At 48.3% G+C, this 57,341-nt stretch carries 47 protein-coding genes; 36 read left to right on the plus strand and 11 right to left on the minus strand.

Annotated elements, in window-relative coordinates; all coding sequences use genetic code 11:
* Positions 1-199: 199 nt before the first annotated feature.
* Both WKK33_RS04975 and WKK33_RS04980 read left to right on the plus strand, forming a co-directional pair.
* On the plus strand, positions 200-736 hold the full coding sequence (locus tag WKK33_RS04975) for a 30S ribosomal protein S16 (RefSeq protein WP_337932767.1): 537 nt from the start codon (positions 200-202) through the stop codon (positions 734-736).
* A gap of 188 nt (positions 737-924) precedes the next feature.
* Entirely contained in the window at positions 925-1,602 is a 678-nt protein-coding gene (locus tag WKK33_RS04980) for a DnaJ domain-containing protein (protein WP_337932768.1), read from the plus strand.
* Positions 1,603-1,760: 158 nt separating this feature from the next.
* Here WKK33_RS04980 and kdsB read toward each other — a convergent pair whose 3' ends face one another.
* Complete coding sequence (gene kdsB / locus WKK33_RS04985) at positions 1,761-2,513, minus strand: 3-deoxy-manno-octulosonate cytidylyltransferase (RefSeq protein ID WP_337932769.1); 753 nt, start codon at positions 2,511-2,513, stop codon at positions 1,761-1,763.
* A 173-nt stretch (positions 2,514-2,686) separates the two neighbouring features.
* On the opposite strand from kdsB, the gene WKK33_RS04990 reads away from it, so the two are divergent.
* Positions 2,687-4,789 (plus strand): TonB-dependent receptor, encoded by a 2,103-nt coding sequence (locus WKK33_RS04990; RefSeq protein WP_337932770.1) that lies wholly within the window; start codon positions 2,687-2,689, stop codon positions 4,787-4,789.
* Between the two features lie 511 nt (positions 4,790-5,300).
* On the opposite strand, the gene WKK33_RS04995 is transcribed toward WKK33_RS04990, so the two are convergent.
* On the minus strand, positions 5,301-5,930 hold the full coding sequence (locus WKK33_RS04995) for a YiiX/YebB-like N1pC/P60 family cysteine hydrolase (RefSeq protein ID WP_337932772.1): 630 nt from the start codon (positions 5,928-5,930) through the stop codon (positions 5,301-5,303).
* 378 nt (positions 5,931-6,308) lie between these two features.
* Between WKK33_RS04995 and rpmB the strand changes: the two genes are divergently transcribed.
* The 3 genes from rpmB to WKK33_RS05010 are packed head-to-tail and all read left to right on the plus strand — an operon-like array spanning position 6,309 to position 6,959.
* Positions 6,309-6,572 carry a 50S ribosomal protein L28 gene (gene rpmB, locus WKK33_RS05000; protein ID WP_215759128.1) on the plus strand — a complete coding sequence of 88 codons (264 nt, stop codon included), beginning with the start codon at positions 6,309-6,311 and terminating at the stop codon, positions 6,570-6,572.
* A gap of 5 nt (positions 6,573-6,577) precedes the next feature.
* Positions 6,578-6,766, plus strand: coding sequence for a 50S ribosomal protein L33 (gene rpmG / locus WKK33_RS05005; RefSeq protein ID WP_215759129.1), 189 nt, complete (start codon positions 6,578-6,580; stop codon positions 6,764-6,766).
* A 34-nt stretch (positions 6,767-6,800) separates the two neighbouring features.
* Complete coding sequence (locus WKK33_RS05010) at positions 6,801-6,959, plus strand: DUF4295 domain-containing protein (RefSeq protein WP_215759130.1); 159 nt, start codon at positions 6,801-6,803, stop codon at positions 6,957-6,959.
* Between the two features lie 280 nt (positions 6,960-7,239).
* On the opposite strand, the gene WKK33_RS05015 is transcribed toward WKK33_RS05010, so the two are convergent.
* On the minus strand, positions 7,240-8,265 hold the full coding sequence (locus WKK33_RS05015; RefSeq protein ID WP_287768889.1) for a type I asparaginase: 1,026 nt from the start codon (positions 8,263-8,265) through the stop codon (positions 7,240-7,242).
* Positions 8,266-8,370: 105 nt separating this feature from the next.
* Here WKK33_RS05015 and uxaC point away from each other — a divergent pair, with 105 nt between their 5' ends.
* The 5 genes from uxaC (at position 8,371) to carB (ending at position 17,245) form a co-directional block, all read left to right on the plus strand.
* Entirely contained in the window at positions 8,371-9,774 is a 1,404-nt protein-coding gene (uxaC, locus tag WKK33_RS05020) for a glucuronate isomerase (protein WP_337932774.1), read from the plus strand.
* A gap of 241 nt (positions 9,775-10,015) precedes the next feature.
* On the plus strand, positions 10,016-10,819 hold the full coding sequence (locus tag WKK33_RS05025) for a polysaccharide biosynthesis/export family protein (protein WP_215759133.1): 804 nt from the start codon (positions 10,016-10,018) through the stop codon (positions 10,817-10,819).
* A gap of 127 nt (positions 10,820-10,946) precedes the next feature.
* A complete protein-coding gene (locus WKK33_RS05030; protein ID WP_337932776.1) occupies positions 10,947-12,830 on the plus strand; it encodes an amidophosphoribosyltransferase in 1,884 nt (627 codons plus the stop codon).
* 88 nt (positions 12,831-12,918) lie between these two features.
* Positions 12,919-13,995, plus strand: a complete 1,077-nt coding sequence (gene carA / locus WKK33_RS05035) for a glutamine-hydrolyzing carbamoyl-phosphate synthase small subunit (protein ID WP_337932778.1) — start codon at positions 12,919-12,921, stop codon at positions 13,993-13,995.
* 25 nt (positions 13,996-14,020) lie between these two features.
* Complete coding sequence (gene carB / locus WKK33_RS05040; protein ID WP_337569505.1) at positions 14,021-17,245, plus strand: carbamoyl-phosphate synthase (glutamine-hydrolyzing) large subunit; 3,225 nt, start codon at positions 14,021-14,023, stop codon at positions 17,243-17,245.
* Positions 17,246-17,744: 499 nt separating this feature from the next.
* Here the strand turns inward: carB and WKK33_RS05045 are convergent, their stop codons facing one another.
* The 3 genes from WKK33_RS05045 to yihA all read right to left on the minus strand — a co-directional run bounded on the left by WKK33_RS05045 (position 17,745) and on the right by yihA (position 22,327).
* Positions 17,745-19,772 (minus strand): DUF5686 family protein, encoded by a 2,028-nt coding sequence (locus WKK33_RS05045; RefSeq protein WP_337932804.1) that lies wholly within the window; start codon positions 19,770-19,772, stop codon positions 17,745-17,747.
* Positions 19,773-19,937: 165 nt separating this feature from the next.
* Entirely contained in the window at positions 19,938-21,734 is a 1,797-nt protein-coding gene (locus WKK33_RS05050; RefSeq protein ID WP_337568810.1) for an ABC-F family ATP-binding cassette domain-containing protein, read from the minus strand.
* Positions 21,731-22,327, minus strand: coding sequence for a ribosome biogenesis GTP-binding protein YihA/YsxC (gene yihA / locus WKK33_RS05055; RefSeq protein ID WP_215759138.1), 597 nt, complete (start codon positions 22,325-22,327; stop codon positions 21,731-21,733). Before yihA ends, WKK33_RS05050 begins: the two co-directional genes overlap by 4 nt.
* A gap of 118 nt (positions 22,328-22,445) precedes the next feature.
* Here yihA and WKK33_RS05060 point away from each other — a divergent pair, with 118 nt between their 5' ends.
* The 3 genes from WKK33_RS05060 (at position 22,446) to WKK33_RS05070 (ending at position 28,479) form a co-directional block, all read left to right on the plus strand.
* Complete coding sequence (locus tag WKK33_RS05060) at positions 22,446-24,677, plus strand: BamA/TamA family outer membrane protein (RefSeq protein ID WP_337932780.1); 2,232 nt, start codon at positions 22,446-22,448, stop codon at positions 24,675-24,677.
* Positions 24,678-25,346: 669 nt separating this feature from the next.
* Positions 25,347-26,834 (plus strand): family 10 glycosylhydrolase, encoded by a 1,488-nt coding sequence (locus WKK33_RS05065; RefSeq protein ID WP_337932782.1) that lies wholly within the window; start codon positions 25,347-25,349, stop codon positions 26,832-26,834.
* Positions 26,835-26,874: 40 nt separating this feature from the next.
* Entirely contained in the window at positions 26,875-28,479 is a 1,605-nt protein-coding gene (locus tag WKK33_RS05070) for an FAD-dependent protein (protein WP_337932783.1), read from the plus strand.
* A gap of 180 nt (positions 28,480-28,659) precedes the next feature.
* On the opposite strand, the gene WKK33_RS05075 is transcribed toward WKK33_RS05070, so the two are convergent.
* Complete coding sequence (locus WKK33_RS05075) at positions 28,660-30,141, minus strand: tagaturonate reductase (RefSeq protein ID WP_337932784.1); 1,482 nt, start codon at positions 30,139-30,141, stop codon at positions 28,660-28,662.
* Between the two features lie 249 nt (positions 30,142-30,390).
* Between WKK33_RS05075 and pyk the strand changes: the two genes are divergently transcribed.
* Positions 30,391-31,842, plus strand: coding sequence for a pyruvate kinase (gene pyk, locus WKK33_RS05080; RefSeq protein WP_309439010.1), 1,452 nt, complete (start codon positions 30,391-30,393; stop codon positions 31,840-31,842).
* Between the two features lie 191 nt (positions 31,843-32,033).
* On the opposite strand, the gene WKK33_RS05085 is transcribed toward pyk, so the two are convergent.
* On the minus strand, positions 32,034-32,474 hold the full coding sequence (locus WKK33_RS05085) for a hypothetical protein (RefSeq protein WP_337468259.1): 441 nt from the start codon (positions 32,472-32,474) through the stop codon (positions 32,034-32,036).
* 156 nt (positions 32,475-32,630) lie between these two features.
* Between WKK33_RS05085 and WKK33_RS05090 the strand changes: the two genes are divergently transcribed.
* The 9 genes from WKK33_RS05090 to WKK33_RS05130 all read left to right on the plus strand — a co-directional run bounded on the left by WKK33_RS05090 (position 32,631) and on the right by WKK33_RS05130 (position 41,587).
* Entirely contained in the window at positions 32,631-33,053 is a 423-nt protein-coding gene (locus WKK33_RS05090) for a SoxR reducing system RseC family protein (protein ID WP_337932786.1), read from the plus strand.
* A gap of 41 nt (positions 33,054-33,094) precedes the next feature.
* Positions 33,095-33,967: a Fe-S cluster domain-containing protein gene (locus WKK33_RS05095; protein ID WP_337932805.1), complete on the plus strand. Its 873-nt coding sequence runs from the start codon at positions 33,095-33,097 to the stop codon at positions 33,965-33,967.
* Positions 33,964-35,325: an electron transport complex subunit RsxC gene (gene rsxC, locus WKK33_RS05100; protein ID WP_337932788.1), complete on the plus strand. Its 1,362-nt coding sequence runs from the start codon at positions 33,964-33,966 to the stop codon at positions 35,323-35,325. The genes WKK33_RS05095 and rsxC overlap by 4 nt, the downstream gene beginning before the upstream one ends.
* Positions 35,326-35,356: 31 nt before the next feature.
* A complete protein-coding gene (locus tag WKK33_RS05105) occupies positions 35,357-36,361 on the plus strand; it encodes an RnfABCDGE type electron transport complex subunit D (protein ID WP_337568911.1) in 1,005 nt (334 codons plus the stop codon).
* A 10-nt stretch (positions 36,362-36,371) separates the two neighbouring features.
* Positions 36,372-36,989 (plus strand): RnfABCDGE type electron transport complex subunit G, encoded by a 618-nt coding sequence (locus WKK33_RS05110; protein ID WP_337932807.1) that lies wholly within the window; start codon positions 36,372-36,374, stop codon positions 36,987-36,989.
* Between the two features lie 16 nt (positions 36,990-37,005).
* A complete protein-coding gene (locus WKK33_RS05115; RefSeq protein WP_309438560.1) occupies positions 37,006-37,593 on the plus strand; it encodes an electron transport complex subunit E in 588 nt (195 codons plus the stop codon).
* 54 nt (positions 37,594-37,647) lie between these two features.
* Positions 37,648-38,250: an electron transport complex subunit RsxA gene (gene rsxA, locus WKK33_RS05120; RefSeq protein ID WP_215759149.1), complete on the plus strand. Its 603-nt coding sequence runs from the start codon at positions 37,648-37,650 to the stop codon at positions 38,248-38,250.
* 106 nt (positions 38,251-38,356) lie between these two features.
* Positions 38,357-39,397, plus strand: a complete 1,041-nt coding sequence (gene galE, locus WKK33_RS05125) for a UDP-glucose 4-epimerase GalE (RefSeq protein WP_337932791.1) — start codon at positions 38,357-38,359, stop codon at positions 39,395-39,397.
* A 495-nt stretch (positions 39,398-39,892) separates the two neighbouring features.
* A complete protein-coding gene (locus tag WKK33_RS05130) occupies positions 39,893-41,587 on the plus strand; it encodes a putative transporter (RefSeq protein WP_337932793.1) in 1,695 nt (564 codons plus the stop codon).
* A 209-nt stretch (positions 41,588-41,796) separates the two neighbouring features.
* Here WKK33_RS05130 and WKK33_RS05135 read toward each other — a convergent pair whose 3' ends face one another.
* The 3 genes from WKK33_RS05135 to rfbC are packed head-to-tail and all read right to left on the minus strand — an operon-like array spanning position 41,797 to position 44,506.
* Positions 41,797-42,585 (minus strand): DUF4738 domain-containing protein, encoded by a 789-nt coding sequence (locus WKK33_RS05135; protein WP_215759152.1) that lies wholly within the window; start codon positions 42,583-42,585, stop codon positions 41,797-41,799.
* A 29-nt stretch (positions 42,586-42,614) separates the two neighbouring features.
* Positions 42,615-43,931 carry a UDP-glucose/GDP-mannose dehydrogenase family protein gene (locus WKK33_RS05140; RefSeq protein WP_337468256.1) on the minus strand — a complete coding sequence of 439 codons (1,317 nt, stop codon included), beginning with the start codon at positions 43,929-43,931 and terminating at the stop codon, positions 42,615-42,617.
* Positions 43,932-43,957: 26 nt separating this feature from the next.
* Positions 43,958-44,506 carry a dTDP-4-dehydrorhamnose 3,5-epimerase gene (gene rfbC / locus WKK33_RS05145; RefSeq protein WP_337468255.1) on the minus strand — a complete coding sequence of 183 codons (549 nt, stop codon included), beginning with the start codon at positions 44,504-44,506 and terminating at the stop codon, positions 43,958-43,960.
* A gap of 140 nt (positions 44,507-44,646) precedes the next feature.
* On the opposite strand from rfbC, the gene WKK33_RS05150 reads away from it, so the two are divergent.
* From WKK33_RS05150 to WKK33_RS05205, 12 genes are all read left to right on the plus strand, one after another.
* Positions 44,647-45,681, plus strand: a complete 1,035-nt coding sequence (locus WKK33_RS05150; RefSeq protein ID WP_337932795.1) for an SPOR domain-containing protein — start codon at positions 44,647-44,649, stop codon at positions 45,679-45,681.
* Between the two features lie 6 nt (positions 45,682-45,687).
* Positions 45,688-46,218, plus strand: a complete 531-nt coding sequence (locus tag WKK33_RS05155; RefSeq protein ID WP_215759156.1) for an FHA domain-containing protein — start codon at positions 45,688-45,690, stop codon at positions 46,216-46,218.
* A gap of 617 nt (positions 46,219-46,835) precedes the next feature.
* A complete protein-coding gene (gene hisH, locus WKK33_RS05160; protein ID WP_215759157.1) occupies positions 46,836-47,432 on the plus strand; it encodes an imidazole glycerol phosphate synthase subunit HisH in 597 nt (198 codons plus the stop codon).
* The gene (gene hisA / locus WKK33_RS05165; protein ID WP_287768855.1) at positions 47,429-48,151 is read left to right on the plus strand and encodes a 1-(5-phosphoribosyl)-5-[(5-phosphoribosylamino)methylideneamino]imidazole-4-carboxamide isomerase; all 723 of its coding nucleotides are present in this window, start codon (positions 47,429-47,431) and stop codon (positions 48,149-48,151) included. Before hisH ends, hisA begins: the two co-directional genes overlap by 4 nt.
* Complete coding sequence (gene hisF / locus WKK33_RS05170; RefSeq protein WP_337932797.1) at positions 48,141-48,908, plus strand: imidazole glycerol phosphate synthase subunit HisF; 768 nt, start codon at positions 48,141-48,143, stop codon at positions 48,906-48,908. Before hisA ends, hisF begins: the two co-directional genes overlap by 11 nt.
* 16 nt (positions 48,909-48,924) lie before the next feature.
* A complete protein-coding gene (gene hisIE, locus WKK33_RS05175; protein ID WP_337932809.1) occupies positions 48,925-49,566 on the plus strand; it encodes a bifunctional phosphoribosyl-AMP cyclohydrolase/phosphoribosyl-ATP diphosphatase HisIE in 642 nt (213 codons plus the stop codon).
* Positions 49,567-49,589: 23 nt separating this feature from the next.
* Positions 49,590-50,300, plus strand: a complete 711-nt coding sequence (locus tag WKK33_RS05180) for an ATP-binding cassette domain-containing protein (protein ID WP_287768852.1) — start codon at positions 49,590-49,592, stop codon at positions 50,298-50,300.
* A 56-nt stretch (positions 50,301-50,356) separates the two neighbouring features.
* On the plus strand, positions 50,357-51,673 hold the full coding sequence (locus WKK33_RS05185; RefSeq protein ID WP_215759160.1) for an aspartate kinase: 1,317 nt from the start codon (positions 50,357-50,359) through the stop codon (positions 51,671-51,673).
* 41 nt (positions 51,674-51,714) lie between these two features.
* Positions 51,715-52,872: a diaminopimelate decarboxylase gene (gene lysA / locus WKK33_RS05190; protein ID WP_337468252.1), complete on the plus strand. Its 1,158-nt coding sequence runs from the start codon at positions 51,715-51,717 to the stop codon at positions 52,870-52,872.
* 30 nt (positions 52,873-52,902) lie between these two features.
* Positions 52,903-54,060 (plus strand): glycosyltransferase, encoded by a 1,158-nt coding sequence (locus WKK33_RS05195; RefSeq protein WP_337932800.1) that lies wholly within the window; start codon positions 52,903-52,905, stop codon positions 54,058-54,060.
* A gap of 20 nt (positions 54,061-54,080) precedes the next feature.
* On the plus strand, positions 54,081-55,241 hold the full coding sequence (locus WKK33_RS05200) for a hypothetical protein (protein WP_337932801.1): 1,161 nt from the start codon (positions 54,081-54,083) through the stop codon (positions 55,239-55,241).
* 1 nt (position 55,242) lies between these two features.
* Positions 55,243-57,234: a fructose-1,6-bisphosphatase gene (locus tag WKK33_RS05205; protein ID WP_337932802.1), complete on the plus strand. Its 1,992-nt coding sequence runs from the start codon at positions 55,243-55,245 to the stop codon at positions 57,232-57,234.
* Positions 57,235-57,341 lie beyond the last annotated feature (107 nt).

Genomic DNA, 57,341 nt, shown 5'->3' on the forward strand with positions numbered 1-57,341 from the left:
CAGTATATTTCAATTATGGATTAAGGGTGCAGCGCTACCGCTGAATAGTTACATAGTAGCCGTTCTTTCTTAATAAAACTTAATTTACTTATTCTTCTCGAAGAGAAAGTCGTAGGTTCGTTGAAATGTTTGTACCTTTGCATCCGCTATTACGAGTTAGTAGCATAATTCAAACCTAATTTAAAAGTATTTAAACAAAATGGCAACAAAAATCAGATTGCAGCGTGGCGGTCACAAGGCTTATGCTTTCTATCGCATTGTTATCGCTGACGCAAGAGCACCACGTGATGGTAAATTTACTGAGAAGATTGGTACTTACAACCCTAACACCAATCCTGCTACTGTAGATTTGAATTTCGAGCGCGCCCTTTATTGGGTCGAGAATGGCGCACAGCCCACTGATACTGTCCGCAACATCCTGAAGGCCGAAGGTGTCTACATGATGAAGCACTTGAAGGGTGGTGTCAAGAAGGGTGCCTTCGACGAGGCCGCTTGCCAGCAGAAGTTCGAGGCTTGGAAGAGCGCTAAGGACCAGAAGTTCGAGGCTGTTCGCAACAGCGTAGCTAAGGCTAAGCAGGATGCTGCTTCTAAGGAGCTCGAGGCTGAGAAGAAGATCAATGAGACTATTGCTAAGAAGGTGGCTGAGAAGAAGGCTGCCGAGGCTGCAGCAAAGGCTGAGGCTGAGGCCGCTAAGGCTGCCGAGGCTGCCGCTGAGGAGGCTCCTGCAGAGGCATAATAGACATAGTCTAACGTAACAAAGAATGTCGAATCCTATTGGGTTCGGCATTTTTTTGTATATTGTGATTTGGATTATGGTCGGCTCTGGCTATTCTTTTTTGCTGTTTGCCATTGAAAATTCAAGTTTGTGGCACATGTTTTGCTATGACTTGTAGTGAATATAAGATAGAACTGGAGGTACTAATTATGGCATTTATTGATTACTATAAAATTTTGGGAGTAGATAAGAACATTCCACAAAAAGATGTTCGTGAGGCTTATCGCAAGCGCGCTAAGCAGTTCCATCCTGATCTTCATCCAGATGATCCTAAGGCTAAGGCTAAGTTCCAGGCTTTGACAGAGGCCTACGAGGTTATTGGCGATCCTGAGAAACGCAAGAAATACGACCAATATGGCGAGAATTGGAAATCGGCTGATGCCTTTAACCAACAAGGTGGTGGTGGCAGTTATCATTGGTCAAGCGCAGGCGGTGGATCTCCGTTTGAGGGCTTCGATTTTTCAGGGTTTGGCGGTGGAGGAGGTTTCTCTAGTTTCTTCCAGGATCTCTTTGGTGGAATGGGCGGCACGTCCCGTTCACGTTCAACAGCGCGCCTGAGTACAGGTGAGATGAACGCTACGGTTAATCTTGACCTTTATACTGCATTGTTGGGCGGTCAGATCATTATCCAATTGAGTAATGGAGGCAAGCTGAAACTGAAGATTAAGCCCGAAACGCAGAATGGCACTAAAGTCCGTGTGCGTGGCAAGGGCTATGACCGAGGTGACGGTACGTTTGGCGATTTGATAATTACTTATAACGTGAAGTTGCCAACTCATCTCTCGCAACGTCAGAAGGACCTTCTTAATGAGATGAGGAATGCGTAAGGCTCCATGCCTTTAGCTTTCTATAATGACATTGTAGGTTGAAGCCTTTTCGCTTTGCCGTATTAGTAGGATAAGGCCGATGGTACAAGTGAAGAAGTTGCGATAAAATATAAAGATAAAAGAAAAAGAGGACCCAACTATAGGGTTCTCTTTTTCGTTTATGAGTTTTGGTTAATTTCTTTGAGGAAGAGTTCAGCTCGCTTCAAGTCTGCGGGCGTGTCGATTCCAACTGTTTCCACATGGGTCACACCCACTCGTATGCGATAGCCGTTTTGCAGCCAGCGCAGCTGCTCCAGGCTTTCCGCCTTCTCCAATGACGATTGTGGAAGTTGGGTGATTTGCCGAAGCACTTCACGTCGGTAAGCATAGATGCCTAAATGCTTTAGGAACGGGAACTCGCTAAGCCATGTTTCATGCTCCTTGCCACGCACAAATGGAATTACAGACCTTGAGAAATATAGTGCGAATCCATTGACATCGGTTACAATTTTGGGCGAGTTGGGGTTGTCCACACTCTCCATGTCGGCAAATGGTTTTCCGATGGTGGCAATCTGCGTGGAGGCGTCGTCGAATTGTTGGCATACCGTTTTGATTTGTGACGCTTGTATAAACGGCTCGTCACCCTGTATGTTCACAATGACATCGGCATCGGTGCTGATCTTCTCAGCCGCTTCCTCTATGCGGTCGGTGCCGCTCTTGTGGTTAGGGCTGGTCATGATGGCTTTTCCGCCGAATGATTCCACGGCCTCCTTGATACGCTCGTCGTCGGTGGCTACCCATGCCTCAGGTATTTCCTGTGTCACCTGTTCGTAAACTCGCTGAATGACGGGTTTCCCGCCTAATAAAGCCAATGGCTTTCCCGGAAAACGCGTAGAAGCGTAGCGCGCTGGGATGATAGCAATGAATTTCATGGTTTTTTGTTTTAAACGTCTTGGTATTGCAAAGGTACAATATTTGTTGGCAAAGCCATCATGTTTTTAGGCTAAAGATATCCATATGTATTGCATTTCTCAAAGAAAAGCAAGGGGGTGTGGTTTAGAATTCGTACCTTTGCACTCGTTTTTTTATTTATTATTTCATATTTATGTACAACAAACCCATGGCATTGTGCGAGCCGATGAAGTTTAAACGCTTCTCTAACAAAGGCTATGCACTCTTCGCCTGCTTGGGTAAGGTGGTTCTTGTGGGCACCTTGAGCGTTGCCACAGTCTCTCATGCCAAGGCTGAGGGAGTGAGCACCAAGGAACTTCGCCCAGACACCCTTTCCACCCAGCGCGAGGTGATGCTAAACGAAGTGAGCGTAACAGGCTCACGCGCACCGTTGACGAGAAGTCAGGCGGCGAGAATGGTTACTGTACTGGACAACAAAGAAATTCAATGTGCGCCAGTGCAAAGTGTTAACGATTTGCTGAAATACATCGCCAGTGTGGATGTTAGACAGCGTGGCCCCATTGGCGCGCAGACCGACATCAGCATCCGAGGCGGCAATTATGAGCAAATCACAGTTCTGCTCAATGGTGTTAATATTTGTGACCCGCAGACAGGGCACAACGCCTTCGATTTCCCGGTTGATGTGGCCGACATAGAGCGAATAGAAGTGCTCGAAGGACCTGCTGGAAGAGTGTTTGGCACCTCATCGTTGCTCGGTGCCATCAACATTGTTACGAAGACGGAGAAGACGAACAATGTTTCCGCCCATATCGATGGCGGAAATTATGGCTACCTCAATGGTGGAGCATCGCTCAACATTACGTCTGGAAAATGGACAAACCGCGTGTCGGGCAGTTACACGCGTTCCGATGGTTATAGCCGCAACAAAGCTGGAAAGCTCAATGCTGATTTTTATGGTGGCAAGGCTTTCTATCAGGGTGGCTATGAGGATAGTGATATAAAAGTGGGTTGGCATGCCGGGCTTAGCAGTCGCGACTTTGGCTCCAATACTTTCTATGGGACCGGTTCTGACGACCAGTTTGAGCACACCTTCAAAACCTACACAGCCGTACAGGCGGAGACGAAGCGTGGCACGTTCCACTTCAAACCGTCTATGTATTGGAACAGAAACATGGACCGTTTTGAGTATTTCCGTGGACTTGACGGTGTTAAGCCCGAAGGACTTTCGTATGGTGTGGCCTACAATTACCACCGTACCGATGTTTATGGCGTGAATCTCAATTCCTATTTCGATTGGAAGCTCGGACGCACTGCCTTCTCGGCGGAGTTGCGTAACGAAGACCTTGTGAGCACCACACTTGGCGAGCCACTCGACAACCCCAAGCATGTTCATAAGACCGACCGCGACTACACCAATGGTCTCAACCGTACCAACATCAGTTTCGCCTTGGAACACAATATCCTGCTCGAGCGGTTTACGTTGTCGGCGGGTCTTGTGGCGGTGAAAAACTCATGGAGCAACATGAATATGCGTGTCTACCCGGGTGTCGACATCAGCTATCGCATAGGCGAACACGTAAAGTTGTACGCGTCTTACAACACGTCGCTTCGTATGCCTTCGGCAACTGAACTTTATTATTCCGTAGGCGGACATAAGGCCGACAAGCATCTCAAGCCCGAGGAATTGCAGGCTTTCGAGGGCGGAGTGAAATATCTAAGTTCAGCCATTTCGGCCAGCGCAAGCGTTTTCCACAACCGTTGTAAGAACATGATCGACTGGATATGGGATAGCAGTGAGGGGGAGGATGCCGTGTGGAAATCGGTAAACTTCACCAAGATAAACACAATTGGCGTAGAGGCGCAACTCAGGCTAAACGTCCTGCGTCTTATCCCGTCTCAGCGTGTCGTTAAGCAGTTTGCCCTGCAATACACCTACCTTTATCAGGACAAGGATGAGCCTGCCACCATACAAAGCCGTTCCACGTTGGAGTATCTGCGGCATAAGGTTATCGCCAATCTCGACCTGAACCTTTGGCATAATCTCGACCTGACGGTGAAATACCGTTTCCAAAAGCGCGAGGGTAAGTTCACCACTACCGATGCTTCCGGCAACGCCGCAGTGAAGGAGTATCAACCCTACGCTGTAACTGACCTGCGTTTGGCTTGGAACGATCGTTCATATAAGGCTTATGTTGAGGCAAACAACGTGTTCGCCAAGAAATATTACGACTTCGGCAACATTCCCCAACCTGGGGCGTGGGTAATGGCCGGCGTGGCAGTGAACATCAACTTGTAAATATGTGGGTGTCTGGTAAATAAGGCGATGTTTTGTCTATTTACGAGGCACCCTTTGCTTTTCTTAAATGTGAAAGCTTAGCCATTTCCGTTTTTGATGGATACCGGGGGAGTGACTATGGTCAGGATTTTTTGCCATAAAGTTTGTTGGACATTTCCGGCAAAATAGAAAGCGAAAAAGTTGTTTTTGCAGTATTGCGTTGTCTGTGAGTGGCGCCCCATTCACCGTTTGGTATGTTTCGACTTGCGATCGGGCATGTTTCGCGTCTCGTCTGGGCATGTTTCGCGTTGCGAAAGATGGTCTTTCGCATCTCGATTAGGCATGTTTCATGGTATGGAATGTGAATGTTTGAGCGCAGAAAGTGTTGTTTAAGTTGTAAGATGCTGATTGATAGTGCTTTATGTGGATGCGCTGAGAGTCGCGTATTTGCGCCCAATATTTTTCTCGCTCAAAAGAAACGTGTAGTTTTCACTATAGTTTGTTGGCATTTTTTTTGCGTGGAAGGGTGAGTCTACAGATTTTTCCGCAACTCACCCAAGATGAAAATCTTGTCGCTTCTTGATAAATCCCCAGGATTGCTGCCTGGCTCGCCTTCGGGCACCCTCAGCCCTTGGCGTCCATAATAATCCTTCCAATAAGGGGTGATTGCGCCAGTCTTATCGTGAAACGACATAGGAATAGGCTTGAATACCAAGTTGCCTTCCTTTGTCTTATAACACTTTTGCACCAGTTCGCTGCAATACATGGCGCTGTCGGATGGCATGAAATTGAAATCGTAAGGCGTTCCAATGAATCGCAAGGCCCGTTCCACCGAACAAGCCACCCCCATGGTGTCTTTGAGCTGCGCTACCATGACGTTTTGCCGCCTTGTCATAAAACTGTCGATAGGGGAGAGGCATACCCCCTTGTGGATGGCTTCAAGGGCAAAGCCCTGGCCGTCTTTTCGGTGGAAAATGGCTACATGGTCAATACGCTTGCCTTCAAGTCCGGTGGTTACATCGGTGATGTTGTTGTCGCTCTCAGCCACACAAAAAAGCAGGTCGCCTTCAGATAGTGTGCTGGGAGCGATACGTTTGTTATTCTGTGCGCACACGCTAAGAGCATAGCACACGGCTGCCAGGGTCATACAAATCTTTTTCATGGTGTTGTTTCTGTGGGTGGTTTCGATAACCAAGTTCATATAAGAAACGTTGCAATGGCGCGTATGTTGTGTGGTGGTGGATGAAAAATTTGAGGGGGGAAGGCTGCGCCAGCAAATTTAATGAAGTGTGAGGGTACATGAGCTGGGGTTAAGGCTTTGGTTTCCCTCGATAAGTTAAAACCTTGGCTAACCCACGTAAAATAAGCCAGTTGTCCTTGTTTTGAGGCTAAAACCCCCAGTTCGGGTGTCGAAAAAATAAAAAAATGCTTAAAAAGCAATATTCGTTGGAGTATTTCTTTGTCATCTAAATCTTTTTATATAATTTTGCACTCTGTTTGGAATAAGTATCAAAATCGAAATCAAAAACAAAGAATAGCAATGTCTAAGATTTGTCAGATCACAGGTAAGAAGGCACAGATTGGTTGCAATGTGTCTCACTCAAAGCATCGCACAAAGCGCAGCTTTGACGTTAACCTTTTCAGCAAGAAATTCTACTATGTAGAAGAGGGTTGCTGGATTTCACTCAAGATCAGTGCCGCTGGTCTTCGTCTCATTAATAAAGTAGGTCTTGATGCTGCCCTGAAACAGGCTGTTGCCAAGGGTTATTGCGATTGGAAGGACATTAAAGTTATAGGAGATTAATCATCATGGCAAAGAAAGCTAAGGGTAATAGAGTGCAGGTTATTCTGGAGTGCACAGAGATGAAGAACTCTGGTCTGCCCGGAACAAGCCGTTACATCACCACCAAGAATCGCAAGAATACTCCCGAGCGTCTGGAACTCAAGAAGTACAATCCCATCTTGAAGAAGATGACTGTTCACAAGGAGATTAAGTAATCCATTGTTTAGTTAAAATTAAAAATAACACACCATGGCAAAGAAAGCGGTTGCTACCCTCCAAGAAGGTAAGACGGATGGTCGCGCATATTCAAAGGTCATCAAGATGGTGAAGAGCCCCAAGACTGGTGCTTACGTCTTCGATGAGCGTATGGTCCCTAACGAGGCTGTTAAGGATTTCTTCAAGAAATAATTTATCTTGACCTCATGCATATAAGTCGCAAGGCAAAAACCTTGCGACTTTTTTGCGTTTATGATATTGCTTAGCCACAAGTTTCTATAGGGTGAAAGAATGGTGAGGTTCCCAATCGGTCGTTAGGTCGCAATTCGGAAACGTTAGAGCCTGGCCTCATGTCCGATTGGGGGTTATGTGTTGAGTTGATGGCAAGTGCATATTGCAGCAGTCTCTCTTTACATTGAGGCTGTTGTAACAATGGTTTTGCGTGTGCGATTACGCTGTTTTTGGGGCGTTTTTAGATGGTTATTTCTCCTGCAATCGATTCGTTCATCATCTTTCGGATGAGATTGGTGTCGGTGTAGCAGGCTTGCAGGTACATCAGTTTTGTAATGGCCGCCTCTACGGTGGAATCGTAGCCCGATACCACGCCGATGTCTTGCAACTGATAGCCAGCCCCGTATCGTTTCATCTCAACCGTTCCTGCTACGCATTGGCTGATGTTCACAATGACGGCTCCGCGCTCAGCCGCTTTCTTCAAGAGGTTGAGGAACCAAGGTTGTTGTGGTGCGTTGCCGCTTCCGAACGTCCGCATGACAATGCCGCGAAGGTTCTCCAGGGTAAGCACGCCTCTAATGATGTTCTCCTGTATGCCGGGGAACAAACTCAGCACAACCACGTTGTTGTCCATGGCCATGTGGGGAGAGAGGGGCTTGCTGAAGTCGGGTGTAAGGATGTTGTGGGTGTGGAACGTGAAGTTGACGCCCGCATCGCACAAGTGTGGATAGTTGAACGACTCGAAAGCATAGAATCCGTCGGCGTTAATCTTCGTGGTGCGGTTTCCGCGAAGCAGTCGGCCACTGAAATAAACACTGACCTCCGGAATGATGGCGTGGCCTTCCTCGTTTTTCATGGCGGCCAGTTCTATGCTGGTAACAAGGTTCTCCTTGCCATCGGTGCGTAGCTGTCCGATGGGAAGTTGCGATCCCGTGAGGATAACGGGCTTGGTGAGGTTGCCCAACATGAACGATAAGGCCGATGCCGTGTAGGCCATGGTGTCGGTTCCATGCAAGATGACAAAACCATCGTAATTGTTGTAGTTGCGCGAGATGATGCGTACCAAGTTGGCCCATCGCTCAGGTGAAATGTCGCTCGAGTCGATGGGTGGCGTAAACTGGTAAACGTCAATTTGGGTCTTGATCTGGCGGAATTCAGGCATCGATTCAACCAAGTGGTTGAAATCAAGTGGTTCCAAAGCCCCTGTCAGAGGGTTGTGCCCCATGCCTATGGTGCCTCCTGTGTAAATCAATAGTACTTTATTCATCGGCTTAATATATTTATTGCAAAATTAGTCTAAAAGACCTTATATTCCAAAGATTTATGCTATTTTTGCATTAACAAATCAAAAACAATCAAACTTATTTCGAGAATGAAAGCATTTATGGACGAAAACTTCCTGCTGGAGACCGCGACCTCGCAGGATTTGTTTCACAATCACGCGGCCAAGATGCCCATCATCGACTACCATTGTCATTTGGTGCCGCAGATGGTAGCCGAAGACCATCAGTTTCGAAGCATCACTGAATTGTGGTTGGGAGGCGATCATTACAAATGGCGTGCCATGCGCACTAACGGTGTTGCTGAGAAATATTGCACGGGTAACGACACCTCCGATTGGGAGAAGTTTGAGAAGTGGGCTGAGACAGTGCCTTACACCTTCCGTAATCCCTTGTATCATTGGACCCATTTGGAACTGAAGACAGCCTTCGGCATTGATAAACTCTTGAGTCCCAGCACGGCCCGTGAAATTTTTGATGAGTGCAATGAGAAATTGAAACAGCCGGAGTATAGTGCCAGAGGCTTGATGCGACGTTATCATGTGGAATGTGTGTGTACAACTGACGATCCCGTAGATGATTTGCATTGGCACAAGGTTACGCGCGATAGCGGCTTTGAAATCAAGATGATTCCTGCATGGAGACCCGATAAGGCCATGAACATCGAAAAGCCCGACTTTTCTGATTATGTGGCTAAGTTGGGCGAGGTGAGCGATATGGAAATCAATTCGTTTGCCCTGATGGTTGACGCATTGAAAAAGCGTCATGAGTTCTTTGAGGCCAATGGATGCAAGTTGTCAGACCATGGTATTGAGGAGTTCTACGATGAGCCTTACACTGATTCGCAAATAGAGATAATCTTTGAGAAGTCGATGCGTGGCCAACAACTCTCAGCTCAGGAAGTGCGCCAATATAAGCACGCCTTCCTTAAGGTTTGCGGTGAGATGGATAGTGATGCCGATTGGACGCAGCAATACCATTATGGTGCTATTCGCGACAATAACACACAGATGTTCAATCAGTTGGGGCCTGATGCGGGTTTCGACTCTATAGGCGAGTTTAACACTGCTCGCGCTATGAGCCATTTCCTCAACGAACTCAATGAGGAGGGTAAGCTCACGCGTACCATATTATATACGCTTAATCCATGCGCCAATGAAATGATAGCCACCATGTTGGGTAATTTCCAGGATGGCGTGACGCCAGGAAAGATTCAGTTTGGGTCTGGTTGGTGGTTTAACGACCAACTCGACGGTATGACGCGCCAGATGAACGCCTTGTCGGTACTCGGGTTGCTGTCGCGTTTTGTGGGAATGCTCACGGATAGCCGCTCGTTCCTAAGCTATCCGCGCCACGAGTATTTCCGTCGCTTGCTCTGCAATCTGTTGGGCAATGATGTTGAGAGGGGATTGCTCCCCAACGACCACGAAGCTTTGGTCCGTATGGTTGAGGACATCTCGTATAATAATGCACTCCGTTATTTCAAGTTCTATTAAGGCAATTCGCTTATCAAACCGCGCATGGAGAAGCAACTCTATGTGCGGTTTTCTAATTTTGTGTACAGCTTCTGGAATATAGCTCTCTGTCTGTTCTGGTCATATCGATAGCCTGAGCGTTTCTTGATTCTTTTACCCCATATGAAAATCAATCTATTTTTTCAGCCATTTGCTTGTGATTTTCGAAAATATATAGTACTTTTGCAAAAAGATTAAATGAGCTAATTGTCACTTTGTTAATATGAAGAAAATACTTCTCTCATTCATCTTGATGGCGGTGATCATCATGATGGGCGGTTGCGCAGGGTCTAAGAAAGTCGCTTATTTTCAAAATATCGACACCCTCAGTTTGGCAGCCTCGCGCGGTCTTTATGATGCACATATCATGCCTAAGGACATGCTGACCATCACAGTCATTACCACCAATCCAGCCGCTTCAGCTCCATTCAACCTGACGGTGAGCAACACGGTTGGTACCAGCGGACAGTTGTCTACGGCTGGTGTGGGGTCGTTGCAGGGCTATTTGGTCGACAACGATGGCAACATCAACTTTCCGGTCATTGGAACGCTGCACGTGGGTGGCCTTACCAAGACGGCTTGCGAGGAATTGGTGAAGAGCAAAGTCAAGCCTTATCTTGCAGAGAAGGAGAATCCTATTGTCACAGTTCGAATGGCTAGCTATCGTGTAACGGTGACTGGTGAGGTGGCATCGCCGGGTGTGAAGCCTGTTACTACTGAGAAGATGAGCATCATTGAGGCTATTGCTCAGGCTGGCGACCTTACCATTTATGGCCGGCGCGATAATGTGCTTCTCATTCGTGAGGATGCCAATGGAGAGAAGCAGGCTCACCGTTTGAACTTGAATGATGCAAACATCATCAATTCTCCTTATTATTATCTCCAGCAGAACGACATCGTTTATGTTCAGCCTAACTCGGTAAAAGCCAAGAACTCTGCTATTGGTAGCAGCACAACGATTTGGTTCTCGTTCGTTAGCATTGCAACTTCGCTTGCGTCGTTGTTAATCAATGTGTTGAGAAATTAGTAGTGAGAAACATATTTTGAGTATGATACAAAAGATTGAAATATGAAGAAAGCCTTCTTTGGGGAGTTTCTTGTATTTCAATCTTTTTTTATAACTATAAAGGATAGTCTTGTTATTGTAAGGTATTATGGATAATAACATTCACGAGGATTGTGGCGTGGCCATGATCAGATTGCTTAAGCCGCTGAGCTACTATCAGCAGAAATATGGTACATGGATGTATGGTTTGAACAAACTGTACCTCATGATGGAGAAACAACACAACCGTGGACAGGAGGGTGCCGGATTAGCATCGGTGAAGCTACATACGCAGCCTGGTCATGAGTATATGTTTCGTGAGCGGGCGGAAGGTTCCAGCGCGATCACCGAAATCATGGGATCGGCACGTAAGCAGATAGAAGAGGCTCGTCGGTTTTGCGGCGACAGCACCGATTTCGATTATCAGGAAATGCCTTTTGCCGGCGAACTCTATATGGGCCACCTTCGTTATTCCACCACAGGAAAGAGTGGATTGAAATACGTTCATCCTTTCTTACGCCGTAATAACTGGAAGGCCAAGAACCTTTGCCTTTGCGGAAACTATAACATGACCAATGTGGAGGATATCTTCCAAAAGTTGATAAAGCAAGGGCAGTGTCCACGCATATATAGCGACAGTTACATCATGATGGAGGCCATGGGCCACAGGCTCGACCGAGAGGTGGAGCGCAACTTTGTTGAGGCGCAGCAAAAAGGGCTGGAGAACGATGCCATCACAGAGTATATAGATCAGCATGTGCTGATGGAAAATGTGCTGAAAACCACAATGGCCGATTTTGATGGAGGTTATGTGGTGTGCGGACTGACAGGTAGCGGTGAGATGTTCTCTATGCGCGATCCTTGGGGAATCCGCCCTGCGTTCTATTATAAGAATGACGAAATTGTCATCTTGGCTTCTGAGCGCCCCGTGCTTCAAACCACTTTCGACCTCGAATATGAGGATATACAGGAACTTCAACCAGGCTGCGCTTTGTTGGTTCGCAGCAATGGAGAGGCTGTTGTGAAACGCATCCTGGAACAGAGGGGTGATTATGCATGCTCGTTTGAGCGCATTTACTTCTCAAGAGGTTCCGATCAGGACATTTACAACGAGCGCAAGAAGTTGGGCGAACAGTTGACACCTCAAGTGCTGAAGACCATCGATAATGACATTGCGCATACAGTGTTCTCGTTCATTCCAAACACAGCGGAAGTGGCGTTCTATGGTTTGTTGCGTGGTTTCAAGCACTATGTAAACGAGCAGAAAATCAAAAGGATTGAGGCTTTGGGACGCATCCCGACACATGAGGAATTGGAGGATATCCTTCATGATTATGTGCGCTCGGAAAAGGTGGCCTGGAAGGATATTAAGTTGCGTACGTTCATTACTGAGGGAAATGCGCGTAACGACCTGGCAGCGCATGTGTATGACGTGGCGTATGGCAGTATCCAACCGGGTGTCGACAACCTGGTAATTATTGATGATAGCATCGTTCGAGGCACGACCTTGAAGGAAAGCATCCTTCATATTCTCGATCGTCTTCATCCCAAGAAGATTGTCATGGTGAGTTCGGCTCCACAAATACGCTATCCTGATTACTATGGCATCGACATGCCGCGCTTGGAGGAGTTTTGCGTGTTCCAAGCCACGGTGGCCCTGCTGAAGGATAAAGGTATGGAACATGTCATTACGGATACATACGAGGCGTGCAAGGCTGAGTTGGAGAAGCCTGTCGGTGAGATGCGCAACTGTGTGCGCGACGTGTATGAACCATTCACAGTCGAGGAAATCAACTGTAAGATTGTTGAGATGTTGCGTCCAGAGGGCATGACCACACCTATCGAAATTGTGTTCCAAAGCATCGATGGACTGCATTCGGCCATACCAAACCATAAGGGCGATTGGTACTTCACGGGACACTTCCCCACGCCGGGAGGAACGCGTCTGTGCAACCAGGCGTTTGTCAATTACGTGGAAAGAGTATGGAAGTAACGCCTTTTTCCAGTTTCTTGACGTGGATTTAGGAATATAATGCGTAATTTTGTAGATTGAGAAAAAATAAGATAAACAACAATAGAAGATGAAGAAAGTAACCTTGGTACTATCAGACGGGACGCGCTTCCATGGCAAATCGTTTGGCTATGAGAAACCTGTCGCTGGTGAAGTGGTGTTCAACACGGCCATGATGGGATACCCTGAGTCGCTCACGGATCCGTCGTACGCTGGCCAGATCCTGACGTTCACCTTTCCTTTGGTAGGCAACTATGGCGTGCCTCCATTCACGTTGGAGGCCAACAAGTTGCCCAGTTTCATGGAAAGCGACAAGATTTATGTGGCTGCCATAATATGCGCTGATTACAGTGAAGAATACAGCCATTGGAATGCTGTAGAGAGCTTGTCCGACTGGTTGAAGCGTGAACATGTGCCTGGCATTACAGGCGTTGATACGCGCGAACTGACCAAAGTGCTCCGTGAGCATGGAGTAATGATGGGAAAGATCCTTTTTGACGATGACGAAGAGGTGCCGGAGGCCGACTACGAGGGCGTCAACTTTGTCGACAAGGTGTCGTGCAAGGAAATCATCCGCTACAATGAGGGAGCTGGTAAAAAGGTGGTGTTGGTCGATTGCGGCGTGAAAGCCAATATTATTCGTTGCCTCATTGAGCGTGGAGTAGAGGTGGTGCGTGTGCCTTGGAACTACGATTATACAGGCATGGACTTCGACGGTCTGTTCCTCGGCAACGGTCCTGGCGACCCAGACATGTGCCAAGAGGCTGTGGATGTTATCAAGAAACAAATGAGCATGAGCCGTAAGCCTATCTGCGGTATCTGCATGGGTAACCAATTGCTGAGCAAGGCAGCTGGCGCTACCATCTATAAGCTGAAATATGGTCACCGTAGCCACAACCAGCCTGTGAGACTGGTGGGAACGGACAAGTGCTATATCACGTCGCAGAACCATGGTTATGCCGTGGATGGAAAGACGTTAGGCAGCGAATGGTCGGAGTTGTTTGTCAATATGAATGATGGCAGCAATGAGGGTATTCGCCATAAGACGAACCCTTGGTTCACATCGCAGTTCCATCCGGAGGCTTGCAGCGGCCCTGTGGACACCATGTTCATGTTCGATAAGTTTATTGAGGAATTGAATGCTTGAGCAACTAACGTAATATTGAAATCTCATGAAGGATTCTAACATAAAAAAAGTCCTCCTCCTTGGTTCAGGTGCACTGAAGATCGGTGAGGCAGGCGAATTTGACTACTCAGGCTCACAAGCCTTGAAAGCTTTGCGCGAAGAGGGCGTGGAGACGGTTCTTATCAACCCCAATATCGCCACCGTGCAGACATCGGAAGGTGTGGCAGACCATATCTATTATTTGCCCGTTCAACCCCATTTTGTGGAGCGCGTTATCCAAAAGGAGAAGCCCGATGGTATTCTCTTGAGCTTTGGTGGACAGACCGCCCTCAACTGTGGTGTGGAGCTCTATGAGCAAGGAATTTTGGAAAAGTATGGCGTTAAGGTACTCGGAACGCCCGTACAGGCTATTATGGACACAGAGGACCGCGAGTTGTTCGTGGAGAAGCTCGATGAGATTGATGTGAAAACCATCAAGAGCGAGGCCTGCGAGAACATGGAACAGGCTCAGAAGGCCGCTAACGATCTGGGCTATCCAGTTATCGTGCGTGCTGCGTATGCGTTGGGCGGACTGGGTTCTGGATTCGCAAACAACGACGCTGAGTTGCAGAAAATCTGCGAAAAGGCATTCTCGTTCTCCCCTCAGGTCTTGGTGGAGAAGAGCTTGAAGGGCTGGAAAGAAATAGAGTATGAGGTGGTTCGCGACCGTTACGACAACTGTATTACAGTGTGTAACATGGAGAACTTCGACCCGCTGGGCATTCATACCGGTGAGAGTATCGTCATTGCTCCGTCGCAAACGCTGACCAATTCTGAGTACCACAAGTTGCGTGCTCTGTCTATCAAGATTGTTAGACACATTGGCATTGTGGGTGAGTGTAACGTGCAGTATGCTTTCGACCCCGCCAGCGAGGACTATCGTGTGATTGAGGTCAATGCTCGTTTGAGCCGAAGCTCTGCTCTCGCCTCTAAGGCTACCGGATATCCTTTGGCTTTTGTGGCCGCTAAATTAGGCATGGGCTATGGTCTCTTTGAGTTGAAGAACTCGGTTACTAAGACCACTAGCGCATTCTTTGAGCCTGCGCTCGACTACGTTGTTTGTAAGATTCCAAGATGGGATTTGAGCAAATTCCGTGGCGTAGACAAGGAACTGGGCTCTTCTATGAAGAGTGTCGGTGAGGTGATGGCCATTGGCCGCAATTTTGAGGAGGCCATCCAGAAGGGTCTTCGCATGATAGGTCAAGGCATGCATGGATATGTGGAGAACAAGGAATTGGAAATTCCCAATATCGACGAGGCGCTATGTGAGCCTACAGACAAGCGTATCTTTGTTATCTCTAAGGCCATGCACAAGGGCTATACGATTGACCAGATACATGAGTTGACGAAGATTGACAGATGGTTCTTGTACAAATTGAAGCATATCATCGATATCGATGAGCGTCTGAAGACCAAGAATGTGAACACATTGGATCGTGACTTGTTGCGCGAAGCTAAGGTTTATGGCTTCACAGACTTCCAGATTGCTCGCGCCATTGGTCTTGAAACGGAGATGGGCAACATGCATAAGGCTATGCTCTTGGTGCGTCGCCAGCGCAAGTCGTTTGGCATTGTGCCTGTCGTTAAGCAGATCGATACCTTGGCTGCTGAGTATCCTGCACAGACCAATTACCTTTATGTTACCTATGCGGGTGTTCAAAGCGATATCTCGTTCAGCAATGATCGTCAATCTGTCATCGTGTTGGGATCGGGTGCTTATCGCATCGGTTCATCGGTTGAGTTTGACTGGTGCGGTGTGCAGGCGCTGAACACCATCCGTAAGCAGGGCTATCGCAGCATCATGATCAACTACAACCCGGAGACCGTGTCGACCGACTACGATATGTGCGACCGCCTCTATTTCGATGAGTTGACGTTCGAGCGTGTGATGGATATCATTGAGATGGAAAATCCACATGGTGTCATCGTGTCTACAGGTGGACAGATTCCCAATAACCTTGCGATGCATCTTGATGCACAGAATGTGCCCATTCTTGGTACTTCTGCTAAGGATATTGACAATGCTGAGGACCGTGCTAAGTTCTCAAGTATGCTGACTCGCAATGGTATCAACCAACCGGAATGGAGTGCTTTGACAAGCATGCAGGATATTGATCAGTTTGTTGATCGCGTGGGATTCCCCGTGTTGGTTCGCCCCAGCTACGTATTGTCGGGTGCTGCCATGAACATTTGTTCGAACAAGGAGGAATTGGAGCGCTTCCTTCAACTTGCTGCCAATGTTAGCGTTGACCATCCTGTTGTCGTGTCTAAGTTCATTGAGCACGCCAAGGAGATTGAGTTTGATGCAGTAGCACGCAATGGTGAGATTCTGGCTTATGCCATATCTGAGCACATTGAGTTTGCTGGTGTTCACTCAGGTGATGCGACTATTCAATTCCCGCCTCAAAAACTGTATGTTGAAACGGTGCGCCGCATCAAACGCGTAGCCCGTAAGATTGCTGAGGAGCTGCATATTTCAGGTCCGTTCAACTGTCAGTTTATGGCTCGTGAGAACGATATCCTGGTTATCGAGTGTAACCTTCGTGCCAGCCGTTCGTTCCCGTTTGTGAGCAAGGTCTTGAAGCTCAATCTTATTGATTTGGCAACAAAGGTGATGCTTGGTGTTCCTGTTGAGAAACCCAACAAGAATCTCTTCGATCTTGATTATGTGGGTATTAAGGCATCTCAGTTCAGTTTCAATCGCTTACAGAAGGCCGATCCTGTATTGGGAGTCGACATGAGTTCAACGGGTGAAGTGGGTTGTTTGGGCGACGATACTAACCAAGCATTGCTTAAGAGCATGCTTTCTGTGGGTCATCGCATTCCTGCTCACACTGTGCTTCTTTCTACAGGTGGTGCTAAGCAGAAGGCTGAGATGCTTGATGCGGCCAAGGAGTTAATCAAGAATGGTTACGAGTTGTATGCTACCGTTGGCACCAGCAAGTATCTTACCGAGAACAATATTCCTAACACAATGGTTTATTGGCCGTCGGATGAGAACAAGACTCCGCAGGCCTTGGATCTGCTTCACGACAAGAAGATCGACATGGTGGTTAACATTCCAAAGGACTTGACTCCTCGTGAGTTGACCAACGGTTATAAGGTTCGCCGCGCAGCTGTTGACTTGAATGTGCCGTTGATCACCAATAGTCGTCTTGCTTCAGCGTTCATCCATGCATTCTGCACCTTGAAGCCAGAAGATATTGACATTAAGTCATGGGAAGAGTATTAGTAGATTAAAACAAATCGTTTGATTTGTAACTTATAAATGCCACTTTCATGTTGTCTGCAATTGACGGCGTGAGAGTGGCTTTTTTATGTACTAAAAACAGGAGTCGCCTTGAAGAAATGGCTTTTAATGAATTGGAGATTGTGCCACGCCTAATACGGGATTTCATAATGCCGGACAGTTTGTTTTGTCATGTCGAACAACGGTCTTGTGCTATGACGAATTGGAGAGTTCATTATGATGTGCTTGGAGTTGCATGCTGATGTAGTTGTCGTCGTAGGCAGGTTCAGATATAGTTGCCGCATGCCTAAATATGAAAAAATCATTGAAGATACGATACACGCTTTTAGAGTTCTGGTTAGAGCTATTTCCTGGTGATGTAAGAGCAGGGATTGGAATCGTGCAGAAATCGTATTGTGTGATGTAAGAGCAGCCTGTGGTTAACGTTATGGAATTGTTTGGGAAAGCGTAGTCTTTGTCTTTCGATGGCCATTCATCAGTTTTACCAATGGCGGAACAGCTCGAAACCGAATGTTGCGCCAATGGCCCTATTGCCTCGGCCGTTGCTAACGAAGAGTCCAAGCGACATGAGGCGGCATGTTAAGCCGTATCCCACTTCCACGTATGGGTGCGCTCTCTTTACATCGAGTGCGGAAACATATACCCTTTCCATTTCCACGTAACGTCCAACCCATGGAATCCAACTTAACAAAAGCAATGGACTCTCATAGGTTAAGTTGGCTCTGACGTAATATTCCGACATGTTGTAAGTGTCACCTCTCAGCAGTTCAAACTCACCATTCGTATCGTCGTTCCATCCTCCAGGTAGGTTGTTCTCCCTGAAATTCTCATAGTTAAGGAAGTAGGCGTCACGATCCTTGTTGGTGTAGAAACCCGTTCCCAGTCGCATCTTCCATGATTGCAACTGGTTTACTTGGTAAACGTAGTCGGCGTTGAGCTCCCATCGTTCATAGCCGGTATTGGCTTTTGCAAATCCTTTGATACCTCGGTCATAGTCGAGGGAGAGGATAGGCCCATTCCATCCTATGGGTCGATATTGTATTTCAACCACAGGGGCGAATGATATATATTTCTTTTCCCACGCAAACTTGTCGAAATCGCTCTTGTGAACGGCCGATTTCCGTTGAAAGAGCGAACCCAACTGAATACTCCATTTGTCAGAAAGGTCGTAGTTGACAATTGCCCTAACCTCCGTCTGCTTAAACTCATTCAACCGTCCATAGTCGTATAGCGTGCTATCAGGATTAGCTTGTTCAATCTTTCTTCTTACCGATGCATTTTGAATGTGATTTCCATTGTTCCATTCCAACTTGAGGTATCCGTTGCGCCGCTTGTTGAAATAATAGTAGACGGGTAATCGGAAATAGAACTGGTGTTGCTTAAAAGCGTATCCTGCGTTGAGGCGTAAGGACAGCTCTGAGTTTTGTGAGAATTGGTAACTGGCACGGATGTCGAACTTATATGTGAAGCCACGTCGGTTGTCGTAGCCCATGTACAGTGGATTTAGTACAGGGTTAAGACGAATGTATCCTTGGTTGTTGAGGCCAAAATGAGTTCTTACTCGATTGAACACGTTATCGCCAACCACATCCCATAATACGTCTTTTCCAAAATTGCGTTTCTTCTTTTCGTTTTCGTTGTTGGCAGAACTTGTTCTTATAGAGTCTTTTACCCGTTGTTGTTCAAGTAACTTATCGTAAACGGCTTGTTCGTTTTTGTTGAGTGGCTCGGGCCTTATTTGGCATAGTTTTTCGTATTTCGTGAGTGTGGTGTCTGCTTGTAGGGTATTGGTTAGTCCATATCTCGCCATGTATTTTCCTGTTACTTTGCTTTGTAAAAACATGAACCTTATGTCCACTTCGCATCGCGAGGGTATGAGTGGGGCGGCATCTCCCTTTCCCATGTCTATATGCATTTGGAAGTTAGTCATGTCGTATTCTCCTGTTAAGTCGCACGACACGATGCGTCCACTTTGCGTGTCCACAATAGCTGTGCCAATCACCAGTTGCGTGTTTTTTCGTTTTGGGGTGATTGTCAGTAAAGTTTTTCCATTTGCAGACTGACTCATCTGATACTTATAGAACCGATGGTTGGCTGCGTGGAAGGGTGAGATGATGGTGTTGTCGATGATGGTCTCACTATAAATCTTGGGCGTTAGATACCTCAACATCACGTCGAACGTGCTTCGTTGGTGTGGCACGGTAGTTAAGTTGATGAGGTTCTTGCTTTCGTAATGGTGTTTGCCTTTTCGATAGAGGATGTTGTAAGTTTCTCCAACAAACTCACGCTCGTTCCTATGGGCAATGGCATACACCGATGGAACCAACATTAGGGTAGGGTTCTTTCGGTGTATTCGTAGATAAAATTTTGTGTAGGCGTAGCTCGTGTCGTGTGGGTTCGCGTTTGTGTCCGTACGACTGGCATATTGGTATATGCGCTCCAATAGGGCGCGATCAGCTTGAACCTTAGGGTCTTGATTGGTGATTTCCGCATCCTTATGATGCGTAATGCTCGTTTTTTTCTCAGGAACGGGAGTGTGTCCTTGTATTTGAGGGCAAGCAAAAAGTATGCACACAAGGAGCCATGTGATGCTCCTTGTGCGCCTGTTTTTGTCAAGTGACTTGCTTGCTTGATAGAACATGATGCTTTCCTCCCGTCACTTTTAGGGGCTTGTTTAGTGATCGAGCTCGTCCAACTCCAGCCAGCGCATTTCTTTCTCATCGAGTTCGTCGTTGACCAGCGGTAGGCGTTTGCTTTTTTCAGTTATCTCGTCCACCGATAGCGTTCCGGAGCTCAAAGCCTCTTCGATGCAGGCTTTTTCCTTTTCCAAGGCTTTTATTTCCTTTTCCAGTTGCTCGTATTCGCGCTTCTCCTTGTACGACATGCGTCGCCTGTCGTCGTGATGATAGTCTTTTTTCTTCGCAACCTTAGTGTTAGCGACCTTGTTTTGCTGGGCCGTTTCTTCCTCCTTCGATTTCAATGACTTCCATTCACGGTACTGTGTGTAGTTGCCGGGGAAGTCCTTAATTACACCATTGCCTTCAAATACCAACAGATGGTCGACCACCTTGTCCATGAAATATCGGTCGTGGCTGATGATGATAACACATCCGGGGAAGTCTTGCAGATATTCTTCGAGCACCTGCAGGGTCTGAATGTCGAGGTCGTTGGTAGGCTCGTCGAGCACCAAGAAGTTGGGGTTGCGCATCAGTACGGTACATAGGTACAACTTTCGTCGCTCGCCTCCACTCAGTTTGTAAACATAGTTATGCTGCTCTTCTGGTGGAATCATGAAGTAGTTGAGAAACTGCGATGCCGTCATCTTCCGTCCACCGCCCAAGTCGATATAGTCGGCAATGTCGGTAATTACGTCAATCACCTTCTCGTTCTCATCGAACTTTAGTCCCTCTTGTGAGAAATAGCCAAAGCGCACCGTCTCGCCAATGTCGAATTTTCCAGAGTCGGAAGGCGTGAGCCCCAATAGCATCTTCACGAAAGTCGACTTTCCTGTGCCGTTGTTTCCCACGATTCCCATCTTCTCAAAGCGTGCGAAGTTGTAGTAGAAATTGTCGAGGATCACCTTTTCCTGCCCATTGTCCTCAAATTTTTTTGATACGTATTGGCATTCGAATATTTTCGATCCGATATATACGTTGCTAGCTTTGAGGCGCATCTGCCTATCCTCAATGCGCTGCTTGGCTTTTGCTTCCAGTTCATAGAACGCCTCTTCCCTGTATCGCGCCTTGTGTCCACGTGCCTGTGGCATGCGCCTCATCCATTCAAGCTCTGTGCGATAGAGGTTGTTGGCTCGAGCGATCTCTGCCCGTTGGTTGTCGATGCGCTCCTGTCGCTTGTCGAGATAATAACTGTAGTTGCCACGATAGCTGTAAATGCGATTGTCGGCCAGTTCCAATATGATGTTACATACGTGGTCGAGGAAATAGCGGTCGTGGGTCACCATAAGCAGGGTAAGGTTGGAACGCGACAAATATCCCTCCAACCAAACAATCATCTCCAGGTCGAGATGGTTAGTCGGCTCATCGAGCAGCAGGAAGTCGGGATCGTTAAGCAATGCGTTTGCCAAGGCCACGCGTTTCTGTTGTCCACCGCTAAGTTGTCCCATGGGTTGCTGCAGGTCGGTGATGTGCAGTTGGGTCAGTATTTGCTTGGCTCTCAACACCTTCTCTTCGTTGCCTTGATGGTTGAAGCAAGCATCGAGCACCGATTCCTCGGGGTCGAACTTAGGCGACTGCTCCAAGAAACCGATGCGCAGGTCGTTGCGCCAAATGATGGAACCGCTCTCGTAGCCCTCATGTCCGGTGAGTATCGACATGAGCGTTGACTTGCCCGTTCCGTTTTGGGCAATCAATCCCACCTTTTGTCCTTCGGCGATAGAAAACGAAATATCCTCAAACAAGACCCTCGCTCCGAAGCGCTTGGTCAGGTTTTGAATGTCCAAGTAGGGTGTCATAGCTTCTTAAGAATATCATCAATATAGTCAAGCACTTCCTGGCGGCCGGTTTTGGCTTCCGAACTGGTTACGAAGTAGGGTGGAGGAGTCTCCCATGTGTCGAGCAACGAGTCGATCCATGCCTTAGCGTTGGCTCTGGCGCGTCCACCACTCAATTTGTCGGCCTTTGTGAAGATGATAGAGAACGGAATTTGCGAGAGCCCGAGCCAGTCGATAAACTCGCGGTCGATCTTTTGTGGATCGTGCCTGATGTCGATGAGCACAAAGAGGTTCACCAGTTGCTCGCGTTGTAGGATATACGTGCGGATCATTCTGTCCAACTGTTCCTGTACCTTTTTGGAACGCTTGGCATATCCGTAGCCTGGCAAATCCACCAGATACCACTCCTTGTTGATGATGAAGTGGTTGACAAGCAACGTCTTACCCGGTGTGGCACTGGTTTTGGCCAGTCCCTTATGGTTGCATAGCATGTTGATGAGCGATGATTTTCCCACATTGCTTCGACCAATAAATGCGAACTCGGGTTTGTTGTCTGACGGGCACATGTTGACGTTGGGTGCCGATATAACGAATTGTGAGTTTACAATGTCCATAATGATATTGATTTTATGCAAAGGTAGTGAATATTGTTGGAAAAAGCTAAAAAATATGTATGTTTCTATGTGTACTGTTGGTAAAAAGCAGTATCTTTGCAATCTAAAGTTTAATTCCTTGAAGCCACAGCGTTTACTTTTTCCCATCCTAATAGCCTGCCTGTTAGCATCGTGCAGCGCCACCAAGTTTGTTCCAGAAGAGAAATATCTTTTGGAAAGTGTTCAAGTGAAGAGTGGAGAGAAAGGGTTTGACGCTTCTTCCTTGGCTCCATATATTCGCCAAAAGGCCAATTCCAAATGGTTCTCGGTGTTTAAGATACCCATGGCCACTTACGCCTTGTCGGGACGTGACTCCACTAAATGGATAAACCGCACCCTGCATCGCATTGGTGAGAAACCCGTGGTGTACGATAGTGTGCAGGCTCGCTTGTCGGTGGAGGATCTTCGGCAGGCCATGGTCAACCAAGGTTATATGCACGCTGTCGTAGATTTGCGTACGAAGGTGAAGGGCAAAAAACTGAAGGCCATTTATACGCTGCATCCGGGCACACCCTATTTCATCGACCGGATGTCGTATAACATTGAGGATTCGGCCGTTGCCCAAGTGCTTCTGAATTACCAGAAAAGCCAGATGGCGAAGGGAAGTAAAGGCATGGGCGACGGATTGCGCTCTGGCGACCGTTTCGTCGTGTCGCGTTTGAACGATGAGCGTAAGCGCATCACTACCATCTTGTTGGACTCAGGCTTTTACAAATTTCACAAAGACTATATTCTGTTCGATGCAGATTCCTCAAGTAAGGACAACCAGGTGAATCTCACTCTCCACCTGTTGAAATACCGTGAGAACAACAATTCGCCTGCAACCAACCATCCGCGATATTTCATTCGTTTCATTGACTACCATCAGGGTGGTGAGGGACCGTTGCATTTGCATCGTTCGGTGATGGAAAACGCTACCATGTTGACTGAAGGAGCACCCTTCAGCGCTTCGGATTTGCAGGCCACCTACAACAAGTTTGCCCGTTTGCAAGCGGTTAGATATACGAACATTCGTTTTGCAGAGGTTCCCGATACGACACTTCTCGATTGTGACATCTTGGTGAGCACGCAGAAGCCTTCCACCATTTCTTTCCAACCCGAGGGTACCAATACGGCAGGCGACCTTGGCGCAGCTGCTTCGCTTACCTACGTCAATCGAAACCTTTTCAGAGGAAGTGAGCAACTCAGTCTTCAGTTTCGTGGGGCCTTCGAAGCCATCACGGGCCTTGAAGGCTATCACGATGAGGATTATGAGGAATATAGTGTTGAGGCCAAGTTGACCTTCCCGCGCTTCATGGCGCCATTCCTTTCGCGCTCTTTTTGCAAGCGAAGCAACGCAACGTCGGAACTTGCTGTGGCATGGGACTTGCAGAATCGTCCTGAGTTCCACCGTCGAGTTTTCTCGGCGGCGTGGCGCTACCGTTGGTCTGACACTCCCCGTCATCTGAATTTCCGTCTCGATGCGCTCGATTTGAACTACGTTTATATGCCTTGGATCAGCGAGAAGTTTAAGCACGACTACCTCGACAGCGTATCGAACCGAAATGCTATTCTTCGTTACAATTACGAGGACCTTTTCATCATGAAGATTGGCTTTGGCCTGACCTATAACAATGGAGTCGATGCCATTCGTGCCAATGTTGAGACAGCAGGCAACTTGCTTAGCGGTATCTCGCGTGTTGCGGGTTTCAAGAAGAACAGCAGCGGACAGCACACGTTGTTCAACATCGCCTTTGCCCAATATGCCAAGTTCGATTTCGATTTTACACGCCTCATCCAATTTGATAGTCATAACGCGTTGGCGCTTCATGGCGGCTTTGGCATAGCTATCCCGTATGGCAATAGTAGCGTGCTTCCCTTTGAGAAACGCTATTTCTCAGGAGGAGCCAACTCCGTTCGCGGATGGGGGGTGCGCCAACTTGGTCCGGGTAAGTTCCGTGGTACCGACGGCCGCATCGACTTCATCAACCAGACGGGCGATATGAAGCTTGACCTGAACATGGAGTATCGCACCTTCCTGTTCTGGAAGTTTAATGGCGCCGTGTTTGTCGACGCAGGAAATATCTGGACCTTGCGTAACTACCAAGAACAGCCTGGTGGACAGTTTAAGTTTAATGAATTTTATAAGCAGATTGCGGTGGCCTACGGTTTGGGCTTGCGCCTCAATTTCGACTATTTCATCCTTCGCTTCGACATGGGTATGAAGGCCGTCAATCCTGCTTACACCAACCAGCGTGAGCATTGGGCCCTGTTTAATCCCGTTTTCAGTCGCGATTTCTCCTTCCATTTTGCTGTTGGCATGCCCTTCTAACACAGATGCCCTAAGTTTGCCTGAAGGGACAGAGTGGTGATGTGGATTGTGAATAATGAGGTTAAAAACCATAACAAACTACATCTAAAACTACACATTTCTTTTTCACGGCAGAAATATTTGGCGCAAATGAGCGATTTTTAGCGCGTGTATGCAATTTGCTAATAATCAGCGCATTATGTATTTATCTTTATATCTGCTATATCGTTTGTTGCCTTCCGCATTACCGTTAGGCATGTTTCGTAGTGCCAAACATGCCCAACGGTAATGCGATACCTACTCAACTGAGGCTCGAAAGATGCCTAACGCCACTTCGATAGACCATGTTTCGCAATGGCATTGCTTGTTTGCGCCCTCATGTTGTTGTAAAAATGTCGATTTCCTCTTCTATTTCATCTCAAAACTAAGACTAACTTTTTGGCAATAAAAATCAACAATTTTGATCGTTATCATGTTTGTTTTCAAAGTTTGATGATTCGGCTATAATGAGTGAAAGAATAAAACCCATGATGGCTTATTGGAGGGTTTGGGGACGTTGTTTGCCGTAATATGCCTTGATTTTTGCGCAAATGTAGCGTGTGTGGTTAAAAACCCAACCCAATGTAGGTATTGTCATTCGTTTTTTTTGTAACTTTGCGAAAAATGAAGGCCTTGCGCCCCAACAAAGCTATGAGACGAATCAGCATATTACTTTTAACGATGCTTTTGAGCGTGATAATGGTTCATGCGCAGAAGCGAGAGTTTCGTGGAGCTTGGATCCAAGCAGTTAATGGACAATTCATGGGCATGTCGACCCGTCAGATGCAGCAAACTCTGACCTATCAGCTCGATGAACTGCAAAAAGATGGAGTGAACGCCATCATATTCCAAGTGCGCCCCGAGTGTGACGCTCTTTACGAGAGCCAGTTGGAACCCTGGAGTCGTTTCCTCACCCGCCAACAAGGTCGCGCCCCGCAGCCTTATTGGGATCCCTTACAGTGGATGGTGGAGCAATGCCATCAGCGTGGCATGGAGCTCCATGCTTGGATCAATCCGTTCAGAGCCAAGACAAAAGGCACTACCGCGCTTGCGCCCAACCATGTGGTGAAGCGCCATCCGGAGTTGTGTTTCGCCTATGATGGTCAGTACCTTCTCAACCCAGCCTATCAAGCCAACCGCGATTACATCTGTAAGGTGGCCGAAGATATTGTGTCGCGTTACGACATCGATGGATTCCACATCGACGATTACTTCTATCCTTATCCTGTGGCCGGCCAGGCCATTCCCGACCAGGCGCAGTTTGAGGCCGACCGACGTGGCTTTTCGTATATTGGCGATTGGCGTCGCGATAATGTCAACTTGTTCATCAAGCAGTTGTATGAGACCATTCATCGTTGCAAGCCTTGGGTGAAATTTGGCGTCTCTCCCTTCGGTATTTATCGCAACCGCAAGTCCGATTCGCAGTTGGGCTCGCTGACCAGCGGCCTGCAAAACTACGACGATTTGTATGCCGATGTGCTGACGTGGATCGACAACGGCTGGGTAGATTATTGTGTTCCGCAGATCTATTGGCAGATAGGCCACCCCACAGCCGACTACGAGACGCTCATCAAATGGTGGGACAAGCATGCTTCGAAACGCCCGCTTTTCATTGGTGAGGATGTGGAGCGCACGTGCAAATATCCTGACCTGATGGATTCGAGAAGTCATCAGATGGCTGCTAAGCATGCCCTCCATCAGGACATGCGCCATGTGCAGGGCACCGTATTGTGGTATGCCAAAGCCGTAGTCGACAATATTGGCAACTATGGCATGGTGCTGAGAAACCATTGCTGGAAGTACCCTGCGCTGCAACCTTTGATGCCCTTCATCGACAGCAAGCGTCCTAAGTCGCCGCGTAAGGTGAAGCCCGTTTGGACAAGCGGTGGCTACATTCTCTTCTGGCAGGTTCCTAAGGGAAAGAACTGGGGCGATATTGCCAATAAGTTTGTGATCTATCGTTTTGCCAAAGGTGAAAAGATCAACCTGGAGGACCCGTCGAAGATTATCGCCATCACCGACAAGACCATGTACCAGTTGCCTTACCGCAATGGTTCGCAGAAGTTTACCTATGTTGTCACGGCGCTCGACCGATTGCAGAACGAGAGCAAGGCAAAGAAGGTAAAGGTGAAACTGTAAGTGAGCGTAAGCATCGCTTGGGTAATAAAGATTGTTGAATATGGTCAATGAATATCAGATAAGGGTTCTTCCGCAGGTAGCGTACAATGAGCAAGGTCTCGTCGACTTTTTGGCTCGTGACAAGGGATTAGACGCTCGCACCATTCAGCGTGTGCGTGTGCTACGACGTAGCATCGACGCCCGTCAGCGCACCATCTATGTCAATTTGTCGGTACGGGTTTATGTCAACGAACTGCCGCAGGACGAAGCTTATGTGCCTACCGTTTATGGTGATGTGTCGGATCGTCCGCGTGTTGTTGTGGTGGGTCTGGGGCCTGGTGGCCTGTTTGCCGCCTTGCGCTTGGTGGAACTGGGCTTCAAGCCAGTGGTGTTGGAGCGTGGAAAGGATGTACACGAACGCAAGAAAGACATGGCTTTGATAACCAAGACGCAGCGTGTGGACCCTGAGAGCAACTACTGTTTTGGCGAGGGTGGTGCTGGCGCTTACAGCGATGGCAAACTCTATACGCGAAGCAAGAAGCGTGGGTCTACAGAAAAGATCCTGAATGTGTTTTGCCAGTTTGGCGCTTCCACGTCGATTTTGGCTGATGCCCATCCCCATATTGGTACAGATAAGTTGCCGCGTGTCATTGAGAACATGCGCAACCAGATCCTACAAAGTGGGGGAGAGGTCCACTTCCAAACCAAGATGACGTCGCTACTGATGGAAGGCGATACCGTAGTGGGTGTTGAGGCTGTGGATCAGGTTACCGGTCAAGAGCAGGTGTTCCGCGGCCCTGTGATTTTGGCTACCGGTCATAGTGCGCGCGACGTATACCGTTTCCTCCATAAAGCCCATGTGGAGATGGAAGCCAAGGGAATTGCTGTGGGCGTTCGCCTGGAGCATCCCGCGCAACTCATCGATCAACTACAATATCACTCAAAGCAGGGCCGCGGCAAATATCTGCCCGCAGCTGAATATTCCGTGGTGACACAGGTTGATGGCCGAGGCGTTTATTCGTTCTGCATGTGTCCTGGTGGTTTTGTCATACCCGCCGCCACCGGACCTGAGCAAATCGTGGTCAACGGCATGTCGCCCAGCAATCGTGGCACAAAATGGAGCAACTCGGGCATGGTGGTCCAGTTGGAGCCAGACGATGTAAGGGCTATGCCTCCTTTGTTGAGTGAGGCTGAACCGGTCTCGGACGATGCAGTGCTCAGCATGATGCATTTCCAAGAACAGCTTGAGAAGATGTGTTGGCAGCAAGGCAACCGACAACAGACGGCACCTGCCCAGCGCATGGCCGATTTTGTTAATAATCGCCTTAGCTATGATCTCCCTGCCAGCAGCTATGCTCCAGGCTTGATCAGTTCGCCTATTCATTTCTGGTTGCCTCCGTTTGTGGCCCATCGTTTGCAAGAAGGATTCAAGTATTTCGGCAAGCACAAACATGGCTTCTTAACTAATGAGGCGGTGATTATTGCTACCGAGACACGCACGTCGAGCCCGGTGCGCATCATCCGCGAGCCCGACACCTTGCAACATGTTCGTTTGCGCGGACTATTCCCCTGTGGTGAAGGTGCTGGTTATGCCGGAGGTATTGTGTCGGCCGGTGTGGATGGTGAGCGTTGCGCGGAAATGTGCTCGCAATACTTAAACGCCTGATCATATAGAATGAGAGATAGCCCACCAACTGAAAGGTTGATAGCATTTTCTTCAAAGTGAAAAATAAAAATCCGCAAGACTTCACCTATATGGAGTTTTGCGGATTGTTTATTTGTGTGGTGACGCACGTCTGACGCCTCCATCGCTTAAGGGCTGGTTTTGCCCACCGCGAATGGTTGCTTATAAAATGGTCTTTACTGCTTCAAGCATTCCCTTCTCTTGGATGAGGTCGAGATAGCGCTTCACCATGTCGCAGAGCCCTGGCACTGTTTGGTTGAGGTTCTCATGCCATACGTAGTCGAATGCCAACACGCCTTCAGCAACAGCCTGTGTATTGCCCGTTGCCCACAACTCGGTGAGGTGGTCCATAATCTTCTGGTCATCGTTGGGAACGATGTCGGTGCCGTCGTCGCGCTTTCCACCTTTATAATAGGTAATGATGGCGGCCAAACCCAATACCAATCCTTCGGGCAATTTACCCTTACGTTTGAGATAGGTCTTTACGCCGGGTAAGTCGCGTGTCTCGTATTTGGGGAAGCTGTTGAGCATGATGGATGTAACCTGATGGTCGACGAACGGGTTCTCGAAACGCTCGAGCACATCGTTGGCAAACTGCTTGCATTCGTCGATGGGCAGGTCGAGGGTTTGCATGAGTTCGTCGAACTGCACCTTGTGGATGTAGCTTCCTATGACGGGATGCTCGCATGCATCGCGAACGATGTTGACTCCGCTCAGGAAAGCCACAGGCGAGAGTACCGTGTGAGGACCATTGAGCAAAGTAACCTTGCGAGCATGGTAAGGCTTCTCGTTGTCGGTGATGAGAACATGAAGACCAGCCTTCTCTGCGGGGAACTCCTCTCTCATCTTTTCGACGGTCATATTCTCAGCCTTTTCGATGACCCACAGGTGGAAGTTCTCCGCTTTCACTACGAGGTTGTCCTTGTAGCAAATCTTCTGTTGGATTTCGTTGATGGTGTCGCGTGGAAAACCAGGTACGATGCGGTCTACGAGTGTGGCGCAAACATAGCAATGATTGGTGAACCAGGCCTTGAATCCTTCGTAGTCCTTACCAAGGTCGTTTTTCCACAGTTCAATATATTGGTAGATACACTCCTTCAGGTGATGTCCGTTTAGGAAGATGAGCTCGCAAGGCATAATGATCATGCCCTTTGTGGGGTCGCCGTTGAAATACTGGTAACGGTGGAACAACAATTGCACGAGTTTTCCAGGGTAGCTGGCCGCAGGTGCGTCGCCCAATTTGCAAGCGGGGTCGAAGGCGATGCCAGCCTCGGTGGTGTTGGAGATCACAAACCGCATCTCAGGCTGCTCAGCGAGCGCCATGAAAGCTTGGTTTTGGGTATAGGGATTCAGCGCTCTGCTGATGACATCGATGCGCGTAAGCGTGTTGACGTGGGCGCCGTTCTCCTTGCCCTGTAAGTTCACATGGTACAGACAGTCTTGCCCGTTGAGCCAATCCACCATGCCGCGCTCTATGGGTTGCACAACGACAACACTTGAGTTGAAATCGGTCTTTTGGTCCATGTTGTAAATAATCCAGTCGACAAATGCGCGAAGGAAATTGCCTTCACCAAACTGAATGATCCGTTCGGGCATTGCGCTTTTGGGTGCCGTGCGTCGGTTCAACGCTTTAAGTTCTTTCATGATGGAATGATTGTCTTAGTTATAAGTTCATTATGGGTTTGTGCAAGCAGAATCCATGGGGTATAAGTTATCCAATGGTTGTGTATTGCTTTATTACATGCAAAGGTAGTAATAAATATGAATGGGGTACATGGGTACGAGTGTTAAAATGCACGCAAACCTTTACGCTTGATAATTTATGATGGGTTTTACTCTCGTAATTCCAAAAAAATATAGTAACTTTGCACATACTCAAATAGGATCAAAATTATGAAACAGACTAAGATTGTATGTTCCGTCAGTGATCGCCGTTGTGATGTGGATTTTCTGCGAAAACTCTTCTTCGCTGGTATGAATGTAGTCAGGATGAACACGGCTCACGCTACTCAGGATGGTATTCGTAATATCATTAGCAATGTGCGTGCCGTTTCGCCGCATATTGGAATTCTCATTGACACCAAGGGTCCGGAGGTCCGAACGACCGATGTCAAGGAGAAAATCGCTTATAAAACAGGTGATGTGGTGAAGATCTTCGGTCGGCCGGAGATGGATACCACCCACGACATCATCAATGTGAATTATAAAGATTTCACTCGCGACGTGAAGGTGGGTGACCATATCCTCATTGATGATGGCCTGCTCGATATGGTCGTCATGGATATTGTGGGTCCCACGGTTTATGCCACCATGCAAAACGACGGTGTGTTGGGCGCTCATAAGAGCGTCAATGTGCCGGGCGAACATATCGATTTGCCAGCCCTCACCGAGAAGGATAAGCGCAACATCTTGTTGGCCATTGATGAAGATATTGATTTCATAGCTCATAGCTTTGTGAGATCGGCAGCAGATGTGAAGGCCGTGCAGGATATTTTGGATGAGCATCACTCAGACATTAAGATTATCGCAAAGATTGAGAATCAGGAGGGCGTTGACAATATCGACGAGATTATAGATGCCTGTTACGGTATAATGGTGGCTCGTGGCGACTTGGGTATAGAGGTTCCTATTGAGAAGATACCCGGTATTCAGCGCATGATTATCAATAAGTGTGTGCAGAAGAAGAAGCCGGTTATTGTGGCTACGCAAATGCTTCACACCATGATTGAGAATCCAAGACCCACTCGTGCTGAGGTGACCGATATTGCCAACGCCATCTATTCGAACACCGATGCGTTGATGTTGAGTGGCGAGACGGCAAGCGGAAAGTATCCGTTGGAGGCCGTGCAGACCATGGCTGCTGTTGCGGAGCAGGCCGAGCAAGACCGCTTCAACTTGGGTTATCAGGACGAGGTGCCTCTCAATGAGCGTTGCACGCAGCGTGAGTTTCTTGCTCACGCGGCTATCGACTCCACTCGCCTGTTAGGCGTTTCGGGCATCATCACCGACTCGGAGACGGGTGAAACGGCACGCAACCTGGCTGCCTTCCGTGGTCCTAAGCCTGTGCTGGCCATCTGTTATAAGGAAAAGACGCAGCGGTGGCTCAATCTTTCGTATGGTGTCATTCCTATCTACCAAAAGGAACACGTGAGCCCCGACTACATGTTCACGGCTGCGCTTCGTATGCTCAGGCAGAAGGGGTACATTCGTTTGGAGGACAAGATCGCATATCTGTCAGGTTCGTTTGGCGAGGGTGGTGGCACCACATTCCTCGAAGTGAACAAGGTGAAAGATTATTTCGACAAGAACTACGAGTTCCACTTGCCCAACATGGAAAACAAGTAAACAATAATTTGGAATCGAAATAGTTTTGATTTCACACTCATATAATTGTACAAGCGGGAAGCCTCTCTAACTATGGAGGCTTCCCGCTTGTGTATTTGGGTTCACCAAACGTGTTGCATAGGTGGTGATATACATCCGTGTGATAACATGTATGAACCTGTAGGCTTGCCGTTGTGAATGGTTGGAGACAATTAGTCCTCAAGCAGGTCGGTCAGGAAATTGTCGAGGTCTTGGTCCAATCCTTCCATAAGGTCACCGCCTAAGATGACGGTGTCGTCATCGGCTACATACAATTCGGCGATGAAAGTTTTTTCCTCGTCTTCCAATACAAAACTGAAGGGTTTCAGGATGCCCATCGCGTCGATAGCCTCATGATTGTTCCTCCAAACCTTACGAAGTATTGCCGTTGCTTTTTCGTAAAAGTTTTCGTCTTGGTTGCCAATCCACTGCTCCACCACACATCGAGTGATTTCTTTGTCGTCGTCGTCAAAGGCAACTAGCTCACCACTGTCTTGCGAGATGCGCACGTGAACGTCTGTCATGATGGACGTGTCATCACAAGTGGGGAATTTCTCAACAATCTTTTTTAAAAATCGCTCTGTTTGGAGAGTTGTCAGCTCGGTAGCTTCCATAATGTAGTGTTTATTAGATTTATTGCAAATATACCATATTATTGATTAAGTTCAAAGAAATATAGCCTTAATTTGAACAAGATTTGAAAAAAACAGAGATTCTTTTGAATAATCCGAATAATATTGGTAATTTTGAGCGCAAGTTATGCGTTATTGATGAACAAGAAAATTCAGCACAGCGGTATCATCGATTTAGTGGACAGTAAGCATGTTGTGGTGCGAGTCACCCAAATGTCAGCCTGCGCATCGTGCCAGATAGCAGGCCATTGCCGTTCGTCAGAGTCGCGTGATAAGCTTATAGAAGTTTACATGGATGACACAAACACTTTTCATGTGGGTGACCCAGTTCGTGTTATAATTGATGCAAAGGTTGGGTACCGCGCCTTAGCTTTAGGAATGGCATTTCCCTTGGTGTTGCTTATAAGTGTAATGGTGTTGGTGCTCATGTTGGGCGGAACCGAGGGAATGGCGGCGTTGAGCGGCTTAGCATCGCTAATACCTTATTATTATATGTTGTTTCTTATGAGAAAAAAGATACAGCGGTCCGTTTTGTTCTTGGTGGATAAGGCGAGCTTTTGATACGAACGATTCTTATACGAATACAAATACAAAAAATAATGATGATTTTTATGTTGACTGCAGTTATCGTCTTGGCTGTCATTGCATTGATAGCCGCGGTGGTGCTCTTTGTCGTTTCAAAGAAGTTTGCAGTGGAAGAAGATCCCCGAATAGGCCGGGTGCAAGAAGTGTTGCCTGGCGCTAACTGCGGTGGATGCAGCTTCGCTGGATGCTCAGGATTGGCCACCGCTTTGGTGGCAGGTGCCGACAAGGGTAGCATTGAAGGCCTGGGTTGTCCGGTTGGAGGTCCTACTGTTATGGGACAAGTGGCCGATTTGTTAGGCATGGCCATTGAGGCGAGTGATCCCAGGGTTGCCGTTGTGCGTTGCAATGGTGGTTGCGAGAGTCGTCCACGCATAGCAGAATATGATGGTTTGCACACATGTGCGGCTATGAATGCTACGGGAGCAGGTGAGACGGCATGTGGCTATGGCTGTCTTGGCTGTGGCGATTGTGTTGCTGCGTGTCAGTTTGGAGGTCTTCGCATGAATGCTGAAACTGGACTCCCAGAGGTGGACGAAGACGTGTGTACAGCGTGTGGTGCTTGTGTGAAAGTCTGCCCCCGACATATTATAGAACTTAGGAAGAAAGGCCCCAAGAATCGCAGGGTGTTTGTGTCGTGTGTCAACAAAGACAAAGGAGCCGTGGCCCGCAAGGCATGTCAGGCAGCCTGCATAGGATGTGGCAAGTGCCAGAAAGTATGTAAGTTCGATGCCATTACGGTCGTTAATAACATTTCGTATATCGACGACTCGAAATGCCGACTCTGTACTCAATGTGTTGACGCTTGTCCTACACATGCCATCGTGAAGGTTCATTTCCCCATCAAAAGAAACGTTGTGAAACTCGAAGAAGAGAAGGAGGAACAAGCATGAAGTTGCATACATTTAAAATAGGTGGCGTTCATCCAGAAGAGAACAAGCTCTCTTCCGACGTGGTGGCAGTGGAGGCCGCTTTGCCCAAGGTGGCGGTGTTTCCGTTGTCGCAGCATATTGGCGCGCCGGCAAAACCAGTGGTTGGCAAAGGTGACAAGGTGAAGGTTGGAACGATGATTGCTGAAGCCAGTGGTTTTGTGTCGGCTCCCATTTTCTCTTCTGTCTCGGGCACTGTGGCTAAGATCGATACCGTCATTGACGCTACGGGTTACCAAAAGCCTGCCATCTTTATCAATGTGGAGGGCGATGAGTGGGAAGACCGTATAGATCGGTCGGAAACGTTGGAAACATTGGCCAACCATCCCGAACTTACCCCAGAGGAAATAGTTGCTCGGGTCAAGGATGCTGGAGTGACAGGCATGGGTGGCGCAGGATTCCCCACATTTATCAAGTTGACGCCACCGCCGACGGCCAAGGCGGAGTGTGTTATTATAAATGGTGTGGAGTGTGAGCCCTATATTACTGCAGATTACCGCCTTATGATGGAACATCCCGATGAAATATTGGTGGGTCTCGACCTGCTCATGAAGGCTGTGCGCGTGGAGAAGGGATTCATAGGCATTGAAGAGAATAAGCCTGAGGCCATTAGATTGTTGACGGAGAAAACGGCTCATGATCCGCGATTGGAAGTGGTTCCCCTGAAGCAAAAATACCCTCAAGGAGGAGAAAAGCAACTTGTGGACGCTGTTATGAACCGACAGGTTCCGGCACCTCCAGCCATTCCTGTGAGCGTAGGTGCTGTGGTGCAGAACGTGGGAACAGCCTACGCCGTTTATCAAGCCGTGATGAAGCGTAAGCCTCTTTTCGAGCGATACACCACGGTGACAGGTAAGCGTTTGGATCATCCTGCTAACTTCATCGTGCGTATGGGGACGCCCTTTGGTCAATTGATAGAGGCTTGTGGTGGCCTTCCCGACTGTGACAATAAGGTGCTGGCCGGTGGTCCCATGATGGGAAAAGCGGTCTTGAACCTGGATGTACCAGTATGCAAGGGAACCAATTCAGTAACCGTTTTGTCGGGAGCAGACGCTCATCGGCAATCGGCCCAGCCCTGCATACGTTGTGGAAAGTGTGTGGAGGCGTGCCCCATGGGCTTGGAACCCTATTTGTTGGCAACGTTGTCGAGCCTGAAGGATTATGATAGGCTTGAAAAGGAAGAAGTGACCAGTTGCATATCTTGTGGATCGTGCCAGTTTACGTGCCCTTCTCATCGTCCGATTCTCGACAACATTTTGCAGGGAAAGGGTGCTGTGATGGGAATCATCAAGGCACGTAACGCCGCAAAACAAACAAAATAATAAAGAGTAGTAAATTCAGAAAACACATATCATGGGAAAGTTAATCGTTTCACTATCCCCTCACGCCCACGGCCTTGACAGTGTGGAGCGCAACATGCGTGGTGTGATTATCGCCTTGTTGCCTGCTCTTTTGGTGTCGTTCTATTACTTTGGCCTGGGTTCTGTGGTGGTCTGCCTAACCAGTATTGCCTCGTGCATGTTCTTTGAATGGGCCATCACCAAATATTTGCTTCGTCGTCCGACCACGCTTTCGGATAGCTCAGCCATGCTGACAGGTTTGCTCTTGGGCATGAACTTACCAAGCAATTTCCCCATTTGGATGATACTCATTGGCTCGTTAGTGTCTATTGGTGTTGGTAAGATGACGTTTGGAGGTTTGGGCTGCAATATATTCAACCCTGCACTTGTGGGTCGTTGCTTCTTGCTCGTCAGTTTCCCCGCCGCCATGACTTCGTGGCCTGTCTCGGGACAGATGGACGCCTACACTGACGCCGTTACAGGTGCCACGCCTCTGAGCCTTATGAAAACGGCCATTAAAACAGGCGACTCCCATTTGTTGGAGAATTTGCCGAGCTCGATCGATATGTTATTGGGCAATATGTCCAATGGTATGGGAGCCGGCACGATGGGTGAGGTTTGTGCCTTGGCCTTGTTGCTGGGACTTGTCTATATGCTTTGTCGACGTATCATCACGTGGCACATTCCTGTAAGCATTATTGCTACAGTGCTTGTGTTTAGTGGACTGTTGCATCTCGCCAATCCTATTTATGCCAATCCGCTTCAGGTAATTCTCAGTGGCGGTCTGTTGTTAGGCGCCATCTTCATGGCTACCGATTATGTTACGTCGCCCATGACGCATCGTGGACAAATCATATACGGAGTTGCCATAGGATTCTTGACGGTTGCCATTCGTAACTGGGGAAGTTACCCAGAGGGAATGTCGTTTGCCATTCTCATCATGAACGCATTCACCCCATTGATCAACTTTTATGTAAAACCAAAACGGTTTGGCGAGAAGCCAGCCGCTAATAGATAGGAGGTGCATGATGGAAAAGATGAAATCATCCTTATTTAATATGGTGATGGTTCTTGTTGGCTTTGCCATAGTCATTGCCGTTCTCTTGGCGTGGGTTAACCATATCACGAAGGCCCCGATCAAGGCAAAGGCAGAGAAAACCCTGCAGGATGGCATACAAGAGGTAATGCAAACGCAGGATATGAAGGTGACAAAGAACGATACCGTTAGACAAATGGCCGATGGCAAAGAGACCGTCTTTGTTGTGCATGAGGTTGCCAATCAGGCAGGAAAAGGCATTGGCGCTGCTGTGGAAAGCACAGTGATGGGCTTCGGGGGCGATCTGAAGGTGTTGGTAGGCTTTGACGATTTGGGTAAAATATTGGGGTATACCATCTTGCAAACGTCTGAGACACCTGGCTTGGGAATGAAGGCCGACAAGTGGTTTCAGAAGGACGGCAAAGGAAATGTTATTGGTAAATCCCCTGCTACTGGCGATCTGGCGGTAAGTAAAGACGGAGGCGATGTAGACGCAATCACGGCTTCAACCATTACGAGCCGTGCATTCCTGAAGGCTATCAATCAGGCATACGCTGCTTATGCCCATAAGGGTGTTGATGGCGATAGTGGGGCAAGTAAGCAAATATAATAATGTGTAGGAAGAAATGAGCAAATATAAGATTATACTGAATGGGCTGATTAAGGAAAATCCAACGTTCGTGTTGTTGTTGGGTATGTGTCCCACCTTGGCCACCACGACCAGTGCTCTGAATGGCTTGTCGATGGGATTGGCCACCATGTTGGTGCTCTTGTGTACAAATACGGTTATCTCTTGCATAAAGCGCATCACGCCTGACCAAGTGCACATTCCTGTTTTTATCATTGTGATAGCCGCTTTTGTCACCTTGCTGCAAATGTTCATGTCGGCTTATGCGCCTGATGGCATCAATAAGGCACTTGGCATTTTTATTCCGCTGATTGTGGTTAACTGCATCATTTTAGGACGTGCTGAGAGCTTTGCATGTAAGCACACACCACTAGAAAGCCTTTGTGACGGAGTGGGCATTGGCTTAGGATTTACCTTTGGCTTGACCCTGTTGGGTGTGGTGCGCGAATTGTTGGGGGCGGGTTCTGTATTTGGAGTTGTGCTTCTGCCTGAGACTACCAATATGCTCTTGTTTATCCTTCCTCCGGGAGCCTTCATCACATTGGGCTATCTGATAGCCATCTTCAATCGTTTTAAGGCGAAGTAATGACAGCGCCGCCAGTGTGTGCGCATGCAAAAGTAAATTATTAAAGTGAATAGTATGGAATACCTACTTATATTTATCAGTGCGATATTTGTCAATAATATCATATTGAGCCAATTTCTTGGCATCTGTCCTTTCTTGGGAGTGTCCAGGAAGATTGACACGGCCCTTGGAATGGGTGCCGCCGTGGCCTTTGTGCTCACGCTTTCGACCATCGTTACGTGGCTGGTCCAGACCTATGTGCTCAACCCATTAGGACTTCAGTATCTGCAAACTTTGGCTTTTATCTTGGTCATAGCCACGTTGGTGCAGATGGTAGAGATCATTCTGAAGAAAGTTAGCCCACCGCTTTATCAGGCTTTAGGTATTTTTCTGCCATTGATAACCACCAACTGTGCCGTTCTGGGCGTTGCTATTCTTGTCATTCAGAAGGATTTCAACTTGTTGTCGAGTATCGTCTATGCCTTCTCCACAGCATTGGGATTTGCCCTTGCCCTTACGGTTTTCGCTGGCATTCGCGAACAGTTGTCGTTGGTTCAAGTACCCAAAGGCATGCAGGGAATGGCTATTGTGTTGGTAACAGCAGGATTGCTCTCCTTAGCCTTCATGGGCTTCTCTGGAGTGGACCTTGGGCTGCGCCAAATGATGGGACTGCAATAAAAATGAGGATTATTGCAAAAAAAAACAAGATTTTGGATACTATAATAAAAAGATTTTGTAACTTTGTCACGAATTAAAGACCAAATATTTTAATACTATACCAGTCATGAAACAGACTATTCTTGTTACAGGTGGAACCGGTTTTATTGGCTCTCACACAACAGTGGAATTGCAGCAGGCCGGCTACAAGGTCGTTATTGTCGATAATTTGTCTAACTCTAACATTCAAGTGCTTGATGGCATTGAGAAGATAACGGGCATCCGTCCTGCTTTTGAGAAGGTGGATCTCCGCGACAAGGAAGCTACGGAAGCTGTGTTCCAAAAGTACCCTGATATTGAAGGCATCATTCACTTTGCTGCCAGCAAAGCTGTGGGCGAGAGCGTGCAGAAGCCTTTGCTCTACTATCGTAACAACATCGTTTCCTTGGTCAACCTGCTCGAGTTGATGCCAAAGTACAATGTAAAGGGTATCATCTTCTCTTCAAGTTGCACAGTTTATGGCCAGCCAAAGCCTGAGAACTTGCCTGTCACTGAGGCTGCCCCTCACCAAAAGGCTACATCACCTTATGGTAACACCAAGGAGGTCAATGAGCAAATTATCTACGACTATATCCACAGTGGTGCTCCCATCAAGAGCATCGTTTTGAGATATTTCAACCCAATTGGCGCACACCCCACAGCTTTAATCGGTGAGTTGCCTAACGGTGTTCCGGCCAACCTGATTCCTTTCGTCACACAGACTGCCATGGGCATTCGCAAGGAGTTGACCATCTTTGGTAAGGACTATGATACGCCTGATGGCACTTGCATCCGTGACTATATCTATGTTGTCGATTTGGCTAAGGCTCACGTTGCCGCTATGCGTCGCGTGCTTGACGATGAGGATTCTCCCGCTATCGACTACTTCAACATTGGTACAGGTCACGGCAACACCACGCTGGAGATTGTGGAGACCTTTGAGAAGGCTACGGGTGTTAAGCTCAATTGGAAGTATGGTCCTCGCCGCGAGGGTGATATCGAGAAGATTTGGGGCGATTGCAGCAAGGCCAATAAGGTGCTTGGCTGGTCGGCCGACACACCTCTTGATCAAGTGCTCGCTTCTGCTTGGAAATGGCAGCAGAAGTTGCGCGAGAACGGGATCATGTAATCCCTCTCTTATATTTACGAAATAAAGGCGGGGCTTTGCCCCCGCATTTTTGTGTTTGTGTTGTTGTGAGGTCGCGACGTGAGTCGTGGCCTCATTTTGGTTTTGATGGTTATTCCTGTCTGCTATTTTCTACAATGGTTTGAAAACCTTACTCTAAAAAAGTGCGTGGTGACTAGTTAGCGAAAGCCAGAGCGTTTTTCATGACGAACCTGTTGTTATTCGTTTCATGAACAGGATCAAACTTAGTTCATTATGCAATATGTTGTAGTATAGGTTTTTAGGTAAGTTTATAATGTTTCGTAAGACTTTTTTGTGTTTACTTTAGGGGGGTGTCAAGCTGTTTGCGGTGTTTTTTCGTTTGGCAAAGAGTATTTAGTCCATTATATTTCTGTTTTTATCACATTTACATAGGCGATAGTTGCTTTTACCTTGAATAATTACTTGTTTTATTGGGGAAAATGTTGTACTTTTGTAGAAGTTTAAAAAATCTACAAAATGGACTGGATTATCAATCTCTTTACTACGACCGACAGTGTAGCCCATATTGCTTTGCTTTACGCTATCGTCATTTCTGTTGGCATACTTTTGGGCAAGGTGAAGGTTGGGGGAATCTCCCTAGGTGTCACCTTTGTGTTGTTCGCAGGCATTGTGGCCGGCCATGTTGGCTTTACGGCCCCTAAACCTATTCTTACGTTTGTGCAAGACTTTGGCTTGATTCTCTTCGTCTTCTGCATTGGTTTGCAGGTGGGACCAGGTTTCTTCGAGAGTTTCAAGCGAGGAGGTGTCACTCTTAATGTGCTTTCCACCGTTACGATCTTTCTGAACGTGCTGGTTATGTTTGCGTGTTATTACATTTTCTTCGACACGTCAGACATCAATAACCTGCCCATGATGGTGGGTACGCTCTATGGAGCTGTTACCAATACGCCAGGACTTGGTGCCGCAAATGAGGCTATGACTACTGTGTTCGGAAATCTTCCGGTACCTCAGATTGCCAATGGATATGCATGTGCTTATCCGTTGGGCGTGGTGGGAATCATTGGTGCTACGATTGCCATTCGCTATATCACACGTACCAAGCTTGAGGAAGAAGAGAACAAGTTGAACGAGGCTGAGGCCGACAACACTCAAGTCAAACCTAAAAGCATGACGTTGCTCGTGAGCAATGCTTATTTGGCAGGACGTAGCTTGCAGCAAATTACCGAGTTCCTCAATCGTGACATTGTTTGCACACGACTGCATCATGGAGACGAGGTTATTACCCCTCGTCGAGATACCGTGTTCTCTGTAGGCGACCAGGTGCTTTTGGTTTGTGCAGAGGCTGACGCAGAGGCCATCAAGGCATTCATTGGTCCTGAGATAGAGACGGACTGGGAGGTTGAGGACGATAAGACCCCCATGATCTCAAAGCGTGTGGTTATTACCAACCCCAAGATGAACGGTAAGACCCTTGGCAAGATGCATTTCTCTAGTGTTTATGGTGTGAACATCACGCGTATCACACGCCAGGGAATGGACCTGTTTGCCAGCCGTAACCACCATTTCCATGTGGGCGACCGCATCATGGTTGTAGGCCGTGAGGATAACGTGAACCGTGTGGCTGAGCTTATGGGTAACTCGGTGAAGCGCCTCGACGCGCCCAACATTGCAACCATTTTCATTGGTATTTTTGTGGGTATCTTGTTTGGTAGTATACCATTCTCCATTCCAGGAATGCCTGTGCCATTGAAGTTGGGTATTGCTGGTGGTCCGCTGATTATTGCCATCCTCATTGGTCGTTTTGGCTATCGCTTCAAACTGGTTACCTATACCACAACGTCTGCCAATATGATGTTGCGTGAGATGGGGTTGGCCCTCTTCTTGGCCAGTGTCGGAATTAAGGCAGGTGCAGGTTTCTGGGAGACGGTAGTGCAAGGCGATGGATTGAAATATGTATATACCGGTTTCCTGATAACCATCATTCCTATTCTTATTATTGGAACGATTGCCCGTCTGAAGTTTAAGTTCAATTACTTTACGATTATGGGTATGCTTGCCGGAACTTATACAGACCCGCCTGCATTGGCGTATGCTAATTCCATTTGCTCAAAGGAGGCTCCTGCTGTGGGCTATTCTACAGTTTACCCATTGAGTATGTTCTTAAGGATATTTGTGGCACAGATAGTGGTGCTATTCTTCTGCGGAGTCTAAAGCCTTTAGCATCTTTCAGCTAAAGGAAATGCTGACAAGGGTAGGGAAGATGGTCCCACGCTTGTCAGCATTTTCAATGATGCTATAATATAACAAAAGAAAAGTCCGCAATCATTTTCTTGGCTAATAACGCCAAGAGAATGATTGCGGATTCTATTTGTATGGTGTGTTTTCTTTGTTCTTCTTGTAACTTTGTAAGCTGTAAGCTATTACACCTTCATTCTTAATTTACCCTCGTAGCTAACGATTAACTCTATTTGGAAACTACTAATGTTGTCGGGCATTCCCAAGGATGCCGTGTAATGGATGCCTTCCTGGTCAACCTTCTTGAACAGCACATCGTTTAAGATGATTTGTTGGATGACATCCTTAGGTATGAAACTGGCAAATTGTTGTTTGTGGAAGTCGCGTGAGAATAGTTTCTTGGCTCCTTGGTACACATTCAGATTTACGATGTTATCGTAATAGACGTTCCCAACCTCAACACCTTCGTCGTTGTACGATGATTTTACCACTTTGTAGCTTGTGGGGTTTACTTGCACATAACAGTGATAACGCTTGCCCTCATAGCTGACAATCGTGTCGCGACGAATCAATTGGTTTTGATTGATGGCCTGTGGTTTCTCGTGGCGGAATGCATTGGCGTCGTCCGGGTCGTCGCTCAAAGTAAGCCTAACCTCGTCACCGTTTTGGTTTTTGAAAACAAACAGGTGCCGTGTCTGTTTGACTACTGGATATTTTACCTCGTTTACCCCATGAAGCACCAACGTGTCGTCGATGATTTGGAAGTAGACGGGTAAACTTGTTGTGTCAGGATAGAAGATGGTGTCGCCCTTTGCTTTGAAAGCCACAGTTTGTGCATCCTCATCAACCCAGATGCCCTGAAGCATTTTTTTTGCGGTGGTGTCCTCTTGGGGCGTATTAGGACTGCTAGCTTTGTTCTCGCAAGCAGTCAGAAGGGCCAAAAAGGCAACAACCAATATAGTCAGTCTTTTCATTACCAATTCTTTATGTGAGCAAGCCGTAGTTAGCGGCCTATGCAATGATACTCGAAGCCAGCCTCGGCCAACTCCTCTGGGTCGAAGATGTTACGTCCGTCAATGATCAATTTCTTGTTCATGGCGCTTCCTACCACATCCCAACTTGGTAAGCGAAATTCTTTCCATTCTGTGAGTAGTAGTAACGCGTCGGCATGGAATACGGCTTCGTATTTGTCGCGGCAGTAGATAACGTCATCTCCAACACGACGACGGCACTCGTCCATGGCTACAGGGTCAAAAGCGCGTATAGTGCAACCGGCTTCCTTCAGCAACTTGATGATTACCAAAGCGGTCGACTCTCGCATGTCGTCGGTCTCAGGCTTGAATGACAATCCCCAAAGAGCAATGGTCTTGCCCTTGAGCGACTCTCCATTGTATGCAGCTTGCAGCTTGTGGAAGAGTATCGATTTCTGCTTTTCGTTAACATGTTCAACGGCTTTTAGCACCTCCATTGAATATCCGCAGTCGTCCGCGGTCTTGATAAGCGCTTTCACATCCTTGGGGAAGCATGAACCACCATAGCCACATCCTGCATAGAGAAATTTGCGGCCGATACGTGTGTCGCTGCCTATGCCTTGGCGAACCATGTTTACATCAGCGCCTACACATTCGCAGAGATTAGCGATGTCGTTCATAAACGAGATGCGGGTGGCCAACATGGAATTGGAGGCGTACTTGGTCATCTCGGCGCTGGGAATATCCATAAAGATGACCCTAAAGTTGTTGATAAGGAAAGGCTTGTAAAGTCTTGTGAGAATGGTCTTTGCACGTTCACTCTCTATGCCTACTACAACGCGGTCGGGACTCATGAAGTCTTTGATGGCGTTGCCCTCCTTTAAGAACTCGGGGTTGCTGGCAACGTCGAATGCAATGTCAACGCCGCGTTTGTCGAGCTCTTCCTGAATGGTGGCTCTAACCTTGCGTGCCGTACCTACGGGTACCGTGCTCTTAGTTACTACAACAAGGTATTTGTTTAAGTTCTGGCCTATAGTTTTTGCCACCTGAAGCACATATTTCAAGTCGGCTGATCCGTCCTCGTCGGGCGGTGTTCCAACAGCAGAGAACACAATCTCTTGTTCATTTAGTACCTCGGGTAACGATGATGTAAATTTCAGCCTTCCGGCTTTCACGTTCTTTAGCACGAGTTCATCGAGACCTGGCTCGTAGATGGGGATCTCGCCCTTTTTGAGACGTTCAATTTTATTGATGTCCACATCTACACAAGTAACATTGGCTCCTGTGTCGGCAAAGCATGCGCCACTTACCAAACCTACGTAACCTGTTCCAACAATGGCTATATTCATAATGTAATGTTAAGGTTAGATTTTAATTATTCGAATACAACAGCGTCGCAAAGTTGCGGTGCTTTCAAATCTTTCTCACTTGTAACGACATTCTTTGAATCGATAGGCCAATGGATGTCGATGTCTGGATCGTTCCAGCATATGCCTGCCTCGTGTTGAGGGGCGTAAACATTGTCCACTTTATATGTGAAGATGGCCTCGTCGCTTAATACAAGGAAACCATGGGCAAACCCTCGTGGTATAAAGAGTTGACGTTTGTTGTCTTCTGAGAGCTCCACCATCACATGCTTTCGGAATGTGGGCGATGATTTGCGAATGTCTACGGCAACATCAAGGACGCGCCCTTTAATGACACGCACCAACTTGGCTTGTGAGAATTCTCCTTTTTGGTAATGAAGGCCTCTAAGGACGCCATAACTGGATTTCGATTCGTTGTCTTGAATGAAGTGGATAGGGCCAACGTGCTCTTCGAATTCGCCTGCTTTCCAAGCCTCAAAGAAGTAGCCGCGGCTATCATCGAACACGTTAGGTTCGATAATCCAAACTCCTTTAATTTCTGTTTCTTTGTATTCCATTTCCTTAGAAAATACGTATTATGCCACAAAGATAATCATTTCGTTTGAATTGAAATCGTTTCTAAAACAATATTATCAATTTTTGCTTTTTTTACCACAATATCTTGCTCCGTCGCCATATTTTTAGTACTTTTGCAGTTGTGATTGAATTAGACAGACATCTTGAGATATTGCTTCTGAGCAACGATTGCGTGATCGTGCCAGACTTCGGAGGCTTCATGGCACATCATGTTGACGCTCGGAGGGATGGTGCGGATGGCATGTTTTTGCCCCCTGCTCGGACAATTGGATTCAATCCCAAACTCACGATTAACGATTCTTTGTTAGCTCAGTCGTATGTGGAATGCTACGACATTAGCTATCCCGAGGCCTTGCGACGTATTGTCGACGAGGTCAGAGAGTTGCGTCAGCATATTGAGAATGATGGCTATTATGAGTTGCACGGCATTGGCGTGATCTCGCTTAACAGTGAGGGCCGCTATGTGTTTGAGCCTTGTGAGGCCGGTATATTGACACCCTCTCTCTATGGCTTGTCGGGTTTTGAGATTCTCTCATTGCGTGAGATTGAAGTTGGGCGTAAGACAGAAGGTCTTATGATGGTTGACGATGCGGGGGCTACTACCGGTGGCGGTGTGGTTGTAACATTAGCCGATAAGGTGGAAGAGGAGGAAGACGAAACAGTTCCTGGCCAGCGTATGGTAATGCTTTGGCGTACGGTAGCTGCCGCATGTGTTGCTGCATTGATATTCTTGTTGTTTCCTTCACCCTTGGACAATAATCAGAAATTGTTGACTGCTGGTACTATCAATGTCGACCTTCTTCAGAAGGTTCTTCCCAAGACAGAAGTATCTGGAATTGATATAGAGGCCAATGGCATTAGTAAGGATGCCAAAGATGCTGAGCCTGTGTCTAAGGCACAGAATAATGCTATGCAAGAATCGCAAGAAGGTTTTGTCATTGTTTTGGCAAGTCGCGTAACCAAGACCAATGCTCAAGCTTATGTGGAAAGTTTGCATAAGCGTGGTTACCAGGATGCGAGAGTGGTAAGTGACCCTCGCAACACAAAGGTAGTCTACGGATTCTATAATTCTCAGGCAGAAGCCTACGACTCGCTTAACGACTTAAGGAAGGTCGGAGAGTTTAATGAGGCGTGGGTTATGAAACATCATCAATAATCATTCATGAAAAACGTTCGTTGCCCTCAATGCCAACACGTCATTTCTTTTGACGAAACGAAATACGAAAATGGTCAAGTTCTTGTTGTGAGATGTCCATCTTGCGATAAGAAATTTGGTGTGCGTGTTAAGCGTGAGGTGAAAGAGCCTGTTAACGAATCTGCTAACGTGGATGAAGATGCGCTTCAGGAGCCGCAGAGAGAGAGTTGTGGACGAATTGTCGTTATTGAGAACAACTACTGTTATCAGCAGGAGTTCCCCTTGTATATGGGTGATAATATCATCGGAAGAGAGAAGAAGAACTATGTAGTGGATTGCCCTATTGAGAGTGGTGATCTGAACATAGATTATAGACATTGCGTGATTAGCGTAAGCCGAAAGAAGAGCGGAAAACTTCAGTTTGTATTGCGCGATATGCCCAGCAACAAAGGCACGTTTGTTGAGGGTCTGCGCTTGGCTCCGAAGGAGAGGAGGGTTATTGAAGACGGATCGGTCTTTACCATTGGTCTTACGTCGGTTATGCTCAAACTTTCATAAACGTTTTGTGTGGCAACACTTGTTGTTGACATATTGTCACTTAGTAGTTGGCTTTGTCATTTTTAACTCTTAGGATGAGTTTTGGGTGTGAGCATCTCTGGGGTTATTTGCGAACCCGACATTATGCTTGAACCCGACATTATGCTTTGGCCCGACATGATGTTTGGGCTCGATATTTTGCATGAACTCTTTGTTTGCTTAAACTCTGCATCTGCTTGATTTTTTTTGTTTTACTAAGATTCGTTATGCAATCTTTTTTGTTCAAACGGCCTGAAACAAAAGCCACCCCGAGTTGTATTCCTAAGTTCTACTTGCGTTTAAGAAGCAAGATTGATTGGCATTTGTATTGTTGGTTATATGCTGCATAACCCCCCTTTCTGTGATAAGTTGCGTAACAATCGTAGGCTGCCGACTGATGGGAAGCACTCGGGTAACAGACTTGGTTTGCGATGTAATGCGTTGTCCCGTGGACTTAGGTAATTGTGGTAAAACAGCGAATAGTTATACATTTCTATAAAAAATCCCTTGCTTTTCTACAATTCATTTTTCTATTTGATAGAATTTATGTAAATTTGCAATGTTATAGGAGCTATGATACCTCTAAATTTGAAAGGGAAATGGAAGTTGCCATCGTTAAATATAATGCGGGAAATATATTCTCGGTGATAAGCGCTTTGAAAAGACAAGGTGTTGAACCCGAGTTGACTGACGACGCTGAGCGGTTGGCTAAGGCTGACTGTGTTATCTTCCCTGGGCAGGGAAATGCTCGAACTACGATGGATAATCTCAGGAGAAGTCGTTTGGATGAAGTGATTCGTTCCCTCACACAACCCGTTTTGGGCATTTGCGTAGGCCAACAATTGTTGTGTCGGCATTCTGAGGAAGGCGATACGGATTGCATTGGGGTGTTCCCAGTTGATGTGAAACGATTCCGTCCCGATAGCCTCGAACAGAAGATTCCGGCTATGGGTTGGAACGCCTTGTACGACCTGTCCTCTCCTTTGATGCATGGTCTCTCGGCTGACGATTATGTTTATTTCGTACATAGTTATTATGCTCCTGTTTGTCCCTTCACCATCGCTAAGGCCGATTATATTCAACCTTATTCGGCATCTTTGCATAAAGACAACTTTTGGGCTACCCAGTTTCATCCTGAGAAGAGCGGGAAAGTGGGAGAACAGATTATTAGCAATTTTCTTACTTTGGCAAGATGAAAATACAACTGATACCAGCAATCGACATTCTTGACGGAAAATGTGTTCGTTTGACCAAAGGCGACTATGACCAAAAGAAAGTCTACGATGATAACCCTGTCGACCAAGCCCGTTGTTTTGAGGACATGGGGTTTACTCGTTTGCATGTCGTTGACCTTGATGGTGCCAAGTCGAAGCATATTGTCAACGAGCAAGTGCTTTGCGACATTACCTCCCACACCCATTTAGAGGTTGATTTCGGAGGAGGCATTAAGTCGGATGCCGATATCCAAAAAGCTTTCGAGGCTGGAGCTTCTATGGTGACAGTAGGTAGCGTGGCGGTAAGCAACCCCGACCTGTTCGTCTCTTGGTTGGAGAAGTATGGTTCCGACCATTTGATATTGGGCGCCGACACAAGTCATGGCAAAATCTCCGTTAATGGATGGTTGGAGAATTCCGAGGAAGAACTGATTCCCTTCTTGGGACGTTACGTCAACGAAGGAGTTACCAATGTGTTGTGCACGGAAATCTCTCGAGATGGCACCTTGAGTGGTCCTGCAATCGACTTATATGTAGATATCTTGAAGCATTTTCCTCACATGAACCTCATTGCCAGCGGAGGCGTGGGCTCGACCGATGATATTGTAAAGTTGGACGAGGCGGGTGTCCCTGCCGTTGTCTTTGGCAAGGCATGGTATGAGGGGCGTCTCGACGTAAATCGTTTAGGGTATGGCAAATAGAGGTCTTGCAAAGCGCATCGTTCCTTGTTTGGATGTCAAGGACGGGCAAACCGTTAAGGGAACCAATTTCGTCAACCTTCGCCAAGCTGGCGATCCGGTAGAGTTGGGTAAGGCCTATAGTGAGGCCGGAGCTGACGAGTTGGTGTTTCTCGACATAACCGCTTCTTTGGAAGGTCGTCGTACCTTCACCGATATGGTGACCAAGGTAGCGTCAGAGATTAACATTCCATTCACTGTGGGTGGCGGCATTCACGAGTTGAGCGATGTGGATAGGTTGCTCTATGCTGGTGCTGACAAGATCAGCCTTAATAGTGCAGCCATCAAGACCCCATCGTTGATTGATGAGATCGCTGCGAAGTATGGTTCTCAGGTCTGTGTTTGCGCCATCGACGCCCGATTGGACGATCGGGGATGGTATTGCTATATGAATGGTGGGCACACTCCAACCGACTTGCCTCTCTTCGAATGGGCGCATGAGGTGGCTGATCGTGGAGCAGGAGAAATCTTGTTTACGAGCATGAACCATGATGGTGTGAAGCAAGGCTTTGCCCTCGAGGCGTTAGCCCGTTTGGCCGAGGACGTTCCGGTCCCAATCATAGCCAGTGGTGGTGCCGGAAAGAAAGAGCATTTCCGTGATGCCTTTACCATAGGACATGCCGATGCGGCGCTCGCTGCCAGCGTTTTCCACTTTGGAGAGATAGACATCCGTGAGTTGAAGAAATACTTGAGAAACGAAGGAGTTAATGTTAGACTTTGATATTTAACAAGCCATGATAAAGATAGATTTCGATAAAATGGGAGGCCTCGTGCCGGCCATCATCCAAGACGCCGTAACGAAAAACGTGCTGATGCTTGGGTTCATGAACGAAGAGGCTTATCAGAAGACAATAGATACAAAGAAGGTTACTTTTTGGAGCCGCACGCGTAACTGCTTGTGGACCAAGGGCGAAACGTCGGGCAACTACTTGAACCTGGTTGACATCAGGTTGGATTGTGACAACGACACGCTCCTTGTCAAGGTGCATCCACAAGGCCCCACCTGTCACTTGGGCACCGACACTTGTTGGGGCGAGGACAACTCGCTGAACCCCATTCTGTTCTTGTCAGAGTTGCAAAACTTTATCGACAAGCGCCATCAGGAAATGCCTGAAAATAGCTACACCACCAGTCTTTTCAAGAAGGGCATCAACAAGATGGCCCAGAAGGTGGGCGAAGAGGCCACAGAGACCATCATCGAGGCTACCAATGGAACCAACGAGCAATTGGTGTATGAGTTGTCTGACTTGTTGTATCATCTCATAGTGATGCTAACAGCCAAGGGGTTGAGTATCGAGGATGTGGCAAGCGAACTGATTAAGCGCCACGATCCCAATTGGGACAAGGCCAGGAGAATGAAAAAGAGTAGCCAAGCGTAATAATTAAACTAAGAATCATGGGCATGCTTATTGATTACAAGCAAGTAAAAATATACCAACAGGAGAAGCTTATCCTCGACCAGGTTGATTTTCATGTTGAGGAAGGCGAATTTGTATATATCATTGGTAAGGTGGGCTCGGGCAAGAGCTCTTTGTTGAAGACCCTTTACTGCGAGCTCGACATCTACCAGGATGAGGCCGAGAAGGCAGAGGTGTTGGGCCGAAGCCTTACGTCTATTCGTCGAAAGGACATTCCTGCGTTGCGCAAGGAGATGGGCATCATCTTCCAAGATTTCAAGTTGTTGACCGACCGAACCATCTACAAGAACCTTCAGTTTGTGTTGAAGGCCACAGGTTGGAAGAAGAAGGACGAAATCAACCAGCGCATTGAGGAGGTCCTCACCGATGTAGGTTTGCTGGATAAGAAAGATAATCTTCCCCACGAGTTGTCGGGTGGGGAGCAGCAGCGCATAGCCATTGCCCGTGCGTTGTTGAACCATCCTAAGGTGATCATCGCCGATGAGCCCACGGGTAATCTCGACCCGGAGACGGCCAACAACATCGTGAAACTTCTCAAGGACATTACCACGAACGGAACAGCCGTGGTCATGTCGACCCACAACATCCCCATGCTCGACCGTTACCCTGGTGTGGTATACCAATGTGCGGATGGGGCCATGCGCGATGTAACGTCCTCTTACAACAAATTGAATCTTTCCGAGGAGCAAGACTGATCCTTGGGTCCGCATCATTTTATAGAATAAAAAAACAACACATAAAGCATACAATCATGAAGGTAATGAAGTTTGGTGGCACATCGGTTGGTAGTGCCGAGAGAATGAAAAACGTTGCTTCCCTGATCACGGAATCTGGTGAGCCTAATTTCGTGGTACTTTCAGCCATGAGCGGTACAACCAACTCATTGGTTGAAATTAGCGATTATCTTTACAAGAAGAATCCTGAGGGTGCCAATGAAGTGATCAATGCGCTGGAGAAGAAATACCAGCAGCACGTGGAAGAACTTTATAGCACCGACGAATATAAGCAGAAGACCCGTGAGTTCTTGGCAGAGGAGTTCGACTATCTCCGTTCGTTCACCAAGGACCTTTTCACAAGCTTTGAGGAGAAGACCATTGTTGCCCAAGGCGAGGTGATGTCTACCAACATGGTGGTCAACTACCTGAACGAGCAGGGCGTCAAGGCCGTGCTTCTCAACGCTCTCGATTTCATGCGTACCGACAAAAACGCCGATCCCGATCCTCAATACATCAAGGAGAAGCTCCGTGCCATTATGGAGAAGAACGAGGGCTACCAGATTTACATTACCCAGGGCTTTATTTGCCGAAACGCATACGGTGAGGTCGACAATTTGCAACGTGGTGGTTCCGATTACACCGCCTCTTTGATTGGCGCCGCCCTTCCTGCCGACGAGATTCAGATTTGGACCGACATCGACGGCATGCACAATAACGACCCTCGCGTGGTGGAGCACACCGACGCCATCCATCAGCTCAACTTCGAGGAGGCTGCCGAGTTGGCTTATTTCGGAGCCAAGATCCTTCACCCTACGTGTGTGCAACCAGCCAAGTTTGCTGGAATCCCCGTTCGTTTGAAGAACACGCTGGACCCCAAGGCAGATGGCACCATCATCGACAATGTGCTGATTCGAGGCAAGATTAAGGCCGTGGCAGCCAAAGACAACATTACGGCCATCAAGATCAAGTCGTCGCGCATGCTTCTGGCCACCGGCTTCCTTCGTAAGATTTTTGAGATCTTCGAGAGCTACCAAACCCCCATTGACATGCTGGCCACGTCGGAGGTGGGCGTTTCCATGAGCATCGACAACCATTCGCATCTTAACGAGATTGTCGACGAACTGAAGAAGTATGGAACCGTTACCGTCGACACCAACATGTGCATTGTCTGCGTTGTGGGCGACCTCGATTGGAGCAACCTCGGCTTTGAGACCATTGCCACCGACGCCATGCGCGACATTCCCGTTCGCATGATCAGTTACGGCGGAAGCAACTACAACATCTCCTTCTTGATTAAGGAGTCTGACAAGAAGCGTGCTTTGCAGAGTTTGTCCGACACCCTGTTCAAGTAAACGGCCCCCAACAACACAACACAATCATACAAGCACTACACATGAAAGGTATTTTTCCCATTGAAAAGTTTCAGAAAGTAAGAACTCCGTTCTACTATTATGATACTACGCTATTACGAGCCACGCTCCACGAGATCCGCAAGGAAGTGGAGCGCCGTGAGAATTTTGTTGTCCACTATGCGGTCAAGGCCAACGCCAACCCGAAGATCCTGAAGATTATTCGCGAGGCAGGATTGGGTGCCGATTGCGTTAGTGGTGGCGAGATTGAGGCAGCTTTACGTGCCGGTTTCCCGGCCAGCAAAATAGTCTATGCGGGTGTGGGTAAGAGCGATTGGGAGATTAACCTTGGGCTCGACAACGACATCTTCTGCTTCAACGTGGAGAGCATAGCCGAGCTGGAGGTGATCAACGAACTGGCTTCTAAGAAGGGCGTGGTGGCCAATGTGTGCCTTCGCATCAATCCCAACGTAGGTGCCCACACGCATGCCAACATCACCACGGGCCTTGCCGAGAACAAGTTTGGCATAGCCATGAACGATATGTTCGACGCCATCGATGAGGCCTTGTCCATGAAGAACATCCGCTTTAAGGGTTTGCATTTTCACATTGGTAGTCAGATACTTGACATGGGCGACTTCAAGGCCCTCTGCAATCGCATCAACGAGTTGCAGGCCGAGTTGGAGCGTCGCCATGTTCGGGTGGACAACATCAATGTGGGTGGTGGTCTTGGCGTGAGCTACGACCATCCCAACCACATTCCGGTGCCCGACTTCCAATCGTACTTCTCCACCTTTGCGCGCCATCTCACGCTCCGTCCCGGCCAGTCGTTGCATTTCGAGTTGGGGCGTTCGGTGGTTGCCCAGATGGGATCGCTCATCACCAAGGTGCTTTATGTGAAACAAGGAGCCACCAAGCAGTTTGCGATTGTCGACGCCGGCATGAGCGACCTCATTCGCCCCGCGCTCTACCAGGCCTATCATAAGATTGAGAACCTCACCGGCGACGGTCCTCTTTGCCCCTACGATGTTGTGGGTCCCATTTGCGAGTCGAGCGATGTCTTTGGCAAGTCGGTCGATCTCAATGAGGTGCATCGAGGAGACCTCTTTGCCATTCGCTCTGCGGGAGCCTATGGCGAGATCATGGCTTGCCAATACAATTGCCGTCCCCTTCCTCAGGGATATATCACCGAGGACTTTTGACATTGATATTATAACATAGGATTAATGAACATGGTAGAAATGTTATCCGACAACGTTGCGATTATCTTGGGCATCGCCGCTCTCTTGTTGGCTTTGACCACACCCTTTTTCAGTCCTCTTTTCAGATGGAAACGAAAAGAGGAGGAGGCGCACGATGTCGATTTGCAGCCTGTGTCTATCATCATCGCTTCGCACGACGATGCCCAGCAGTTGGAGAAGCACCTTCCGTCCATCCTTCAGCAGGATTATCCTGTTGGGTATGAGGTCATCGTGGTTATCCAAAAGGGCGACCACGATGTTGAAGACGCGCTCAAACGCATTAAGTACACCTACGAGCAGCAGGGTGGCGACGCACATTTCTACGTTACCTACATTCCTCAGACCTCGCGTTATATGAGCCGGCGCAAGCTGGCCATTACGTTGGGTGTGAAGGCCGCCAAGAACGAGTGGTTGTTGTTGCTCGATTCCGATTGCGCTCCCTCTTCGCCCCAATGGCTTGCCGCCATGGCCCGCCCTTGCGCTGACGACAAGTCGTTGGTCGTGGGCTATAGCAGTTACGACGCCGACACCTCGTCGTTTAAGCGTTACGAGCGTTTCTACCATTTCTGTTATCTGTTGCGTGAATGTGGCACGCAGGCCTACCGCACCAATTGCCCCATTGTCATGTTCCGCAAATCTCAGTTTATGTCGCAAAATGGCTACCTTGGCAATTTGGAGTTGGTTCGTGGCGAATACGATTTCTTGGTCAACAAGTATGCTGAGCCCGATGCTACGGCCATCTCTGTGAGTCCCACCGCATGGGTCATCCAGGATTCGCCCACCCGCAAGTCGTGGCTTAATGCGCATGTCTATTATATGGAGACGCGCAAGTTGCTCCAACGTGGCTTTCTCCACCGTTTGGTGTTTGGCGCCGACCAAGTGGCGATGCGCTTGTTCACCTGCGTGTCGCTTGCCGCATTGGCCTACTCGGTGCTCACCCTCAACTGGCTGTTGTTGGGTGTGGCTTTGTTGAGCGTCGTGTTAGAACTTCTCTTGCGCTATTGGGTCGACAAGCGCGCTATCCATCGTTTTGGCGAATCGTTCCCCTGGGCGTTCGTCTACGACCGTGTGATCATGTGGTCGGATCTCTATTTCATGATGCGCCACAAGTTTGCCGACCGGCGCGATTTCACCACCCATAAGCAATGATGGGATAAAAGCATCAACCTATGAAACGCAGAAAAATCCTATACCATGTGACCCCCGACACCGACGCCTCTCCGATCTATCACGAGATGGTGTCGCAGTTGGCCCTCGGCATGCAAGCGCAGGCCGATGTCGACCTGTCGGCTGCGTTAGACGATCACCCTCGCATGTCGTTGGCCGATTACGACCTGGTTCATGTGTTCGGATGTTGGAACAAGGTAGCTGCCAACCTCATGGCCCGTGCTTATCGCGAGCATGTGCCCACCGTGTTCTCCCCCTTGGGCGGCTTGCAGCCGTGGGTCATGAAGCAGCGCAAGTCGTCGTTGGCCCTTTCTTCGCAACGCGAGATGACAAGCAGGGCCTTGGCCGTTCATGTGTGTGGCAAGTTGGAACACGACACGTTTCTCTCCTTGAAATGGAACAATAGGGTGGCGCTCATTAAGAATCCCGTTCTTACCAGCAAGGTGTCGTTCTCCGAGATGGCCTCTCAGATGGACGCCCTCTACCAAAAGGTTATCGACACGTTTGCCCGATTGTTGCTTAGCCACAATTCGTGCCAGCTCATTGGCGAGCTGCTGGTGGCAGGGATCGACGACACCCTCTTGCGCGACCACAAGCGGGTGGGGGTGATCCGCTCTGGCTTGTCGCAGTTGGACGAGGCCGAGTGGCGTAAGATATACCTCTACGCCTCCGACGAGTGTGTTCTCGAGACCCTTAGGCAGGGATTGGCACGCCTGCAGATGGACGCGCCCGACCTGCCCGTCGACACCATCGATCGCTACCCACGCCACCTCCATTACACCACCGACTCCTTGGAGGGCGACAAACTCTTGTCGCGCAACCCCTTGACGAAGAGCAAGCTCAGCGATATCATCGATACCGACGAGAAGAAAGAGAGGCGGATCATCGTCAGGTTGCTTAATTTGAAATACGAGATGGAGCGCAACGAAGCCCCCTTGTCACATTTGGCCGATCTGTATCAATCGGTGCGCTTTGTCGACGCCGACGAGGATCGTCTCAACGAGGTGGCGCGCGCCATGGGCGTTCTCGAGTTTGCTGAGCGTCTCATGGCGGTGTTGCACCACACCTTTGGTCTTACCGAAGGGTTTATGCCCTTCAGGGAGCGCGCCGACAAGGCTTCCTTAGCTATGGTTAACCACATCACCAAATTTAATACTTACTAATATGAGCAAACAGTATGACATGGAGAGCGACAAGCATTATTTGCAGTTGCTTTCCCAATCTTTCCCAACCGTGGCCGACGCCAGTACGGAGATCATCAATCTGCAAGCCATATTGAACCTCCCCAAGGGGACGGAGCATTTCCTTGCCGATTTACACGGAGAGTATGAGGCTTTTCAGCACGTGTTGAAGAACGCCTCGGGCAACATCAAGCGTAAGGTGAACGAGCTCTTCGGCACCACCCTTCGCGACAGCGAGAAGCGCGAGTTGTGCACGCTCATCTATTATCCTGAGCAGAAGCTTGAGTTGGTGAAGGATTCGGAGCCCGACATCGATGATTGGTACCACATTACGCTCCACCACCTGGTGGCCGTGTGCCGCGACGTGTCGAGCAAATACACCCGCTCGAAGGTGCGCAAGTCGCTGCCCGCCGATTTCTCCTACATCATCCAGGAGCTCCTTCATGAGCGTACCGACGACAACGACAAGGCCGCCTACGTCAATGTCATTGTCGACACCATCATCTCCACGGGTCGCGCCGACGATTTCATCATAGCCATCTCCCACGTCATCCAGCGCTTGGCCATCGACCAGCTCCATATCCTCGGCGACATCTACGACCGGGGCCCGGGTGCCCATAAAATTCTCGATATGCTTGATGGTTACCACCATTGGGACATCACGTGGGGCAACCACGACATCCTGTGGATGGGAGCCGCCGCGGGCAACGATGCCTGTATCAGCAGCGTCGTCCGCCTCTCGCTGCGTTACGCCAACCTCGCCACGCTTGAGGAGGGCTATGGCATCAACCTCTTGCCGCTTGCCACCTTCGCCATGGACGTCTATGGCGACGACCCCTGCAAGGAGTTCCAACCGAAGATCACGGCCGGTTCGGAGCGTCTCGACGACAAGACCAAGCGCCTCACGGCTCTCATGCACAAGGCCATCAGCGTCATCCAGTTTAAGTTGGAGGCGCAGCTCTACGAGCGCCATCCCGATTGGAAGATGCAAGACCGCGAGATGTTCAATTTCGTCGATTTCGAGAAGCAAACCATTTGCCTGGGTGGTAAGGAATATCCCATGACGAGCTGCCATTTCCCCACCATCGACCCGAAGCACCCCAACAAGCTCTCGGCCGAGGAGGCCGAACTGGTGGATAAGCTCCACCATAGTTTCTCGGTGAGCGAGAAGCTCCACAAGCATATCCGCATGTTGCTTTCGCATGGCTGCATGTATGGCATTTGTAACAACAACCTGCTCTATCACGCCTCTGTTCCCCTCAACGCCGACGGCACCTTGAAGGAGGTGGAGATTTATCCTGGGCACAAGAGCTCGGGCATGCAACTGATGCTCGATGTGGGCCACATCATCCGCTTGGCGTTCCAGGCCGACGCGGCTCCCGAGATGAAGAAGTATGCCATCGACTATTTCATGTATCTGTGGTTGGGCCCCAACAGTCCGTTGTTCGACAAGGCGAAGATGACCACCTTTGAACGCTATTTCATCGAGGCGAAGGAGACCTACGAGGAGAAGAAGGGCAACTACTTCCGCTTGCGCGACAACGAGGAGGTTTGCGACCGCATCATGGACACCTTTGGCGTTACAGGCAACAACCGCCACATCATCAATGGCCATGTGCCGGTGAAGGTGGGCAAGGGCGAGACTCCCATCAAGGCCAATGGCAAGCTCATGGTGATCGATGGTGGCTTCTCGCAGGCCTACCACAAGGAGACGGGCATTGCCGGCTACACGCTGGTGTACCACAGCCGTGGCTTCCAACTGGTTCAGCACGAGCCTTTCACAAGCACCGAGGATGCCATTTTGCGAGGCACCGACATTAAGTCGACCATCCAGATTGTGGAGATGTCGGCCCGCCGCATGCTGGTCAACGATACCGACAAGGGTGTGGAGCTGCGTGGGCAGATCTCCGACCTCGAGGAGCTGCTCTACGCTTACCATCATGGCGTTATCAATGAGCGCGAGCGTAAGAAGTAGCGGCTGCCTATTGGTTGGCGGGGTGGCCATTCCATATCTCATCTATGCATTTAAGGGGGTGTGTCATAATTGACTATGGTCATTTATGGTGCACCCTCCTTTTGTAT

Origin of the sequence: Hallella sp. (genome assembly GCF_037460745.1) — a bacterium.
Lineage (GTDB): Bacteria > Bacteroidota > Bacteroidia > Bacteroidales > Bacteroidaceae > Prevotella > Prevotella faecis.

What these genes read in the sequence shown, in the direction of transcription:
- WKK33_RS04990 (WP_337932770.1), top strand. Translation starts at nt 2,687, where the DNA reads ATGTACAACAAACCCATGGCATTGTGCGAGCCGATGAAGTTTAAACGC.
- WKK33_RS05110 (WP_337932807.1), top strand. Translation starts at nt 36,372, where the DNA reads ATGGAAAAGATGAAATCATCCTTATTTAATATGGTGATGGTTCTTGTT.
- WKK33_RS05140 (WP_337468256.1), bottom strand. Translation starts at nt 43,931, where the DNA reads ATGAATATAGCCATTGTTGGAACAGGTTACGTAGGTTTGGTAAGTGGC.
- WKK33_RS05135 (WP_215759152.1), bottom strand. Translation starts at nt 42,585, where the DNA reads ATGAAAAGACTGACTATATTGGTTGTTGCCTTTTTGGCCCTTCTGACT.
- WKK33_RS05050 (WP_337568810.1), bottom strand. Translation starts at nt 21,734, where the DNA reads ATGACACCCTACTTGGACATTCAAAACCTGACCAAGCGCTTCGGAGCG.
- WKK33_RS05130 (WP_337932793.1), top strand. Translation starts at nt 39,893, where the DNA reads ATGGACTGGATTATCAATCTCTTTACTACGACCGACAGTGTAGCCCAT.
- hisH (WP_215759157.1), top strand. Translation starts at nt 46,836, where the DNA reads ATGGAAGTTGCCATCGTTAAATATAATGCGGGAAATATATTCTCGGTG.
- WKK33_RS05200 (WP_337932801.1), top strand. Translation starts at nt 54,081, where the DNA reads ATGAAACGCAGAAAAATCCTATACCATGTGACCCCCGACACCGACGCC.
- WKK33_RS05030 (WP_337932776.1), top strand. Translation starts at nt 10,947, where the DNA reads ATGGATAATAACATTCACGAGGATTGTGGCGTGGCCATGATCAGATTG.
- WKK33_RS04995 (WP_337932772.1), bottom strand. Translation starts at nt 5,930, where the DNA reads ATGAAAAAGATTTGTATGACCCTGGCAGCCGTGTGCTATGCTCTTAGC.
- WKK33_RS05180 (WP_287768852.1), top strand. Translation starts at nt 49,590, where the DNA reads ATGCTTATTGATTACAAGCAAGTAAAAATATACCAACAGGAGAAGCTT.
- WKK33_RS04975 (WP_337932767.1), top strand. Translation starts at nt 200, where the DNA reads ATGGCAACAAAAATCAGATTGCAGCGTGGCGGTCACAAGGCTTATGCT.
- WKK33_RS05085 (WP_337468259.1), bottom strand. Translation starts at nt 32,474, where the DNA reads ATGGAAGCTACCGAGCTGACAACTCTCCAAACAGAGCGATTTTTAAAA.
- galE (WP_337932791.1), top strand. Translation starts at nt 38,357, where the DNA reads ATGAAACAGACTATTCTTGTTACAGGTGGAACCGGTTTTATTGGCTCT.
- WKK33_RS05195 (WP_337932800.1), top strand. Translation starts at nt 52,903, where the DNA reads ATGGTAGAAATGTTATCCGACAACGTTGCGATTATCTTGGGCATCGCC.
- rpmB (WP_215759128.1), top strand. Translation starts at nt 6,309, where the DNA reads ATGTCTAAGATTTGTCAGATCACAGGTAAGAAGGCACAGATTGGTTGC.
- WKK33_RS05075 (WP_337932784.1), bottom strand. Translation starts at nt 30,141, where the DNA reads ATGAAAGAACTTAAAGCGTTGAACCGACGCACGGCACCCAAAAGCGCA.
- WKK33_RS05115 (WP_309438560.1), top strand. Translation starts at nt 37,006, where the DNA reads ATGAGCAAATATAAGATTATACTGAATGGGCTGATTAAGGAAAATCCA.
- WKK33_RS05105 (WP_337568911.1), top strand. Translation starts at nt 35,357, where the DNA reads ATGGGAAAGTTAATCGTTTCACTATCCCCTCACGCCCACGGCCTTGAC.
- WKK33_RS05155 (WP_215759156.1), top strand. Translation starts at nt 45,688, where the DNA reads ATGAAAAACGTTCGTTGCCCTCAATGCCAACACGTCATTTCTTTTGAC.
- WKK33_RS05025 (WP_215759133.1), top strand. Translation starts at nt 10,016, where the DNA reads ATGAAGAAAATACTTCTCTCATTCATCTTGATGGCGGTGATCATCATG.
- lysA (WP_337468252.1), top strand. Translation starts at nt 51,715, where the DNA reads ATGAAAGGTATTTTTCCCATTGAAAAGTTTCAGAAAGTAAGAACTCCG.
- carB (WP_337569505.1), top strand. Translation starts at nt 14,021, where the DNA reads ATGAAGGATTCTAACATAAAAAAAGTCCTCCTCCTTGGTTCAGGTGCA.
- hisF (WP_337932797.1), top strand. Translation starts at nt 48,141, where the DNA reads ATGGCAAATAGAGGTCTTGCAAAGCGCATCGTTCCTTGTTTGGATGTC.
- pyk (WP_309439010.1), top strand. Translation starts at nt 30,391, where the DNA reads ATGAAACAGACTAAGATTGTATGTTCCGTCAGTGATCGCCGTTGTGAT.
- uxaC (WP_337932774.1), top strand. Translation starts at nt 8,371, where the DNA reads ATGAAAGCATTTATGGACGAAAACTTCCTGCTGGAGACCGCGACCTCG.
- hisA (WP_287768855.1), top strand. Translation starts at nt 47,429, where the DNA reads ATGAAAATACAACTGATACCAGCAATCGACATTCTTGACGGAAAATGT.
- WKK33_RS05015 (WP_287768889.1), bottom strand. Translation starts at nt 8,265, where the DNA reads ATGAATAAAGTACTATTGATTTACACAGGAGGCACCATAGGCATGGGG.
- rsxC (WP_337932788.1), top strand. Translation starts at nt 33,964, where the DNA reads ATGAAGTTGCATACATTTAAAATAGGTGGCGTTCATCCAGAAGAGAAC.
- WKK33_RS05090 (WP_337932786.1), top strand. Translation starts at nt 32,631, where the DNA reads ATGAACAAGAAAATTCAGCACAGCGGTATCATCGATTTAGTGGACAGT.
- WKK33_RS05185 (WP_215759160.1), top strand. Translation starts at nt 50,357, where the DNA reads ATGAAGGTAATGAAGTTTGGTGGCACATCGGTTGGTAGTGCCGAGAGA.
- rfbC (WP_337468255.1), bottom strand. Translation starts at nt 44,506, where the DNA reads ATGGAATACAAAGAAACAGAAATTAAAGGAGTTTGGATTATCGAACCT.
- WKK33_RS04980 (WP_337932768.1), top strand. Translation starts at nt 925, where the DNA reads ATGGCATTTATTGATTACTATAAAATTTTGGGAGTAGATAAGAACATT.
- rsxA (WP_215759149.1), top strand. Translation starts at nt 37,648, where the DNA reads ATGGAATACCTACTTATATTTATCAGTGCGATATTTGTCAATAATATC.
- WKK33_RS05205 (WP_337932802.1), top strand. Translation starts at nt 55,243, where the DNA reads ATGAGCAAACAGTATGACATGGAGAGCGACAAGCATTATTTGCAGTTG.
- carA (WP_337932778.1), top strand. Translation starts at nt 12,919, where the DNA reads ATGAAGAAAGTAACCTTGGTACTATCAGACGGGACGCGCTTCCATGGC.
- rpmG (WP_215759129.1), top strand. Translation starts at nt 6,578, where the DNA reads ATGGCAAAGAAAGCTAAGGGTAATAGAGTGCAGGTTATTCTGGAGTGC.
- kdsB (WP_337932769.1), bottom strand. Translation starts at nt 2,513, where the DNA reads ATGAAATTCATTGCTATCATCCCAGCGCGCTACGCTTCTACGCGTTTT.
- WKK33_RS05065 (WP_337932782.1), top strand. Translation starts at nt 25,347, where the DNA reads ATGAGACGAATCAGCATATTACTTTTAACGATGCTTTTGAGCGTGATA.
- yihA (WP_215759138.1), bottom strand. Translation starts at nt 22,327, where the DNA reads ATGGACATTGTAAACTCACAATTCGTTATATCGGCACCCAACGTCAAC.
- WKK33_RS05010 (WP_215759130.1), top strand. Translation starts at nt 6,801, where the DNA reads ATGGCAAAGAAAGCGGTTGCTACCCTCCAAGAAGGTAAGACGGATGGT.
- WKK33_RS05095 (WP_337932805.1), top strand. Translation starts at nt 33,095, where the DNA reads ATGATTTTTATGTTGACTGCAGTTATCGTCTTGGCTGTCATTGCATTG.
- WKK33_RS05070 (WP_337932783.1), top strand. Translation starts at nt 26,875, where the DNA reads ATGGTCAATGAATATCAGATAAGGGTTCTTCCGCAGGTAGCGTACAAT.